Source organism: Sphingomonas sp. ACRSK, from assembly GCF_022346685.1.
In the GTDB taxonomy this organism is placed as follows: Bacteria; Pseudomonadota; Alphaproteobacteria; order Sphingomonadales; family Sphingomonadaceae; genus Sphingomonas; species Sphingomonas molluscorum.
Genome location: NZ_JAKRNR010000027.1, coordinates 1 through 40727, shown reverse-complemented (window position 1 = coordinate 40727; position 40727 = coordinate 1). Strand labels below are relative to the sequence as shown.

Below are 40727 nucleotides of genomic sequence, written 5' to 3'. Positions count from 1 at the left end.
GGGGCGAGGGGGGAGCGGGTGGTAGCCATGGCTCCGGTCCATGCGTCCGTGCGCCCGATCCGTCGAGTGATTTTGCGATGGAAAGGTGCTCAGGGCCCGCCGCCCGGCGGCCGGCCCGCGTCTGCCCGGCTTTCGGGTGGACGGATCGCCGTGCGCCCATTATCTCCACCGCTGCCCGGCGCCATTGCGGCACGGGCTAGCTCTTCGCCGATGGATCGTCGCTTGCGTCTCCTGTTGTTCCTCTCCGCGCTGCTGACCGGCCTCACCGGGGCCCTGGTCGGCGCGACTCCGGTAGAGGCGCGGCAGGTCGAGCAGGTTGCGGGCAAGATCGCGGCGGAAGTGGCGACCGATGTTGCCGATCACGCGCCCCTGGTTGTTCGCGCCAGCAGCGCACTGGACGGCGCGCGGCTCTCGCCGGTGCCGGCGCCCTATGCCGTACCTCCCGTCGATGTCCGCTCCAGGGTCGACAGCGCGCTCGAGTGAGCGTGCCGCCCGCGCGTGCGGGCGTCCTCCACCCCAGTTTCGCCGCGCCTGACAGGCGCGCCTCTCGGGATGCCGCGCACCGGGCGCGGCTCCGCTCCCCATCATGAAGGAACAGCCATGTTCGGCGGCCTTGCCAAGTCCCTCTTCGGTTCTTCCAACGATCGTTACGTCAAGTCGCTGGGTTCGATCGTCAACAAGATCAACGGCTTCGAAGCCGAGATCCAGGCGATGGACGACGAGACGCTCGCGCAGCAGACGGCGCGCTTCCGCGAGCGCCTCGCCAATGGCGAAAAGCTCGACTCGCTGCTGCCGGAGGCGTTCGCGACCGTTCGCGAGGCATCGAAGCGCGTGCTGGGCATGCGCCACTTCGACGTGCAGATGATCGGCGGCATCGTGCTCCACCGCGGCGAGATCGCCGAGATGCGCACGGGCGAGGGCAAGACGCTGGTGGCGACGCTCGCCACCTATCTCAACGCGCTGCCGGGTGAAGGCGTGCACGTCATCACCGTGAACGATTACCTTGCGCGGCGCGACGCCGAGCAGATGGGGCGGATCTACGGCTTCCTGGGGCTCACCACGGGCGTGATCGTCCCCAACGTGCCCGATGGCGAGCGCCGCCAGGCCTATGCCGCGGACATCACCTACGGCACGAACAACGAGTTCGGCTTCGACTACCTCCGCGACAACATGAAGTATGATCGCGAGTCGATGGTGCAGCGGCCCTTCGCCTTCGCGATCGTCGACGAGGTGGACTCGATCCTGATCGACGAGGCACGTACCCCGCTGATCATCTCCGGGCCGACGGACGACAAGTCCGACCTGTACCTGTCCGTCGACGCGATCGTGAAGCAGCTCGAAGAAGCCGACTACGAGAAGGACGAGAAGCAGAAGAGCGTCATCCTGACGGAAGACGGCACCGAAAAGGCCGAGCGGCTGCTCGAGGCCGCCGGGCTGCTCCAGGGGGCCAACCTCTACGACTTCGAGAACACCCAGGTCGTCCACCACCTGAACCAGGCGCTGCGCGCGAACATGATGTTCCGCCGCGACGTCGATTACCTGGTGAAGGACGGCAAGGTCGTCATCATCGACGAGTTCACCGGCCGCATGATGGACGGCCGCCGCTGGTCGGACGGCCTGCATCAGGCGACCGAAGCCAAGGAAGGCGTGACGATCGAGCCGGAGAACCAGACGCTCGCCTCGATCACCTTCCAGAACTATTTCCGCATGTATCCCAAGCTGTCGGGCATGACCGGCACCGCGGCAACCGAGGCGGCCGAGTTCTTCGACATCTACAAGATGAACGTCGTCTCGATCCCCACCAACGTGCCGGTGCAGCGCGTCGATGAGGAAGACGAGTTCTACAAGACGACCCAGGACAAGTTCCTGGCGATCGCGCGCAAGATCCGCGAGCATGCCGAGCGTGGCCAGCCGGTGCTGGTCGGCACCGTCTCGATCGAGAAGTCGGAGCTGCTGTCCGAATTCCTCACCCAGGAGAAGGTGCCGCACAAGGTGCTGAACGCGCGCTACCACGAGATGGAAGCGCACATCGTCGCTCAGGCGGGCCGGCTGGGGGCGGTGACCATCGCCACCAACATGGCGGGTCGCGGCACCGACATTCAGCTGGGCGGCAACTTGGAGTTCCGCATGCTCGACGAGCATCCGGAACTGGAGGCAGGCACGCCGGAATATGAAGCGGCGGCCGAGAAGATCCGCGCGGAGATCACGGCCGAGAAGCAGGCGGTGCTCGCCGCCGGCGGCCTGTTCGTGCTCGGCACCGAGCGCCATGAGAGCCGGCGCATCGACAACCAGCTGCGCGGCCGTTCGGGTCGCCAGGGCGATCCGGGCCTGTCGCGCTTCTACCTGAGCCTGGACGACGACCTGCTGCGCATCTTCGGGCCGGACACGCTGTTCGCCAAGATGATGCGTTCCAACATCGCCGATGGCGAGGCGATCGGCTCCAAGTGGCTGTCGAAGGCGATCGAGACCGCGCAGAAGAAGGTCGAGGCGCGCAACTACGACATCCGCAAGCAGGTCGTCGAATACGACAACGTCATGAACGACCAGCGCAAGGTCGTGTACGAGCAGCGCGCCGACATCATGGATGCCGACACCGTCGGGGACGTGGTGGCCGACATGCGTGCCGAGACGGTGAACGCGATCGTCGGCGAGGCCGTGCCGCCCAACTCCTATCCCGAGCAGTGGGACGTGGCGGGGCTGACCGAGCGGGCGGCCGAGGTGCTGGGCGTCGACGCGCCGGTCGCGCAGTGGATCGCGGAGGAAGACGGGCTGGAGGCGGAGACGCTGGAAGAGCGTATCCGCACGCTGGCGGACCAGGTGGTCGAGGCAAAGGCAGCCGAACTGGAGCCGACCGCGTGGACGCAGATCGAAAAGTCGATCCTGCTCCAGAACCTGGACCACCACTGGAAGGAGCATCTGGCGATGCTCGACGCGTTGCGGGCGGTGATCCACCTGCGCGCCTATGCGCAGAAGACGCCGATCAACGAGTATAAGCAGGAGGCGTTCGCGCTGTTCGAGCGCATGCTCGGCAGCATCCGCGAGGACGTGACCCGCACGCTGGCGGTGGCGAACTTCAACTTCAACTTCACGCCGCCGCCGCTTCCCGAGCTGCCGGACTTCCTGACCAGCCACTTCGACCCGCTGACCGGCGACGACGACACCTGGGATCAGGATGCAGGCAGCGGCTACCTGACCACCCGCATGCCGCCGATGCAGATGCCCCAGCCGAGCGCCGAAGCTCTGGGCGAGGATCCGGCCGAGTGGGTCGGCCGCGTCAGCCGCAACGCGCCGTGCCCGTGCGGCTCGGGCCTCAAGTACAAGCACTGCCACGGCCAGCTGTAAGCGGGCGAGGACGCCGCGGCTGCCGGCCCGCTGGGGTTGGCAGCCGTTGCCTCAGGACTTCCCGCGCGGCGTTGCCGAAGCACAAAAAAGGGGTCGCTGCCGATGGGCAGCGACCCCTTTTTGCTGGAGGGGAAGGAGGATCAGTTCGGCTGCGGCATCTGCACACGCGGGCCGAGGTTCTCGATCACCGCCCGCGCATCGAACGCGCGCACATTGTCCGTCGGCTTCGGCCCACGACCCACGATGATCTCCGCCGACGCCTCGTACTTGTCGACCGTGCGGATATCCGTGTTGTAGAATGGGTCGCCATAGGGTCCCCAGCCGCGCCAGCCATAGGCCGGGCCGTGGAAGCGCCAGTAGGGGCTCCACGCGCCGAAGCCGCCATAGCCGCCCCAATAGGGATCGGGCGTCGCATAGGTGCGCGTGCGGCGTTCGGTGTCGCGGTCGACGAGGACGAAATAGTCGAAGCCGCGCTCGATCGTCAGCTGTGCGGCGCGGAACAGCAGGTAGCGCTCGACCGTCTCACGCGACGTGAGCGTGTTGCCGGCGAAGGTGACCTGGAAGCGATTGGCTTCGATCTGCTCGTCGGAATACCCTGTCCGGGCAAAGCCGCTGCCGGTCGCCGGCCGGTAGGGGGTTGGGGTAGCGCAGGCGGCGAGCACCAGCGCTCCCACGATCGCAGTGCCGATACCGGCGAGACGCTTGCGATCGAACCTGGATGACTGCATCGAGTTTCTCCACTGCCGCATATTTTCGCCGACGAAGGGCGGCACAACCTCAGAACGAACGTCGGGGCGTTTGGGTTCTTTGACCCGGTACGATGAGTTGTGCAACTTCGCAGCTTAGCCGTTCCTGAACGGTATGTGACCGCGTCCGAAAAGACGTTTTGCTAGAGGGGCTTAGAAGCTCCCCCATCGTTCCGCGCCCGGACAGGTGCGCTGGCGCGCGTCTCGTTCGGTAAGCTGGCGTGCGGATTGTGCTGAAGCGGCCGTGCCACGAGGAGGGCACGTCAGGGGTGGCTCCGGCGCTGCGCGGCCAGTGCTTTTCCACGGCAGACGGAGGGAGCAGCCCTCGGCTCTGCAAGCAGTCGGCGATGTCTGGAAGAGTGGCTCCCCGGGCCTGATTCGAACAGGCGACCGATCGATTAACAGTCGATTGCTCTACCGCTGAGCTACCGGGGAACGCTTCGGAGGCGCGCCTATAGCAGCGGGTTTTCGGATCTGGCAAGCACCCCACGCGGCTTTTTTCCGGATTTCCACTAAGTGCCTGATCCGGGCTAGAAATAACTCAAAATCCGCGGCGCCTCAGGCGATGAACTGTTCCATCGTGATTCGATCGTCGAGCGCATGCTCCGGATCGAACATCAGCGTCAGGTCGCGCATGCGGTCGATCTCCACCTCCACGCGTGCGACATCCCGCACCTCGCGCTGGTCGGCGACGGCGCTCACGGGGCGCTTCTCCGCCTCCAGGATTCGAAGCGAGATGCGCGCGCGATCGGGCAGGATCGCGCCGCGCCAGCGACGCGGCCGGAACGGGCTGATCGGCGTCAGTGCCAGCATCGCCGAGCCGAGCGGCAGGATCGGGCCGTTCGCGGACAGGTTGTAGGCGGTGGAGCCTGCGGGGGTCGCTGCCAGGATGCCGTCGCAGACCAGTTCGGGCATCACCACCCGATCGTTCACGCTGACCTCGATCTTGGCCGCCTGGCGCGTCTCGCGCAGCAACGACACCTCGTTGATGGCGGGCAGGCGGCGAACCTCTCCCGAGATCGTCTCCGTCAGCATTTCCAGCGGCGACACCTTGAACGGCTTCGCGCGCGCCAGCCGCTCGTCGAGGCCCCCCAGGCGCCACTCGTTCATCAGGAACCCGACGGTGCCGAGGTTCATGCCGAAGACCGGCACGTTGGACCGGCACTCCAGCAGCTGGTGCAGCACCTGGAGGAGGAAGCCGTCGCCGCCCAACGCGACCACCAGCTCGGCCTCTTCCAGAGACGCCCATTCATACTGCTCGCGCAGTTCCCGCTCCGCCTCCTGGGCAGCGGGCGTCGGGGAGGCGATCAGCGCTCGGCGCAGCGGCGTGGTCATCCGCCGGTGACGCTCATGTGACGGGCAACGGCCGGGGCCGCGCCGGGCGCGATCCGGAAGTCGTGTGCGGCGGGCTTGCGCGCCATGGCGGCCTCGATCGCCGCATCGACTGCGGGCGGGCCGCCGTCGCGCAGGGCCGCGCGGAGGTCGACGTGCGCATCCTGCCCCAGGCAGAGGTAGAGCAATCCTTCGGTCGTCAGTCGCACGCGATTGCACCCGTCGCAGAAGTTGGCGGTCAGCGGGGAGATGAGGCCCAGCCGCGTGGTGGTGCCCGCGAGCTGCCAGTAGCGGGCGGGGCCGGCGGTGCGGAAGGCGTCCCGCACGAGAGAAAACCGCGCCGAAAGGTCCTCGAACACCTGGGGCAGCGGCAGGAACCGGTCGGTACGATCCTCGTCGATGACGCCGAGCGGCATGGTTTCGATGAGGGAAAGGTCGAAGCCCTGCTCCCCGCACCAGGCGAGCATGGGCGCGATCTCATGTTCGTTGAGGCCCTTGAGGGCCACCATGTTGATCTTGATGGCAATGCCGGCCGCGCGCGCCGCCTCGATCCCTTCCAGGACCCGCGTCAGGTCGCCGGTCCGCGTGATATGCCGGAAGGTGTCGGGATCGCGGCTGTCGAGGCTGACGTTGATGCGCCGGATCCCCGCTGCCGCGAGCGCCCCGGCATGCCGCGCGAGGCGGGTGGCGTTGGTCGTCATGGTGAGCTCGTCGAGCCCGCTGCCCAGCCGGCTTCCCAGCCGCTCCGCCAGGGCCACCGTGTCGCCGCGCATCAGCGGCTCGCCGCCCGACAGACGGATCTTGTGCACGCCGCGGGCGATGAAGCACTCCGCCAGGGTCGCGATCTCGTCGACGCTCATCAGGCGTTCGCGCGGCAGGAACTGCATCGTCTCCGACATGCAATAGCGGCAGCGGAGGTCGCATCGATCCGTCACGGAGATGCGCAGGTAGCGAATGGTGCGGCCATGCGCATCGATCAGGGCGGAGGCGCTTGCCATGCCCCTGAGCTAGGGCTTCGCCCGAGATGAGACAAGGCCGTGGCGGATTGGCGAACCCGTGCCGGGCGGCTAGGGTCCGCCCATGGGGCAAATGGGCGCAGTCGGCACGAGCCAGGGCATCGCGGACCCGATGCTGTTCCTTCTCTCGTTCCGGCAGCGCGACGAACTGTCGAACCTCTACGCCAAGGCCGGCTGGCAGGTGATCGCCGCCCGCCGCAGGGACGGGGTTGCACAGCGGTTTCGAACGAGCGGCGCCCCTGTCGCCGTCGTCGATGCACGCGGCGCGCTGGAGGACGGGCTTGCCGCGCTGGCGGACCTTGCGGCGCCGGTATCGGACGCGCCGGGCGCGCTGCTGGCCTTGTTGTCGAAGGGGGATGCCGCGCGCCTGGACGACGTGCTTGCCGCCGGCGCCACCCACTTCCTGGTGAGCCCCGTCACCGAGATCGAGCTGGCGCAGGCGGTGCGCTTCGCCTTTCGTCATGTCGAGCGCCTGGGCGGCGGGTGGCGGGACCTGGACGGGCGCGCCGGGGCGCTTGCCTGGTCCTATGACCGGGCAAGCGGTCGCCACCGCCTTTCTCCTGCCTTGGCCTCGATGCTTCACCTCGATCTGGCGCCGACGACGCGTGCGCTGCTGGCGGCACTGCCGAGATCCGCGCGCGCGAGCCTGCGCGCCGCCCGCCGCAGCCTGGACGAAGGGCGCCCGGCGGTCGCCTTCGCGCAAACCGTTCCCGGACAAGGCCGGATGGTGGTGCACCTGCAGCGCGATCCGCACGGAGGCGGCATGCGTGCGCTGGTGGAGCCTCTGGTCGCAGACAGCGGCGCCGTCCCTGCGCAGGCCGGCCCGGAAGTCCGTGACCTCGCCGGCGCGACGGCCTGGATCGAGGGGCGACTGGGGGCGGGGCACCCGGTCTCGGTGTCGTTAGTGGCTTTGAGCGGAGTGGAAGCGATCAACCGGGACCTTGGGCGCGAGGCAGGCGACTGGCTGCTGCGCGCCGCCTTGCGGCGGATCGAGACGGCGGTCGGGGAGCCGCTCGGCCGGCGGGCGGTGATTGCGCGCGCGGAGGGCGCCGAGTTCCTGATCGGGGCGTTCGGTGTCGCCGATGCGCAGATGCAGCGCGCGGACGCCGCGGTTCGGCAGGCGCTGGCACGCCCGTTCGTCACCGGCGAGCAGGTCGCGCGGCTTTCCACGCGCACCGGTCATGTGACAGGCGCCGGCGGCGAGACCGCCGCCCAGCTGCTCCAGAGGGCGCGGTCCGCGGTCGACGCCGCAGAGGGCGATCGGCGGCGGCGCGAGGAACTCGACGGGCTCGCGCTCGACATTCCCCAGGCGATCGAGCGGGACGAGGTGGAGATCCTGTTCCAGCCACAGGTGGCGATCGGCGGTGGCCGCATCGTGGGCGTGGAGGCGCTCGCGCGCTGGCGGCATCCCACCCTGGGTGAGATCGGCGCGGAAGCGCTGTTCGGGGCAGCAGAGCGTGCCGGGCTCAGCGTCGTGCTTTCCGAGCATGTCCAGGGTTGCGCCCTGCGCCGCGCGGCGCGCTGGCCGGAGAGCCTCGCCCATCTGCGCCTGTCGATCAACGTGACGGCGGAGGATGTGGCGCACCCCGGGTTCGCCGACTTGTTGCTCGAGCGCGTCGACGCAAGCGGCTTTCCGCGCAACCGGCTGACGGTGGAGATCACCGAAAGCGGGCTGATCGAGGACCTGGGCGAGGCCTCCGGCCTGCTTGCCGAACTGCGCACCGGCGGATGCCGCGTGGCGATCGACGATTTCGGCACGGGCTATTCGAGCCTTGCCTATCTGAAGGCGCTGCCGCTCGACTATCTTAAGATCGACAAGAGCCTGACGCAGGACATCACCGGATCGCCGCGCGACCGGGTGGTGGTGCGCGGCGTGATCGACATGGCGCGGTCGCTTGGCCTCGCCGTCGTCGCGGAGGGGGTCGAGACGGAGGAGCAGCTCGACCTGCTCGCCAAGGAAGGCTGCCAGTTCTTCCAGGGCTATCTCTGCGCCGGGCCGCTGGCGCTGCCGGCGCTGGAGGCCCTGGTCGTCGCCGCGACGTGAGGGGCTATTTGGCGGCGCGCTGAGCCTGATACCGTTCCACGGCTTCCGACCGGCGCAGGATTCGCGCCATCGGGTCGATCACCACATGCGCGCCGGCAGGCACGGTCAGGCTTCCCTGGTTGCCGGTCATGAGAACGGTCTCCAAGCGTTCGCCCACCTGCACCTCGACGGGCATGGGGAAGGGGCGCGCGTTCGGCGTCTTCCAGCGCAGGTGCAGCTGGTCGCCGTCGCGGGTCTCGACCAGCTCGGGCAGGGCCGCCTCGTGCACATAGATGTCGAAGAACCAGTGGAGGTCGCGCCCGGCCGCCTGCGCCGCCAGCTTTTCGAACTCGGGCGTGGTGGCGAAGCGCGGTTGGAAGTTGCCTGGACGCGGGTCCGGTCGCCCGTAGACCAGGCGGCGGGTAGCGTCGAAGAAGGCGGCGTCGCCGATCAGGTTGCGCAGGGTGTGGAGCACCCAGGCGCCCTTGAAATAGATGTCGCCACCCGGGCCGCCCTTGCCGTCCTCATACACCTCCTCGCTGGTGCGCGAGGTGCCGGAGACCAGCGGTGCCTTGTTGAAGATGCGCAGCCGCTGCTCCGCCATCATGGCCGCATAACGCGCGTCGCCCTCGCGCCAACGGCCGTAAAGCGGCTGCATGTACTGGGCGAAGCCTTCGTGCAGCCAGAAGTCGTCCCAATCGGCCGCCGTCATCTGGTTGCCGAACCATTCGTGGCTCAGCTCGTGCTGGAACAGCCAGTCGAAGCCCTCGGGCGCCTGAGCATAGTTGTTGCCATAGGCGTTGATGGTCTGGTGCTCCATGCCCATGTGCGGCGTCTCGACCACGCCTAGCTTCTCGTCGCCGAACGGGAAGGGGCCGATCAGCGTTTCGAAGAAGTCGAGCGTCGGTGCGAATTCGGCGAACAGCCGCTTCGCCTGCGCCTCCTTGCCGGGCAGGTACCAGTAGTGGAGCGGCACGCTGTTGCCGAAGCGGCTGCGGTAGCTGCCCGACAGCTCCGCATAGGGGCCGATGTTGAGCGCGATATCGTAGGGGTTGATCGTCTTTGCCCGCCAGTTCCAGGTCGTGCGTCCGTCCGCCAGCGTGTCCACGCCGAGCAGCACGCCGTTCGCGGGCGCCTTCAGCCCCTTGGGCACTGTGATGTGGAGCGTGACGACGGCGGGTTCCCCCTGGGGAAAGTCCAGGCACGGCCAGAACAGGTCGCAGCCATAGCCCTGGGCGGTCGTCGCCACCCAATGGGCCCCGCCCGGCGCCTGCGACCAGACGATGCCGTCGTCCCAAGGCGCGCGGACCGCCACATGCGGCGTGCCCGCATAGGTGATGCGCAGGGTCAGGCTTGCGCCGGCGGCGACGGGGCTGTTCGGCGTCACGGTCAGGACGCCGTCGGCATGGCTCCAGGCGGCGCGCGGCAGGGTCTTTCCGGCGACGGCCACCGTGGAGACCGGCAGGTTGGTGTCGAGGTCGATCCGCAGCTGCCGCACGGGGGCGAGGGTGCGCAGCTCCAGCGTCCCCACACCGGACAGCTGCTGACGGGCCGGGACCACCTCGATCGCCAGGTCCGCCGAATGCAGCCGCAGGGCGGCGCGCTCGGCACTCAGCGCGCCGCCGGACCGCTGGGTCTGCGCGCTGATGGGCGGCATGCCCTTTTCGGTCGGCTGGGCCGATGCGGAGAGCGGAAGCAGAAGCGGCAGCAGCGGCGCGGCGATCTTGAACATCGGCCCTTCATGGGCGACGTGGCTGCGCCTCACAAGCCGGCGGGGAGCGTGGTTGCGGTCGGCCGGCGATTGATGCCGCCGCGCCACATCCCCATATACGGACCAATGGCGCCGGCGTGCGGCGCCGCCGGAGTTTGCATGAACAAGTCCTATCCCGTCTTGCCGCTGCGCGATATCGTGGTTTTCCCGCACATGATCGTTCCGCTGTTCGTCGGCCGCGACAAGTCGGTCGCGGCGCTGGAAGCGGCGATGGCGGCCGACAAGGAGATCTTCCTGGTCGCCCAGCTCGATCCCGCACAGGACGATCCCAGCCGCGACGATCTCTACGACATGGGCGTCACCGCCGAAGTGCTGCAGCTGCTCAAGCTGCCGGACGGCACCGTGCGCGTGCTGGTGTCCGGCAAGGAACGCGCGGCGCTCGAGACGCTCGACGAGAGCGGCAGCTTCCTGACCGCCAATGTCGCGCCCGTGGAAGCTGCCCCCGCAGAGGGTGCCGAGGTCCAGGCGCTGATGCGCTCGGTCGTCGACCAGTTCGAGAATTACGCCAAGCTCAACCGAAAGCTGCCGGCGGAAACCGCGGGCCAGCTCGGCGAGCTGGAGGACGCGTCGCGCCTGGCCGATGCGGTCGCCGGCAACATCGCCGTCAAGGTCGCGGACAAGCAGTCGCTGCTGGTCGAGGGCGATCCGGTCAAGCGGCTGGAGATGGTGTTCGCCTTCATGGAAGGCGAGCTGGGCGTGCTCCAGGTCGAGAAGAAGATCCGCAGCCGCGTGAAGCGGCAGATGGAGAAGACCCAGCGCGAATATTACCTCAACGAGCAGTTGAAGGCGATCCAGCGCGAGCTCGGCAACGAGGGCGAGGAAGGCGAGGGCGACGAGATCGCCGAGCTGACCCAGAAGATCGCGACGCTCAAGCTCAGCAAGGAAGCGCGCACCAAGGCGACGGCCGAGCTCAAGAAGCTCAAGACCATGGCGCCGATGTCCGCCGAGGCGACGGTGGTGCGCAACTATCTCGACGTGCTGCTGGGCCTGCCGTGGGGCAAGCGCTCCAAGCTCAAGAAGGACCTGCCGACCGCGCAGGCCGTGCTCGACCAGGACCATTATGCGCTGGAGAAGGTGAAAGACCGGATCGTCGAGTATCTCGCGGTCCAGGCGCGCACCAACAAGCTCAAGGGGCCGATCCTGTGCCTCGTCGGCCCGCCCGGCGTCGGCAAGACTTCGCTCGGCAAGTCGATCGCAAAGGCGACGGGGCGCGAGTTCATCCGCCAGTCGCTGGGCGGCGTGCGCGACGAGGCCGAGATCCGCGGCCACCGGCGTACCTACATCGGCTCGCTGCCGGGCAAGATCGTGACCAACCTGCGCAAGGCTGGCGCGAGCAACCCGCTGTTCCTGCTCGACGAGATCGACAAGCTCGGCCAGGACTTCCGCGGCGATCCCGCCTCGGCGCTGCTGGAAGTGCTCGATCCGGAGCAGAACGCGAAGTTCAGCGACCATTACCTCGAGATCGACATCGATCTGTCGGACGTGATGTTCGTGTGCACGGCCAACTCGCTCAACCTGCCGCAGCCGCTGCTCGACCGCATGGAGATCATCCGGCTGGAGGGCTATACCGAGGACGAGAAGGTCGAGATCGCCGAGCGCCACCTAATCGCCAAGCAGGTCGACGCGCACGGGCTGAAGGAAGGCGAGTTCGCGCTCACCAACGAAGGCCTGCGCGACCTGATCCGCTACTATACGCGGGAAGCCGGCGTCCGCACGCTGGAGCGTGAGATCGCGAAGCTCGCCCGCAAGGCGCTGCGCCGCATCCTGGAAGGCAAGGCCGAGAGCGTCACGGTGACGCCGGAGAACCTCCACGAGTTCGCAGGCGTGCGGAAGTATCGCTTCGGCGTGGGCGAGGAGGAGCACCAGATCGGTGCCGTCACCGGCCTCGCCTGGACCGAGGTGGGCGGCGAGCTGCTCACCATCGAATCCGTGACCGTGCCGGGCAAGGGCGCGATCAAGACGACCGGCAAGCTCGGCGACGTGATGAAGGAGTCGGTCGAGGCGGCGATGAGCTTCGTGAAGGCGCGCGCCCCGACCTATGGCATCAAGCCGAGCCTCTTCCACCGCAAGGACGTTCACGTCCACCTGCCCGAGGGGGCAGTGCCCAAGGACGGCCCGTCGGCGGGTATCGGCCTGGTGACCTCGATCGTCTCGACGCTGACCGGCGTGCCGGTGCGGCGCGAGGTGGCGATGACCGGCGAGGTGACGCTGCGCGGCCGCGTGCTGCCGATCGGTGGGCTGAAGGAAAAGCTGCTGGCGGCGATGCGCGGCGGTATCACCACCGTGCTGATCCCCCAGGAGAACGAGAAGGACCTGGCGGACCTGCCCGCGAACATCCGCGAGGGGCTGGAGATCGTGCCGGTCAGCCACGTCGACGAGGTGCTTCGCCTGGCGCTCACCGGCCCGCTGGAGGCGATCGACTGGACCGACGCCGACGAACTGGCGGTGCAGCCGCCGACCGCGGTGCCGGGCATCGGCGAGGTGCGCCACCACTAGGTCCCGGCCTCGGCCCGGGCTGCGGCGGCGGCAACGACCGTCCGCAGCAGCCCGGGTCGGTGCGGCTGGATGGCGCATGTCCGGGGCAAAGTGCAGGCGAATTGCTTTGACAGGGCCGGGGAGAGGCGCATTAACTGCCCCGGCTGCCGGGGGGGCGGATCGGCCGATCGCGTGCCCTGCTCCCCAACGACAAAAAGGGGTTAGAACGAATGAACAAGCAGGAGCTGATTGGTCAGGTCGCCGATCTTTCGGGGCTGGGCCGCGGTGATGCGACGAAGGCGGTCGAGGCGGTGTTCGAGTCGATCTCGGCCGCGCTCAAGAAGGGCGACGAGGTGCGTCTGGTGGGCTTCGGCACCTTCTCGGTCAGCAAGCGCAAGGCATCGACCGGCCGCAACCCGCGCACCGGCGAGCCGATGACGATCAAGGCGTCCTCGCAGCCCAAGTTCAAGGCAGGCAAGGGCCTGAAGGATTCGGTCAACTGATCGACCGGCGGGTTTTTCAGGCGAGGGGGCTGGACAGCCCGGTTTCCACCGCCTAAAGGCCCGCTTCCCGGTTTCGCCGCAAGGCGCACGGGCGCGTAGCTCAGTGGTAGAGCACTGTGTTCACACCGCAGGGGTCGCTGGTTCAATCCCAGCCGCGCCCACCATATCGAACCCGCGCCGTCCGGCCACTCCAGCATTCGCTGAAGAGGCCGGACGGCGTTGTGGTTTTCGGAGACCGTCTCCTGCTTATCGGGGCGTGAGCTCGACCAGCGCGCCATTGTCGCGATCCCGGCGATCAACTGACCAGGGGCACTGTGTAGGCGTTATTCGTTGAGTGCCTTGAAATCGAAGTTCCGTCGTACCTGTCTCTGTCAGACACCCACGGCCAGCCATGACTCCTTGCCGACAGCGATTAGGTTGAACTCGTCGTTACCGGCAGGACCTGGCGAAGCCGCATGAGCAGCTCGCCTTCGCGCCGGATGGTCGATGCCTGTTCATCGGCACGGGCGAGCGTCAGCTAGGAGCGCCTGCATAGGGCATGGTCGGGATCGTCCGCGCATCGGGTCGCTGCCGGGGAACTTGTTGTCGCTCGACGATTCCGCGCCCCGACTTTCCTGCGATCGCGCTGCCGGCTCCATATTTGCCAAGATGCGCCCGAGCAGTTGGGGTCGTGCACGCACTCCGATCTTCGAGCTCAGGTTCGTTTCGGGAGGGCCGGGCACTGTTCATCGAGGGACCGGCGTCGCCCGCGGCTCGGCTTGTCGCGCCGCGTTGAACCAAAACCAGGCGCGAGGGGTTGGCAGGGCAGACGCGGTGCGGACCCGTAAGATCCCCTCACGCGCCTTGGTACTTCCCCCGAGGAAAGGGAGCTTGAACGTTGAACACCACCCTCTTGAAGATCGCCGTGGGCATGGCTTGCGCAGTGCCGCTGGGCGCCTGCACGGGCGACGACTACGGACGGCCCGGCTACAACAGCCAGAACGGCTATGGCCAATCGGGGCCGCGACGGGGCGACCGGCCGCGCGGCGAGGGGCATGGCAGACACCGGATGTCGGACAACGACCGGATCTACCGGGGCCAAGACGGTCGCTACTACTGCAAGCGTGACGACGGGACCGAAGGGACCATCATCGGCGGCCTGGCGGGCGGCGTGCTCGGGAACATCATCGCCCCGGGCGGCTCGAAGACGCTCGGCACCATCTTGGGTGCGGGCGCGGGTGCGCTGGGCGGACGCGCGATCGACCGCAACAGCGTCGAGTGCGACTAAGCAAAAGGCTTCCGGCGCACGACAGGCTCGCGCGCCGGAGTTTCTCTCATCAGAAGCGCGTGCGCACCCCGACCGCATAGAGGCTGTCGTCGGTGCGCGTATCGCGCCACAGGAAATCCTGGTCGATGTAGCTGCGATAGCGGGACCGCAGGATGTTGCTGCCCTCGACCGTCAGGGTCACGTTTTTGTTGATGTCATAGCCCAGGCTGAAGTCCAGGCGGCCGTTGGGCCGGACGTAGTTCAGCCAGGTCTCCGTGCCGACCGGCCGGACGTCGCCCGCGCCCGAGCGGTCCTCGTCGAAATACTTCGAGCGATAGGTGTAGACGACGCGGGCCGAGATTCCGTTGCGGTCGTACAGCAGGCCGGCGTTGAAATTATACTTCGACACGCCTTGCAGGGTGTAGCCGGCCAGCGGATCATCGCCCCCGATCTTGGAATCCGCGAGGGTGAAGTTGCCGAAGGCGCCGAAGCCGGCAAGGTCGCCCGGCAGGAACGAGAAGAAGGTCTGGGCGCTGACCTCGATGCCCTTCAGCTTGGCACTGCCGACGTTGCGGGGGCGCGAGATGTTGTAGACGATGCCGTCGATCTCTTCGGCCGTCACGCCGTTGACGACGCGATCGCTGATGTCGCGGTAGTAGCCGGCGATCGCGAAATACCCGTCGTTCCAATAATATTCGAACGTGGCGTCGAAGCTGTCCGACTTCTGCGGACGCAGGTCCGGATTGCCGCCGGAGCCGCTGTTGCGGATGTTCGGGTTCGTCGAGACGATGTAGTTGAGACCCGGGTTGAGCGACGCGAAGCTCGGCCGCGCGATGGTGCGTGCGTAGGTAGCGCGTAGCTGAAGTCCGCCGCCGAGCTGCAGTCGCGCGCTGGCGTTGGGCAGCCAATCGGTGTCGCTGTTCGAACTGGTGGTCGTCACCGGCGAGCCGCTGACGACGCCGGTGCCGGTGATGTCCCGGTCCGTGCGCGTGTACCGGACGCCGAGCTTACCATCGAGAACCACCGGGCCGCTGCCGAACGGCACTTCGTACCCTGCCTGGACATAGCCGGCGTAGCTATTCTCCCCCACGTTGAACTCACGCGTGGGGTCGAATGCAGGCTGGCCATCCGGCGCGCCGAAGAAGTCCCGGATCGTGGCCTGGCCGGAATCCGACAGCAGATAGTCGCGGGAGGGGAGCAGGAAGGGGGCCCCGTTGTTGATCTGCGGAATGCCCGGTGCGCGCTCCAGCGGCAGGTCGATCGCCGTGATCGGCGTCGCGAACGAGCCTCCCGGCGGCGCGACGCCCAGCTGGACCTGCTGGAAGCGGGCGCTGCGATCGGCATAGCGGGCGCCGAGCTCGATCGTCTTCAGGATCGTATCGGTCTCGTACGTCGCATCGCCCTTGACCGCGAACAGACCGCCGCTGGAGCGCACATAGTCCTGGAACAGGGCGTTGATGAAGGTGAGGCCGCGTGCATCCGCCATGGGGTTTCCCGGCGCGGTGATCGTCGCGGTCTGATCGTCATTCACCAACGCGAGCGTCGCCTCCGGCACCCGCTTGCCGATGTCGACGATGAAGTTCTCGTTGTTGACGATCGAACGTTCGTAGCTGACGTCGACGTTCGCCTTCAGCCGGTCGCGGTCGAAGCGGAAGCCGCCTGCCGCGAGCCAGGTGTCCGTGCGATTGTTGTGCGCCTGGGTGGAGCTGAACGCCTCCAGGTTGTTGAACGTGGCGGAAGTGAAGCCGCACAGCTGCTGCTGCGTGATCTGCGTGGGGTCGGTGGTGGCGTTCGGGTTGAAGCCGTCCGGCCCCACGTTCGCCGTGAAGCAGTTGTCGCTGCGCACGATGTTCGAGACGCTCTCTGCCGTCCCCAGCCGATATTCATAGAAGCCGGTCGAGAACTTGCTGCGGTAGGCCGAATATAGGCCGTCGATGTAGATCTCGAGGCTGGGCGTCGCCTGCCACTGGATCGAGCCGTTGGCCTGCGGCCGCTGATAGCGGCCGTATTCGTTGAGGCCGCCCGTCGAGATCGGAAGCAGAATGCCTTCGCTGCTGCCGCTGCCGGCGCGCCGCTCCGCCACATAGTTGTACGGGCGGTTGAACGGGATGTCGTACCAGGAGACGTTGAGCAGCGCCCCGATCTCGCCGATGCTGGTGTCCCAACGATCGGTGGCAAGGAAGCTCACCTGCGGCCCCAGCTTCTCCACGTTGGACGGATAGTTGAGCTTGCCGCTGATCGCGATCGTCGGCTCGGTATAGTTGAACGGCTTGTTGAGGCGCAGGTCGATGGTGCCGGCGACGCCACCCTCGATCAGGTTCGCGGTGTTCGACTTGTAGACGTCCAGCCGCGCGATCGCCTCGGCCGGCAGATCCTGGAAAGCAAAGGTGCGTCCATCGGCCGTGAAGATCTCACGCCCGTCGAGCGTGGTGAGAATGTCGCCGAGGCCGCGGATCAGCGGGTTCTGGATCTCGTTGTTGCCGCCCACCGTCACCTGGACGCCCGGCACGCGCTGAAGGGCGGCAGCAGTCGTGGGATCGGGGAACTTGCCGATGTCCTGGGCGACGATCGAGTCCACGACCTGGGCGGCGGTCCGCTTGATCTCGGCCGCGCGGGCAAGGCTGGCGCGGATACCGGTGACGACGATTTCGGAGCCATCGTCGGCGGCAGTCGCATCACCGGCCTGGTCCGGCGCCTCGGCGGGCGAGCCGGCCGTCGACTGGGCTGTGCCTGCAGCGGCGCCATCCTGGCCGTTGGCTGGGGTGGTCCCTTCCTGCGCCGCCTGAGCATGGGCGTGGCCAGCAATGGCAAGGGCGATCACGGACGCGGTAAACGCGGGAATCCTGCGCATGCATACTCTCCTGAACTCCCGGCGTGTCGGTCAGGGGCCTCCGCCGGTTCTTGTCGGATACTACGCCGCTGCTGCCACCGGTTCAAGCATACTTGTCATATTATATAAGCCGGTCACAAGGTCGAGTGCGTCGCAACAGGGTCGGCGTCTGCGCGCTCTGCTTCCTAAGAACCGAAGCAGCCGCCGCCGCCGGATGAACAGCGTGCGCGCCCCATTCAGGCGCGTCGGCCGGGAGCATCAGAAGGGGGCGCAGAACGGCCGAACAGGTTCTTTGGCCCGGGCTGTTGCTGCCGCTCAGTCCGCGGCCGCACCCTGTTCAGCCGTGGGGGCCTGTTGCCGCAGGAACGCGATCACGTCGGCGCGGTCGACCCCGTTCGGCATCCCTGCATAGATCATCGAAGTGCCCGGTGCGAACCGCTGTGGGTTCTGGAGCCAGGCGTCGAGTCGCTCGGGCGTCCAGGTCCCGCCGATTGCCTCCAGTGCTGCGGTGTAGCCGAAGCGGCGACTGCCGGCGGCGACCGAGCGCCCCACGACTCCGCGCAGGTTCGGTCCGTTTCGATCGCCGGCGCCCGGAGCAACGGTGTGGCAGGCGGCGCACTGCCGGAACAGCCGCTTGCCCTGTGCGACGTCTGCTTGCGCGAGCCGCTCGACAAGAGGGGCGCGGGATCGCGCGTCCGCCCGGCGCGGATCGCTGCTGGACCCGTCACAGGCGGCGGGGACGGCGAGCACGGCGATCCCGATCCACCGGAGCAGCATGCGGCGACCGGCAGCTCGCCGGCCGTGCTCTCCGGTGTGCCATTTCTGCGCGCTGTCGGTGCGACGAAAACCGCTCATTCCGCAGCCATAGAGAGTCGCCAAGCGCGTGGCGAGCGATCCGTGGCGGCCCGCCCGGCTTGTCACGCTTCTGTAACGTTCCTGTCACCGAGTTGTCCCCGGAATCGCATCAACGTGTCACCTCCGCTGCCTAGGAGGGCCGCCGAGGCCGATGGGGGAACGTCCTCCGATCGGTCGCGCCTGTCCTGCAAGCCCCGGGGTTTTTCCCGGAACGGAGATTTCATGGCCGACCTGAAGCGCATGAGCCTGATCCTGCTGACGAGCTGCGCCGCGGTGGCGCTGGCCGGCTGCGACGGTTCCTCGAGTGTGGCATCGCCTGGCGAAGGCACCGTAGTGATCCCGGGAACGCCGACCCCGACGCCGACCCCTCAGCCCACGCCGACCCCGACGCCCGGCACGCCGGCCGCGGACTGCCCGACCGGCACCAGCAACGTCGGCGTCATCGGCAACTATCGCAGCTGCCGCCTGCCGTCGCAGATCACCTCGGCGCTGTCGCTGCCGAAGGTCGCAGGCGTCGCCTATGAGATGAACGGCCGCGTCGACGTGGGCGTCGACATCGGCGGTGCAGGCAATGCACCGGGCGGCGTCAGCGCGACGCTGACCATCGCGCCGGGCGCGATCGTCTATGCAAAGGCCGACGGCGACAACGACTTCCTGGTCGTCAACCGCGGCTCGCGGCTGGTTGCCGAGGGTACCGAGACCCAGCCGATCATCTTCACCGCGCAGCAGAACCTGACCGGCGAAGTGACCGACGAGACGCAGGGCCTGTGGGGCGGCATCATTCTCGCCGGCCGCGCACCGATCTCCAACTGCAACGCCACCGTCTCGCCGGGTACGGCGCAGTGCGAGAACGTCGTCGAAGGCACCAGCACCGCGCTGTACGGCGGCGCGACGGCTACCGACAACAGCGGCACCATCCGCTACGTCCAGATCCGCTATTCGGGCACCATCATCAGCCCCAACAACGAGCTGCAGGGCCTGACGCTGGGCGGCACCGGTTCGGGCACCGCCATCGACCACGTCCAGGTCCACAACAGCTCGGACGACGGCATCGAGATCTTCGGCGGCCGCACCAACCTGCGCTACCTGGTGATGACCGGCGCCGATGACGACGGCCTGGATACGGACGTGGGTTGGCAGGGCTTCGTCCAGTTCCTGCTCGCGATCCAGAAGCCGAACAACACGCAGAGCGACACCTACGCGACGGAGATCGACTCCAACGGCAACGAGGACGTGCTGCCGCGTCAGCGCTACAACCTCGCCAACTTCACCTTCGTGCATACGTCGAGCGGCGTGAACGCGGCGATCCGTATCCGCGGTGGTGCCGACGCACGCTTCGTCAACGGCATCGTCGTCAGCCCGGTCGCCTGCCTGAACATCGTCGCGGGCGCCGATGCCAGCGGCAAGACCACGATCCGCCCGGCCAACCCGGCGCTCGAGGATCAGGGTCCGCCGATGTTCGACTCGGTGCTGTTCGGCTGTGCGAATCCTTATGCGGAGACCACCGTCAACAACATCACCGTCACCAGCGCCGAACAGCGCGCGGTGTTCACGGCCGGCACGAACAACCTGGAGAATGGTTCGGGCCTGCTGTCCAACACCTACTTCCCGGCCGGTGCCGCGCTTTCGGCGACTCCGTTCGACGCCTCCACCCTCAATCCGACGGGCACCAGCTTCCTGGTGAAGACCAGCTACGTCGGCGCGGTGAACGGTGCGAACGACACCTGGTACCGCGGTTGGACCTGCAGCTCGAACCGGGCGGCATTCGCGACCAGCGCCAGCTGCACCGCGCTTCCCAACTAAGACCGATGGGCGGGGGACGTTCGCGTCCTCCGCCCCACATTTCCTGACCAGACCGCCGGGGCAGCAGCCATGAAGAAGACCGTGTTCCTGACCACTCTGCTCGCCTCGACAGCCTGGGCGCTGCCGGTCCAGGCGCAGACCACCACCACGCCTGCGACCCCGCCGGCCGGAACCACCGTCTCCCCGGACGCGGGTGCGCCCGCCGAACCGGAGGTCGACGTGTCGACGCCGGGCGCGGACATGGGCGGCGAGATCGTGGTGGTCGGCCGCAACATTCCCGACGCCGTTCGCGCGACCCCGCAGGTCGTGAACGTCCTCTCCACCGCCGACATCGCGCGGACCGGGGAAGGCGACATTGCCGGCGCGCTGCAGCGGGTGACCGGCCTTTCGGTCGTGGGCAACGGCTTCGTCTATGTCCGTGGTCTGGGTGACCGCTATTCGTCGTCGCTGCTCAACGGATCTCCGCTGCCCAGCCCCGAGCCGCTGCGCCGCGTGGTGCCGCTCGACATCTTCCCCACCAACGTCATCGCCTCTGCGCTGGTGCAGAAGAGCTATTCCGTCAACTATCCCGGCGAGTTCGGCGGCGGGGTGGTGAACCTGACCACCCGCGCCGTCCCCGAGGAGACCTTCCTTCAGATCGGCGGCTCGCTCAGCGCCGACACGGTCACGACCAGCGAACTCGGCTATGTCTATGATGGCGGCCGCTACGACTGGACCGGCTTCGACAGCGGCGAGCGCGACGTGCCGGGCTTCGTCAACGGTGCAGGTGCGGACGGCACCTCGCTGACGCCGGCGCAACTCACCCAGATGTCGAACGCGCCGACGACGCTGCTTCAGGAGAATGCGCAGCTTCCGGCGAATTACTCGGCCGAGATGAGCTTCGGCACGGCCAAGGACGTCGGCGCGACGCGCATCGGCGTGATCGCGGCGGCGGGCTTCAGCAACACCTGGCGCACCCGCGACGCGGTCCAGCAGGTTACCGACAGCCCCGACGCGATCCTGCTGCGCGACTTCCACACCGTGCTGACCGACAATCGCGCAATCCTGAACGGGTTGCTGGGGCTGGGCGCCGAGTTCGGCGAGAACCGCATCCGCTTCACCAACCTCTATGTCCACGACACGCTGAAGCAGGGACGGCTGTCGCGCGGCTCGACCGCGAACATCGGGACGCTGCCCAACGGCATCGATCCCTTCATCACCCAGAACACCAACTGGTTCGAGCGGCAGCTGATCGACAGCCAGGTCGTCGGCGAGTTCAAGCTGGGCGACGTCTCGCTCGACCTGCGCGGTGCCTATGCCAACACGCAGCGCAACGCGCCGTACGAGCGCGCCTTCACCTACCAGTACAACGAGGGGCTGGAGCGCTACACCAACAACCTGTCCGGGCTCCAGTCCGCGAGCGTCGCCTTCAGCGAACTCGACGAGGACCTGTGGTCGGGCCAGGCGAACGTCAGCTGGAAGGTCCCCGCGGCGCGGGAGATCATTCTGTCGGCGGGCTATGCGTACAACGACACCGACCGGGACTCGACGCGCTACACCTTCCAATATTCGGCCGCCAACAACGGCGCGCTCGATCCGGTGATCTCGCAGCTCCGGCCGGACTATCTGCTGTCCGACTATACGGTGCTCACCAACGGCATCTATCTGCGCAACACCTCCACGGGGCAGGGCGCAGCCGCCTATAGCGCAAGCCTGCGCGTCCATGCCGGCTATGCACAGGCCGAAGCGGAAGTCCTGGACGGCCTACGCGGTACGCTGGGCGTCCGCTACGAGGATGCGGTGGAAGAGGTGCTGCCGTCAGGCGGCGCTGCCGGCACGCGGCTTGCCAACGATTACTGGCTGCCGGCCGCGACGATCACCTGGAACTTCGCCGAGGACATGCAGCTGCGGCTTCATGCCTCCAAGACGCTCGCGCGGCCGCAGTTCCGCGAACTCGCGCCGCAGCTCTACCAGGATTTCGAGAGCGATCGCCTGTTCTTCGGCAACGTATTCCTGAAGGACTCGCAGCTTTACAACGGCGAAGCCCGCTTCGAATGGTATTTTGCGCGCGACCAGCGGCTCTCGCTCGCCGGCTTCTACAAGAAGATCGACGATCCGATCGAGGCCGTGGCGTTCTTCCCCGCAGGCACGGACACGCTCCAGACGGGCTTTGCCAACGCTCCGTCCGCACGGCTGTTCGGCGGCGAGGTCGAGTTCCAGAAGTACGTGCCGCTCGCCAGCCTCGGCGGGGATTTCTTCGCGACCCGCCGGCTCGTGCTGATCGCCAACTACACCTACACCGACTCCAAGATCAAAGCCGACGACAGCCTGATCGCGAGCCCGCTCCAGTCGGGTACCGAGCCGGTGCTCCGCCCGGCCAACGTGCTGTTCCAGGACGGTGCGCCGCTGGTGGGCCAGTCGGACCATCTGGTGAACCTGCAGTTCGGCATCGAGGATACCGAGCGGCTGTCCCAGCTGACGGTGCTGTTCAACTACGCGAGCGATCGCGTCACCAACCGCGGTCCCGTGGGCGGCGGCGGCGGTGTGCGCCTTCCCGACCTGGTCGAGCGTCCCGGTATCCGCCTGGACGTGGTGGGCCGGCAGGGCATCGAGGTTGCCGGCAAGGCGATCGAGGTGAAGGCGGAGGTCCGCAACCTGACCGGCACCCGCTATCGCGAGTCGCAGAGCTTCGCCGACGGCCAGCGAGTCGACATCAACAGCTATCGCCTCGGTCGCATCTTTTCGCTGGGTGCGAGCATCACCTTCTGATCGGCGGGGCCGGAAGTAGCGCTAACGACCTCCGGAAGTTAGCGGCAAGAACCGGCCCAGTCGCTGTCATCGAATCTCCACCGACCGCGTGCATGGAAGAGGGACTCGCGGGCACTTCTGGAGTATATAACGCAGGTGAGTGTCGCGTGAGCTGAGGAGGGACATACTCGCGCGGTGGGTGCGGTTCGCCAGCACCGCCAATGGAGAGTACGATGCAGAGGGAAGACGACCTTCAGTATTACTACAAGCGCGCGGAGACCGAGCTGGAGCGGGCGCAGAGCGCGGTGGATCCGGCCGCGGTGAAGGCGCACTATCTGCTCGCGGGCTATTATCTCGACCGGGTGTACAACCGCGAGCTTCCCGCAGGCCATGGCCGCTAAGCAGGGCCCGAGCCCGGAAGAGCTGGAGCGCCAGGCGCTCGGCGCCCCGTCGCTGGCGGAGGCTCAGGCGATCGCCCAGCACGCGGACCAGCTCCGGCGGCGCAGCGGCACGGGGTCGCTGCTGCCGCGCGGCCTGCTGTCGCCGATTTTCCGGAACTGACGATGGCGGGTTCCGATTGGGACCGGCTCACCAGCCCCAGGGGCGCTCCCGAAACCATTTGGTGAGCACATATTTGGTGCCCGCGCGCACCTTCATGCCGTGGTGGATGGTCGACGGATTGCACGTTCCGTCCGGCCGCTTGTTGTTCCAGGCGAGCAGCTTGCCGGTCTCGGGCTGGACGATCTTGTCGATCGCCTTGAACCGGGTCGCGCCGCCTGCCTCCGGCTCGTTGAGGTAGAGCATGACCGTCCAGGTACGGTTTCCCGCCACCCCGCAGTATCGCTGGAAGTCGACGCCGCTCGGCTCGAAATAGTCGGTGTGGGCCTTGAACTCCTGGCCCACGGCATAGCGCTGGCCCTGCAGCGGCTCGCCATGCGCAGGATCGATGCCGCAGAAGCGATGGATCCGCCCCTCCACCTCGGCAACCTCGGGATCGAACCGATCGAGGTCGCAGGTCTCGCTGGTCCGGAAGGCGGCATCGCCGTTGGAGTCGGAGATGGTGGAGGGCCGACGCTGAGCGTCGATCCGCGCAATCATCGCGGCGCAGAGTTCCTGGGGCAGGAAGTCGCGGACCATGAACAGCGTGAGCTTGGGGCTGGGGACCCGCTGGACGCCCGGATGCGAGAGAATGTGCGCGATGATCGGTTCCGCCGGAAAGCCGGAGCCGAGCGAAGGGGAGGCCAGCGTCTGCATGAGGGTGTCTCCTGCCAAAGTCGGGGCTGCGTTTCCAGCCGCAGCCGACCACGGGGCAGGGACATTCTTTGCACGTGATGTGCGACACGCGCTTGACGAAGTTCGCCGACCCCGTCTAAGCGGCCGGCTTCGCGGCGACCGTAGTTCAATTGGTTAGAGCGCCGGCTTGTGATGCCGGAAGTTGCGGGTTCAAGTCCCGTCGGTCGCCCCACTCCTTTCCCTGACACGCGGATATACAGCCAGTGCAGACCGACTGGGGCTTCCCCGATTTCGACGATCACGAAGGCGTGCATCTCTTCTCGGATCGGGAAACCGGCCTGCAGGCGGTGGTCGCGGTTCACTCCACGAAGCTGGGTCCGGCCGCCGGCGGCGTGCGCTTCTGGCACTATGCCGACAGCGCTGCGGCGATCACGGACGCGCTGCGCCTGTCGCGCGGCATGAGCTACAAGAACGCAATGGCCGGCCTGCCGCTGGGCGGCGGCAAGGGCGTGGTGCTGGCCGATTCGGCACGCACCAAGACCCCGGAAATGCTCCAGGCGTTCGGCCGCGCGGTCGAGTCGCTGGGCGGCCGCTACATCACGGCCGAGGACGTCGGCATCTCCGAAGCCGACATGACCGCCATCGCCAAGGCGACCCGCTACGTGTCCGGCCTTCCGGCAGAGGGCGAGAACGTCGGCGGCGATCCGGGTCCGTACACGGCCAAGGGCGTGTACCTAGGCGTTCGTGCCGCAGCCCAGCGTGCGCTGGGTGCCAGCGACATGAAGGGCGTTCGCGTTGCGGTCCAGGGCCTGGGAAGCGTCGGTGGCCGGCTGGCCGAGATGCTCGCCGCCGACGGCGCCGTGCTGACGGTTGCGGATGTGGATGCAGCCCGTGCGCAGCGTTTCGCCGAAGCCCATGGCGCCACCGTGGCGGCGCCCGACGCAGTGCTGACCAGCGAGGTCGACATCGTCAGCCCGAACGCGCTGGGCGCGATCCTGGACGCAGCGACGATCGACGCGCTCCGCTGCAAGGCGGTGGCCGGCGGCGCCAACAACCAGCTGGCAACCCATGCGGACGGCGCGCGCCTGCACGGCCGCGGCATCCTCTATGCGCCCGATTATGTCATCAACGCGGGCGGCATCATCAACGTCGCGCTGGAGTATCTGGGGCAGGGCGACCGCGCCGAGGTCGACGCGCGCATCGGCCAGATTCCGGAGCGACTGGTCGAGGTCTGGGACGAAGCGGAGCGCACCGGCGCCTCGCATGCCGAAGTCGCGGACCGCTTGGCGCAGCGCCGAATCGGGCGCTGAGGCCGGCCCGCCGGTCTTCCGGCGAACTTGGAGAGATCGCTGGCCCGGGCCGCGGCCTTTGCCGAGGTTCCGCCCGGATGCTGAGCTTCGTCAGTACGACGGCAATTGGCGGGCCTGCGGTTCCCGCCGCACCAGTTTGACCCGGCGCAATGTTGTGGAAAGCGCGATCGCCGAATAAGCGCAGGCTCGGGGTGACGCCCCGGGCAATTTCGCTTAACCCTTGTGGCTGATCGTGCCGACCCTCCACGCCTTTGCCAATCCGACGCGCTTCCTGTCGATCGCCCGTCCGCTGACGCCGGTGCTGCTGGCGCTGGGCGTGGCGTTGCTGCTGTTCGGTAGCTGGGCGGGGCTCACGCAGACGCCGCCCGACTATCTGCAGGGCGAGACGGTTCGCATCCTCTACATCCATGTGCCCACCGCCTGGCTGGGGATGGGAGGATGGAGCGGCATCGCAATCTCCAGCATCACGTATCTGGTCTGGCGGCATCCGCTGGCGGCGATCGCCGCGCGCGCGGTGGCACTGCCGGGTGCGGTGTTCGCCGGGCTGTGCCTCGCTACCGGTTCGATCTGGGGACGGCCGACCTGGGGCACCTGGTGGCAGTGGGATGGGCGGCTGACGTCGATGCTGCTGCTGTTCTTCGTCTATCTCGCCTATCTGGCGCTCTCGCGCGCCGATGCGGAGCGCGACGGGGACGGACGCATCCCCGCCCTGTTCGGGATCGCCGGCACCGCGCTGCTGCCGATCATCCGCTACTCGGTGATCTGGTGGCGCACCCTGCACCAAGGACCGAGCATCACGCTCACCAAGTCGACCGTGGACAACAGCATCCTGTGGCCGCTGAGTTTCACGCTCGCCGGCTTCTCGCTGCTGTTCGTCGCGATCGTGCTGATGCGGATGCGAGCCGATCTCGCGCGCATCAAGGTGGAGGCGCGGCTGCGCCGGATGGCCGCCGCATGAACCCCTGGCCCTTCGTGATCGGCGCCTATGCGCTGACCCTTGGCGGCACCGCGGCGATGGCCGCCGCTGCCTGGATCGCCATGCGACGCGCCGAAGCCCAGGCCGAGCGCCAGAGGAAAAAGTGAAGCCCAAGCATCAACGCCTGACCCTGGTGGGGCTTGCCGTCGCCGCCGTCCTCGGCGCGAGCGGGCTCGCGCTCTCCGCCCTTCAGGGGGAAGCCGCCTTCTTCTACGCGCCTTCGGACGTCGCCAAGGCCGCGCCGCCCGTCGATCGCGCCGTGCGGCTGGGCGGCATGGTCGCCCCGGGATCCATCCAGCGCCAGCCGGACGGGGTGACGATCGCCTTCACCGTCACCGATGGCGCCGCGCAGGTGCCGGTGCGGTTCAGCGGCATCGCGCCCGATCTGTTCAAGGAGAACTCCGGCGTGGTGGCCGAAGGGCGCTTCCTTGCCGACGGCAGCTTCGTCGCCGACAACCTGCTGGCCAAGCACGACGAGCGCTACATGCCGCCCGAAGTCGCGGGCAAGATGCACAAGAGCGAGACGCTGGAGCCATGATCGCCGAAGCCGGGCTCGCGGCGCTGTGGCTGGCCGCCGCGCTGGCGCTGTTGCAGCTGGTGGCGGCCGCGCTTGGGCTGCGCATGACCCGCACGGGAACGGCGGGAGCGGGGGGCGCCGAGCTGATCGGTGCCGTCCGCCCGGTCGCGGTAGTGCAGGGGCTGCTGACCGCCTTTGCCTTTGGGGCGCTGGTGCTGGCCTTCGTTCGCACCGACCTGTCGGTGCTGCTGGTCGCGCAGAACAGCCACTCGGCCAAGCCGATGCTCTACAAGGTAGCGGCGGCGTGGGGAAACCATGAGGGCTCGATGCTCTTGTGGGTGACGGTGCTCGGCCTTGCCGGGGCGGCGATCGCGCTGCTGGAGAAACGGCTCGACCCGCGCACGCTGGTGGCGACGCTGGGCGGGCAGGCGGCGATTGCGCTTGGGTTCTTCGCCTTCCTGCTGATCGCCTCCAACCCCTTCGCGCGGCTCGATCCGGCGCCGGCGGAGGGCATGGGGCTCAACCCGCTGCTGCAGGACCCGGGATTGGCGTTCCACCCGCCGACGCTCTACTTCGGCTATGTCGGGCTGTCGGTCGCCTTCTCCTTCGCCATCGGCGCGCTCGTCACCCGCGATGTGGGCCCGCAGTTTGCGCGCGCGATGCGCCCCTGGGTGCTCGGTGCCTGGATCTTCCTGACGCTCGGCATCACCGCCGGCAGCTACTGGGCCTATTATGAGCTCGGCTGGGGCGGCTGGTGGTTTTGGGATCCGGTGGAGAACGCTTCGCTGATGCCGTGGCTCGCCGCCACCGCGCTGCTCCATTCGGTGACCGTGCTCGCCACCCGCGACGGGCTGCGTGCCTGGACGGTGATGCTGGCGGTGGTCGCCTTCTCCATGTCGATGGTGGGTACCTTCCTGGTTCGCTCCGGCATCCTCACCAGCGTCCATGCCTTTGCGGTCGATCCGAGCCGCGGCAGCTTCATCCTGGCGTTGCTGGTGCTCTACATCGGCGGCGCGCTCACGCTGTTCGGCCTGCGCATCGGCACGGTGCGGCAGGGCGCGACCTTCGAGCCGATCAGCCGCGAGGCGGGGCTAGTGCTCAACAACCTGCTGCTGTCGGTGATCCTGGGCATCGTGCTGATCGGCACGCTCTACCCGCTGGTCGCGCAGGCGATGGACGTGCAGCTTTCGGTCGGGCCGCCCTTCTTCAACAAGACAGTCGGGCCGATCGCGCTGCTGCTGGTAGTGGCGCTCGCCGCCGGGCCGCTGCTGCGCTGGCGCCGCGACGACGCGCGGGCGCTCGGCCGGCGGATGCGGGTGCCGGCGGTGGTGACCGGGGTGGTGCTGGTGGCGGTGCTGCTGCTCGCGCCGGGGACCGGCGTGCTCTCGCTGCTCGGGCTGGCGCTGTCCGCCGGTCTTGCGGTTGCGAGTGTGGCGCCGCTGTGGGGCCGCAACCTGCGCCGGACGCCGCTGTTCACCTGGGGCATGGTGATCGCGCACCTGGGGGTCGCCGTTAGCCTTGCCGGCATGGCGAGCGAGAGCGCCTTCACCCGAGAGGTGCTGGTGGCCGCCGGCGTGGGGGAGACCCAGCAGGTCGGTCCCTATCGCGTGACGCTGGAAGGCGTGCGTCCGGTGATCGGCCCCAACTGGACCGCGATCGAGGGGCGAATGCGCGTCGAGCGCGGCAGCCAGCGCTTCTGGATCGCGCCGCAGCAGCGCTATTTCGCGGCGCCTCCGACCGAGACGAGCGAGGCGGCGATCACCAGCGCGCTCGACGGCCAGCTCTACGTCGTGCTCGGCCAGGCGAGCGAAGGCGGCCGCCGCCAGCTGCGCCTGTGGTGGAAGCCGCTGGTGACGCTGATCTGGCTGGGCGGCGCGCTGATCGCGATCGGCGGCCTGCTGTCGCTGGTCGGACGGCTCTGGCGCGAGCGGCGGCCCAGCCGGCGCCCGAGGGATGCGGAGGTGCTGGCATGAAGCGGTGGCTGCTCTGGGTGCCCTTGGCCGCATTCGGGGTGTTGGTGATCGTGGTCGCACTCAACCTGCGCCCCACCGACACGACCGTGCGCTCGCGGCTGGTGGGCAAGCCCTTGCCCGCATTCACCCTCGTCGCGTCCGTGCCGGGCAAGCCCGGGCTTTCGGATGCCGCCTTCCGCGACGGCAAGCCGAAGCTGCTCAACGTGTTTGCCAGTTGGTGCGTGCCGTGCCTGGCGGAGGCGCCCAAGCTGCTGCGGTTGAAGGAAGCGGGGGCCGATATCCGCGCGGTGGCGATCCGCGACCGATCGACCGACGTACAGCGTTTCCTCGCGGAGAACGGTGACCCCTATGCGGCGATCGGCGACGATCCCACCAGCCAGGTGCAACTCGCGCTCGGCTCGTCCGGCGTGCCGGAGACGTTCGTGATCGACGGCAAGGGGATCATCCGCGCGCAGCACATCGGCGACATTCGCGACAGCGACGTTCCCGAGCTGCTCCGCGCGCTGGAGGCGGCGCGATGAGCCGGGCGACGCTTGCCGCGCTGGCGCTGCTGGTGGCATCCCCCGCGTTCGGCCAGTCGGACCTTCCGCCGGCGCCGCTTGCCTATACCCAGCTGCCGGACCCCGCCAAGGAGGCCGAGGCAAAGGCGCTGATGAATACGCTGCGCTGCCTGGTCTGCCAGGGGCAGTCGATCGCCGACAGCGATGCCGAGATGGCTGGCGACATGCGCGCGCTCGTCCGAGAGCGGATCGCGCAGGGTGAGAAGCCCGAAGCGGTGCGCGCCTGGCTGGTCGAACGCTATGGCAGCTATGTAAGCTACGATCCGCCACTGGATGCCGCGACGCTGCCGCTGTGGATCGCACCGCTGGTGCTGCTGGTGGCGGGCATCCTGCTCGCGCGGCGCAGCATCCGCCGGCGCAGGAGGGCGTGATGGGCTGGGTGATGCTGGGCCTGCTGGCGATCGCGTCGGGGCTGCTGCTGTGGCGGCTGCGGGTAGCGCCCGCGCTGTGGTCGCTGGTCGGCGCCGCGATGATGCTGGGCGCGATCGGCTATTCGGTACAGGGCCGGCCGGGCCTCCCCGGTGTTTCGGCCGAAGGGCAGCGCGAACGCCGCACGATCGACCCGGGCCTGAAGGAGTTGCGGCAGGCGATGTTCGGCCGCTTCAACTTCGAGGAAAGCTACTTCATCGCCTCGGACGCGCTGCTGTCGTCGGGCGCGGTGGCACCGGCCGCGCAGGTTATGCTGGGAGCCGTGCAAAAGGCGCCCCAGAGTGCGGCCTTGTGGACCTGGCTGGGCATGATGCTGGTGGAAAAGGACGGCGGCACGCTGTCGCCCGCCGCCAAGCTCGCGTTCGAGCAGGGGATGCGGCTGGCGCCCGAGCATCCCGGGCCCGCCTTCTTCTATGGCCTGGCGCAGGCGCGGACCAACGACTTCGCCCGCACCCGCGAGTTGTGGATACGCGCGCTGGCGCTGACGCCTGAAGACGTGTCGTATCGCCAGGACATCGCCGTCCGACTGGTGCTGGTCGACCGCCTGCTTGAGTTGCAGGCGCGCGAGCGTGCCGCCGGCATCGCGCCGCCGCAGCCGCAATAAGTCTCAGGCGACCAGATAGTCGGTGGACGCCCGCAGCCGCTCGACGTCGCGGCTGGGGGGAAGGCCCATGGTGCGGGCATATTCCCTGCTGAACTGGGACGGACTGCCATAGCCCACCTGGAAACCGGCGGTGGCGGCATCGAGCCCCCGTGCGATCATCAGCCGTCGCGCCTCCTGGACGCGAAGCTGGGTGCGGTAGCGGAGCGGGCTGAGGCCCGTGACGGTGCGGAAATGCTGGTGAAGGGCAGAGGGGCTCATGCCCGCCACCTCGGCCAGCGTGTCGATCGACACCGGTTCGGCATAATGGTGGCGCAGCCACTGAAGGGCGCGGTTGAGCTTATCGCTCTGCGGGCCGCCCGCCATCTGCCGCAGCAGTTGCCCCGCGGGGCCGCGCAACAGGCGCCAGAGCAGCTCGCGCTGGATGAGCGGGGCGAGCGCGTCCCGGTCCTCGGGGGCATCAAGCAACGCCAGCAGCCGGCAGGCGGCGTCGATCATCTCGGCGGTGGTTTCGCCCAGGATGAGGCCCGGGATCGGACGGTCCCCTTGCGGATCCGCGATCGGGTGCTCGGCCACCATCTCGGCGACCCGCGCAGCATCGAGGTGCAGGACGAGGCATAGATAGGGCGCGTCCGCGCTCGCCTGCGTCACCGCGCCGACCACCGGTAGGTCGACCCCGGCAAGCAGGAAGCTGCCGGGATCATAGTAGAACCGGCTCCGCCCCAGCTGCGCTTCCTTGGCACCTTGCGCGACCATGCACAGCGACGGCGCATAGACGGTCGGCGTCGGCGTGGTCACCGCGGCGGATCGTATAAGCGTGACCGAGGGAAGCGCGGTTTCCTGGAAGCCGTCTTCCGGAGCGTGGCGCGCGATCAACGCGGCAAGATCGGTGATGCGGTGCATGGCTGCCTTGCTTCCACGCGGAAGCTGCCTGCGCAAGCCGCCGGACGTCCGGATGCAGGATCGTGCAAGCATCCCGGAGTTCGCGTCTACCGCCCGCCGCGCCCGGGCGTGCAAGAAGGGTGCGGGCCAGCGACGATTGCTGGCGGATGGAGGAAGCACCATGTCCGACCTGAACGAGAAGACCATCCTGATCACCGGCGCCAGCAGCGGCATCGGCGAGGCGACCGCCCGCCTGCTGGCCGGTGCCGGCGCCCGCCTGATGCTGGGGGCTCGCCGGACCGATCGGCTGGAGCGGCTTGCCGCGGAGATCGAAACGGCCGGTGGCACCGTCGCGTGGCAGCGGCTCGACGTGACCGACGCCGCCAGCTTCGCCGGCTTCGTGGACGCGGCGGCCGAGCGCTATGGCCGCGTCGACGTGCTGGTGAACAATGCGGGCATCATGCCGCTGTCGCCGCTCGCGGCGCTCAAGACCGACGAGTGGAACCGGATGATCGACGTCAACGTACGCGGCGTCCTGAACGGCGTTGCTGCCGCACTGGCGGGCTTCGTCGAGCAGGGCTCGGGCCAGTTCGTCAACGTCGCCTCGCTCGCCGCGCATTATGTGGTGCCGACCGGCGCCGTCTATTGTGCGACCAAGTTCGCGGTGTGGGCGATCACCGACGGCATCCGCCGCGAGCATGACAACATCCGCGCCACGATCATCTCGCCAGGCGCGGTCGAATCCGAACTCGCGGACGCCATCACCCACCCGGAGACGGCAAAGGCGATGGAAGCCTTCCGTGCATCAATCCTGAAGGCGGACGCGATCGCCCGTGCGATCCTGTTCGCCGTCAGCCAGCCGGATGATGTCGATGTCAGCGAAATCGTCGTGCGGCCGACCGCCAGCGACGCCATCTAGGTCCGTCCCGCTGCCGCTCGCCCTTGGAAAAGGGCGAGCGGCACGTCTCAGGTGGCTGCGGCCGTGATCGCAAGCCCGGCGCGTCGTCGGTGGGCGGCGATGCAGGTGAGCACGCTGGCGACCACCAGCACGAACGCGGCCGCTTCGAGCGGCGTCGGCAGACGCCGTTCCCAGACAAAGGCGTAGAGCAGGCCGAACAAGGTCTCGAACAGGATCATCTGGCCGACGAGCGTGAGCGGCAGCAGCCGGCTCATCCGGTTCCACAGCAGATTGCCGCCGATGGACGCAAGAAGCGCGACCGCGATCGAGACGCCGGCATATTCGAGCCAGGCCTCGGGCGTGTGGTTCAGCGGCTCGAACAGCAGCGTGACCGGGATCAGGACCATTGCCTGGAGTCCCGTGACGACGCCGGTCAGCAGGTTCCAGTCCTGGGCGGAGACGTGCCCGAACCGGCTGAGCGACCGGGTGTTGCCGATGGCATAGGCGGTCCAGGACGCCAGCGCCCCGACGGCGAACAGGAGCCCCGTGACCGCGCCTGCAGCCGGTGCCGCGATCGCCTGCCAGCCGATGCAGACGGCGCCTGCCACGCACAGCAGGAGGGAAAGCGCGAGCTTTCGCAGCGGCACCGCGCCGGAATCGCGGCTGCCGATGATCGTCACCGGGACGGGGAGGAAGCCGAGCACGAGGGACGTCATGGCGATGCCGCCCGTCTGCACCGCGGTCGACAGCAGCACGTAATAAAGCGTGTTGCCCGCCAGCGAGAGCCAGACAAGCGACAGCCAGCCACGCGCCGGCACCGCCGCGACCAGGCTACGCCAGCGGGAACCGATCAGCGCGGCCGAGATGAGGCCGAAGGCGAGATACCGCCCGATCGCGAGCTGCAGCGGGGTGAACGCCCGCACGAGATCGGGAGCAAGAAACACCAAGCCCCAGAGCGCCCCGGCTCCCATGCCACAGGCGACACCCAGAAAGGTCCTGTTGGTGCCGGGCGTACCGGCCGCGGTGCTGATCATCGTCCTCCTCGTCGCGAATACCGCGCGGAATAGCACCGCCTGCCTGAGGTTTTTGCGCTTGTGCCTGGCGTTGGATGCAACAAAAACTCGCGCATGGCCCAAGCGAATGCCCTTCGCCGACGCGTCCTCGACGCGTTCGACCGTGCGATCCTCCGCATCCTCCAGCGGGACAACCGCACTCCACAGCGTACCATCGGGGAGGCGGTGAACCTCTCGGCAGCGGCGGTGCAGCGGCGGGTGGCAGCGATGGAGAAGGCGGGGATCATCGAGCGCAACGTCGCGATCGTCGATACGCGCGCGGTGCAGATGGGGATCACCGCGATCGTCGAAGTCCAGCTTGCGGACGAGCGCTCCCGTACCGTCGACGCCGCCAAGGCGCTGTTCCGCGATGCGCCGGAGGTGCAGCAATGCTATTACGTGACCGGCGGCATCAGCTTCGTTCTGGTGATCGTCGCGGCCGACATGGTCGCCTATGATGCGATCAGCCGGCGGCTGTTCTCCGAGAACGACGCGATCGCCAGCTTTCGCAGCCTGATTGCACTGGACCGGGTGAAGTTCGGGACGGAGATCATGATCCCGGACGCCGCCATGGTGCCCGCGCCGGGGCGCTGCTAGCGAGAGCGGTCAGAGACGAAAAGGGGAGGGGAGACGATGCGGATCGGCCGGCGCGGACTATTGGCTGTGGGCATGGCGGGAACGGCGGCATCCGCCTTGCCAGCGTTTGCCCAGGCGGGGAACGGCCCGCGCGAACCGGTGCTCGCGCCAACGCCGCCGATGGGCTGGAACAGCTGGAACAGCTTCGCCACCACCATCACCGAGGCGCAGGCACGGGAGACGGCCCGCATCATGGCCGACAAGCTGCTGCCGTTCGGCTATGACGTCTTTACCGTCGACATCCAGTGGTACGAACCCAATGCCGCCAGCTACACCTATAATGCGAAGCCGGTCCCGGCGATGGACGGCAACGGCCGGTTGCTGCCGGCGCCGAACCGCTTCCCCTCCAGCACCAACGGGCGCGGGTTCGCGCCCCTCGCGGCGGAGGTGCATGCGCTGGGCCTCAAGTTCGGCGTCCACCTGATGCGCGGCATCCCGCGCCTGGCCGTCGAGCGCAACCTTCCGGTGCTGGGCACCCAAGTCCGTGCCGCCGACATTGCGGACACCAGCAGCACCTGCCCCTGGAACCCGGACATGTACGGCGTCGACATGACGAGACCGGGCGCACAGGCCTATTACGACAGCGTCTTCCGCCTGTTCGCGTCCTGGGGCGTCGATTTCGTCAAGATGGACGACATGAGCCGTCCCTATGATGCCCATGCGCCGGAGATCGAGGCGGCGCACAAGGCGATCGCCGCGAGCGGTCGGCCGATGATCCTGAGCCTGTCGCCCGGTGAAACGCCGGTCACCCGCGGCGAGCACGTGCGTCGCTTTGCGCAGATGTGGCGGATCAGCGACGACTTTTGGGACGAATGGCCGCTGCTGGAGGCGCAGTTCACCCGGCTGGAGAACTGGAACCCGTGGCGGCGACCCGGCGGCTGGCCGGACGCCGACATGCTGCCCCTCGGCCGGCTGGCGCTGGGCGAGCGGGATACCAAGTTCACGCCCGACGAGCAGCGCACGCTGATGACGCTCTGGTCGATCGCGCGCTCGCCGCTCATCATGGGCGGCGACCTCAGGCACCTGGGCGATCCGACGCTGGCATTGTTGACCAACCGCGAGGTGCTGGCGGTGAACCAGGCGAGCACGGACAATCGGCCGCACTTCCTGGCGGACGGCGTGCGGGTCTGGTCCGCGCGCCCTGCGGACGGCGGCGGCCGCTATGTCGCGCTGTTCAACACCGGCAAGGAGGCGCGGGAGATCACCCTCCCGCTCCGCGAGCTCGGGTTGAGCGGCAGCCAGCCGGTGCGCGACCTGTGGGAAGGCAAGGCGCTGGCACCCGCGAAGGAGCGGCTTATCCGCCGTATCCCCTCGCACGGTGCCGGGCTCTACCGGGTCGGCTGAGTCCGCTCGGTCGAACTCTGCGCGCGCACCGCCGCGACGCTCTGGCATTGTAGCCGGACCGAACGCGCTCCACCGTCAAAGCGGTCGTTGACTTCCGGGGGGTCGCGGTCCCGCCAGCGCCACCGGCGCAAATGACCGGTCTCAACCCGGCCAGGAAAAACGCCGCCACCCGAAGGTGGCGGCGCTGTGCCTAGTTCGCTCCGCGGCCGGTCTTTTCTTGCAGCGCATCGATGCGCTTGGAGGCCTCCGCCTTGGAAAGGCGTTGGTCGAGTTCCTCGCCGGCCTCTTCGCTCAGCGTCTTGAGGTAGGATGCCTGGGCGCCGGTCATCGGCTCGTCGCCGGTGGTCCAGTCGTCCGGGTCCTTTTCGGCGTTGGAAAAGGGCTCGCTCTTAGGGTTCTGATCATTCGCCACGGGGTATCTCCTTCCCCGGGACAAACGTCTTTGTTCTCACTCCGTTCCGGACCAGGCTTCCATCGTGAACGTCAGGGCCTCCGCCACAGCGGCATGCCGGATCTTGGCGCGGGACACGTTCAGGCCTGCTGCCAGGTGCCGGTCGGCACGCATGGCGCCTTCCGCGCCGAACTTGGCGAGGCGCATCACGAACGGCAGGGTCGCGTTGTTGAGCGCGAACGCGGAGGTTCGGGCGACCGCGCCCGGCATGTTGGCGACGCAATAATGGATCACGTCCTCCTCGACGAACACCGGGTCGTCGTGGGTGGTCGCGCGGGAGGTTTCGAAACACCCGCCCTGGTCGATTGCGATGTCGACCAGCACGCTTCCGCGCTTCATCGTGCGGAGCATCTCCCGAGTGACGAGCTTCGGGGCTGCGGCACCCGGCACCAGCACGGCGCCAATCACCAGATGCGCCTGCGCCACCGCCGCCGCGATCGCGGCGCGAGAGGCATAGGCGGTCTTGATCTGGCTGCCGAAGTGGAGGTCGAGCTCGGCCAGCCGCTCGTTGCTGATGTCGTAGATGGTGACGTCCGCGCGCAGCCCCACGGCCATCTGCGCGGCGTTGATGCCGGCGACGCCGCCGCCCAGGATCGCGACTCGCGCCGGCGCGACGCCGGGGACGCCCCCCAGAAGAACGCCGCGGCCGCCCTGTTCCTTTTCCAGATAGTGGGCGCCGACCTGCACGGACATGCGGCCCGCGACCTCCGACATGGGCTTCAGCAAGGGCAGCGAACCGCTGTTCGACGTCACCGTCTCATAGGCGATGCACGTCGCTCCGGACCGCATCAGCCCTTCTGCCTGGGGCTTGTCCGCGGCGAGGTGGAGGTAGGTGAACAGCGTGTGCCGCGGCTCCAGCAGCGCGATTTCGGAAGGCTGCGGCTCCTTCACCTTCACGATCATGTCGCTCTCGGCGAAGACGGTGGCGGCATCCGCCACGATCCGGGCACCCGCCTCGACATAGTCCGAGTCGGTAAAGTCGATTCCGGCCCCGGCGGAAGTCTCGACGACGACTTCGTGCCCGGCCGCGACCAGTTCCGCCACCGAGGACGGCGTCAGACCGACGCGATACTCGTGGTTCTTGATTTCCTTGGGAACACCGACGCGCATAAACCTCTCCGATACGGTAGATGATCCGCTATAGAACGGGTCGTCGGGCTTGTCCCGTTGCTAGCGCATGCTGCGCGTGCTAACGGCCGGCGCTTTCACGGCGAAACGAGTAGCGTTCAGGCGATGGTCATGTTTCACGCGATCCAGCAGATGCCGCGCCTGTGAATTCCCCGGTCTCTGCCCCGACGGGGGCTGCCCTGCTGCCATCAGATCGCGTCGAGGATGGGCACGCCCATTCGCGTGAGCAGGCGACGTGGAAGCTCATGCTGGGCGCCGTCGGCATCGTGTTCGGCGACATCGGCACCAGCCCGCTCTACGCGTTCCGCGAAACCTTCGACGGGCACCACAAGCTGGCGCTCGACCCGCTGCACATCATGGGCGTCATCAGCCTGATGTTCTGGTCGATGATGATCGTGGTGACGCTGAAATATGTGTCGATCATCATGCGCGCCGACAACAAGGGGGAGGGCGGCAGCCTCGCACTCCTCGCGCTCGTTTCCGGCCGCACGCAGGGCAAGCGCTGGACCAGCGGCATCGTGCTGCTGGGCGTGTTCGCGACCGCGCTTTTCTATGGCGACAGCATGATCACCCCCGCGGTTTCGGTGCTGTCGGCGGTGGAGGGCGTCGCCATCGCCGCGCCGGCCTTCGGCGGCCTCGTGCTGCCGATCGCGGTGCTGATCCTCGTCGGGTTGTTCTCGATCCAGCGCGGCGGCACGTCGCGTGTCGGCGCCTTCTTCGGGCCGATCATGGTCTGCTACTTCACCGTCATCGCGGCACTGGGCGTCGTCAGCATCGTGCAGACGCCGACCATCCTGCATGCGTTCCTGCCGACCTATGCGGTCAATTTCTTTGTCCATGATCCGCTCGCGGCCTTTCTGGCGCTGGGCTCGGTCGTACTGGCGGTGACCGGCGCAGAGGCGCTGTACGCCGACATGGGCCATTTCGGCCGCAAGCCCATTGCCTTCTCGTGGCTGTGGATCGTGCTGCCCGCGCTCATGGCGAACTATATGGGGCAGGGCGCGTTGCTGATGCGCGAGGGCGCCGCCGCCCTGCAGAGCCCGTTCTACATGCTGGCGCCCGACGACTTCCAGCTGCCGATGGTGTTCCTGGCGACGGCCGCAGCGATCATCGCCAGCCAGGCGGTGATCTCCGGAGCCTTCTCGGTCACGCAGCAGGCGATCCAGCTCGGCTTCATCCCGCGGCTGCGCATCGATCACACCAGCGCCGCTACCGCGGGGCAGATCTACATCCCGCTCATCAACTGGGCGTTGATGGTGATGGTGATCCTGCTGGTGCTCACCTTCCAGACCTCGTCCAACCTGACGGCGGCCTATGGCATCGCCGTGACCGGGGCGATGTTGATCGACACCTGCCTGCTGGCGGTGCTGCTGTTCGCGCTGTGGCGCTGGCCGGTCTACTACGCGCTGCCGCTGCTGGCCGTCTTCTTCCTGGTCGACGGCGCCTATTTCGCGGCCAACCTCACCAAGGTGCCTGACGGCGGCTGGTTCCCGCTGATGATCGGCATCATCGTCTTCGTGCTGCTCACCACCTGGGCGAAGGGGCGCAAGCTGATGATCGAGCGGCTGCGGGAGGCAGCGATGCCGATCAAGGTATTCATCCAGTCGGCCGCGAGCTCCGCGAGCCGGGTGCCGGGGACGGCGGTGTTCATGACGTCCACGCCCGATGGCGTGCCCCATGCGCTGCTCCACAACCTCAAGCACAACAAGGTTCTGCACGAGCGCGTGGTGCTGCTGACGGTGAAGATCACTGACGAGCCCTTCGTCGCCGAGGAGAACCGGGTGAAGGTTGACGACCTGGGGCAGGGCTTCCACCGCCTGATCCTGCGCTACGGCTTCATGCAGGATGCGGACGTGCCCGCCGCGCTTCGGCAGGTGAAGGTCGCGGGCGGAGATTTCCGGATGATGGAGACCAGCTTCTTCCTCGCCCGCCAGACGCTGTTGCCCTCGTCGCGGCCCGGCATGATGATCTGGCGCGAAAAGCTGTTCGCCTGGATGCTGCGCAACGCGGAAAGCGCGATGGAATTCTTCCGCCTGCCCACCAATCGCGTGGTGGAGCTCGGCAGCCAGGTCGAGATTTGATCGAGCCCGCGCCCCCAGCCTCCGCTCCGGGCGCGCCGATCATCGTCTCGGCCTTGTTCGGGGCGGCGGATCATGCCGCGCTGGACGCACTCCGCCGCCGCCACTTCCCGCCGGAGCGCAACCAGCTGGCCGCGCATCTGACGCTGTTCCACCATCTGCCGCCGCATGTGGCGCCCGAGCTGCGGCAGCGCCTCTCTGCGGAGACCCGCGACGTCGGCGCGCCGCGGGCCAGGATCGCGGGGCTGCGCAACCTGGGGCGCGGCGTCGCGCTGCGGATCGAATCGCCGGAGCTGGAGGAAATCCGCGCCCGCCTCGCAGACGCGTTCGCGATGCTGCTGACGCCGCAGGATCGGGCCGGCTGGGCGCCCCACGTCACCATCCAGAACAAGGTCGAGCCGGCAGAAGCGCGCGCGCTGCTGAACGCGTTGCAGGCCGATTTCCGGCCGCGTCCGCTCGCGATCGCCGGGCTGGCGAGCTGGTGGTACCGCGGCGGGCCCTGGGAGCCGATTTCCCGTCACAAGTTCGCTTGACCGACGCGAAACGCCTTCGTATAGGCGCGCCCTCGCCACGGCGAGTGCCCATGGGGCGGAGTAGCTCAGTTGGTTAGAGCAGCGGAATCATAATCCGCGTGTCGGGGGTTCAAGTCCCTCCTCCGCTACCATTTTGGCAGCCCCCTACGGGTTGTCCCCCTTCCATGGTGAAATGATCCAGCCAAGTGGCCACCTCGGCGCACATGTGCCCTTCCTTGTCGCGCGATAGGGTGACGGACGCCACGACTTCCCGGACAAGCTGATGCAGGTCGCCTCTGTCGTGCAGGTCATGCAGGAGCAGTTCACGTTTGGCCTTGGCGGAATGTAGATAATCTCGCGACTGAAAGAGGCTCTTGGCGAACCGGGCAACGGCAGTCGGATGGATCACGATGTTGGAGGCTGGCGGCTCCCGGTCCAGATCGGCCTTGAGCCGGTTGCGTTCCAAGCCCAATTCCTTGCTGGCGGCGTCTAAGGCCTGCTCATCGCCCAGTCCCTTAATCATCATGGAGGTGATGCGGTCCAGTTCCCTGGCGATAGCCTTCAGGCGGGTTTCGGCCTTAGCGCGACGGGTAATGTCCTGCGCGGCTTCCTTGTGTCGCCCCTCCAGCCATGCCCGTGCATAACGGTTCACCTGTTCCTCGGTTGCCAGTTCATCGGCTAGCGTGTCGATAACAAGGGCCTCCACGTCGCCAAGGTAGAAGGTCTGAGGGTTCGGACAGGCACCGGAATTGGTGTGAGCCGAACAGCGAAGGCGGGTCCGCCCGCTCTTGTCCACACCAGCAACGGACATGCCGGAACCGCAAGCGGCGCATTTTATAAGGCCGGACAAGAGGCGCTGGGGCCGCCGCTGCCGGACAGGTGCACCCGGATTGGAGCGAGCTTCTAGCTGAGCCTGTACAGCGTCGAACAGGGCGGGAGGCACGATCTCCAGCTCGGGAGCATCGGCGGAAAGCCATTCGCTCTTGGGGTTGGGCCGGGATATGCGCTTCCCGGTGTCGGGGTGTTTGTCCATGCGAACCTTGTTCCAGACAATCATGCCCTTGTAGATCGGGTTACGAAGCATCCCGGTGCCCCGTTCAGCAAAGCCGTAGAGCGCGGAGGGCTGCCACAGCTTGCCTCGTGGGGCGGGGACGCCTTCGGCGTTCAAACCCCGGCAGATCGCCTTCGGGGATCTGCCATCATGATATTCTTGATAGATGCGAAGAACGATTTCCGCCTGCTCTGGCACGATTATGGGAGCGCCCCGGTTGGTGGGGTCTGGAGTATAACCATAGGCGCGGCCCCTGACGTGACCCCCGTTTCTTCATCCACCTGGAACTAGAGACCGGCCCTTGAATGACGGTCCCCCGGTTTCTCATCCGGGCGTGATGCGAGCTTCCGGCTTGCATCCGCCGGGGTTAACCCCGGCGGATGCAGCATATTCAGCTGGCGTCAGCCAGCCAAGAGCCGTGTGAGGA

35 protein-coding genes and 4 tRNA genes are annotated in these 40727 nt (G+C 67.7%); 26 read left to right on the top strand and 13 right to left on the bottom strand.

Going from position 1 to position 40727, the window contains the following annotated elements; genetic code table 11:
- Window positions 1-222 precede the first annotated feature (222 nt).
- On the top strand, window positions 223-483 hold the full coding sequence (locus MHZ35_RS14125) for a hypothetical protein (protein WP_239436229.1): 261 nt from the start codon (window positions 223-225) through the stop codon (window positions 481-483).
- Between the two features lie 117 nt (window positions 484-600).
- A complete protein-coding gene (gene secA / locus MHZ35_RS14120; RefSeq protein WP_239436228.1) occupies window positions 601-3342 on the top strand; it encodes a preprotein translocase subunit SecA in 2742 nt (913 codons plus the stop codon).
- 140 nt (window positions 3343-3482) lie between these two features.
- Here secA and MHZ35_RS14115 read toward each other — a convergent pair whose 3' ends face one another.
- The 4 genes from MHZ35_RS14115 to moaA form a co-directional block, all read right to left on the bottom strand.
- Complete coding sequence (locus MHZ35_RS14115) at window positions 3483-4070, bottom strand: CC0125/CC1285 family lipoprotein (protein ID WP_239436227.1); 588 nt, start codon at window positions 4068-4070, stop codon at window positions 3483-3485.
- A gap of 378 nt (window positions 4071-4448) precedes the next feature.
- A tRNA-Asn gene (locus tag MHZ35_RS14110) sits at window positions 4449-4523 on the bottom strand.
- 123 nt (window positions 4524-4646) lie between these two features.
- Window positions 4647-5423, bottom strand: coding sequence for an NAD kinase (locus MHZ35_RS14105; RefSeq protein WP_125962455.1), 777 nt, complete (start codon window positions 5421-5423; stop codon window positions 4647-4649).
- Window positions 5420-6418 carry a GTP 3',8-cyclase MoaA gene (moaA, locus tag MHZ35_RS14100; protein WP_239436226.1) on the bottom strand — a complete coding sequence of 333 codons (999 nt, stop codon included), beginning with the start codon at window positions 6416-6418 and terminating at the stop codon, window positions 5420-5422. Before moaA ends, MHZ35_RS14105 begins: the two co-directional genes overlap by 4 nt.
- Before the next feature lie 82 nt (window positions 6419-6500).
- On the opposite strand from moaA, the gene MHZ35_RS14095 reads away from it, so the two are divergent.
- Window positions 6501-8480, top strand: a complete 1980-nt coding sequence (locus MHZ35_RS14095) for a putative bifunctional diguanylate cyclase/phosphodiesterase (RefSeq protein ID WP_239436225.1) — start codon at window positions 6501-6503, stop codon at window positions 8478-8480.
- A gap of 4 nt (window positions 8481-8484) precedes the next feature.
- On the opposite strand, the gene MHZ35_RS14090 is transcribed toward MHZ35_RS14095, so the two are convergent.
- A complete protein-coding gene (locus MHZ35_RS14090; RefSeq protein ID WP_239436224.1) occupies window positions 8485-10191 on the bottom strand; it encodes a M1 family metallopeptidase in 1707 nt (568 codons plus the stop codon).
- Window positions 10192-10329: 138 nt separating this feature from the next.
- Between MHZ35_RS14090 and lon the strand changes: the two genes are divergently transcribed.
- From lon to MHZ35_RS14070, 4 genes are all read left to right on the top strand, one after another.
- On the top strand, window positions 10330-12726 hold the full coding sequence (lon, locus tag MHZ35_RS14085; RefSeq protein WP_239436223.1) for an endopeptidase La: 2397 nt from the start codon (window positions 10330-10332) through the stop codon (window positions 12724-12726).
- Between the two features lie 209 nt (window positions 12727-12935).
- Window positions 12936-13208, top strand: a complete 273-nt coding sequence (locus MHZ35_RS14080; protein ID WP_125962450.1) for an HU family DNA-binding protein — start codon at window positions 12936-12938, stop codon at window positions 13206-13208.
- A gap of 89 nt (window positions 13209-13297) precedes the next feature.
- Window positions 13298-13372 (top strand) — tRNA-Val (locus tag MHZ35_RS14075).
- Window positions 13373-14085: 713 nt separating this feature from the next.
- The gene (locus tag MHZ35_RS14070) at window positions 14086-14475 is read left to right on the top strand and encodes a glycine zipper 2TM domain-containing protein (protein WP_446741055.1); all 390 of its coding nucleotides are present in this window, start codon (window positions 14086-14088) and stop codon (window positions 14473-14475) included.
- 49 nt (window positions 14476-14524) lie between these two features.
- Here MHZ35_RS14070 and MHZ35_RS14065 read toward each other — a convergent pair whose 3' ends face one another.
- Complete coding sequence (locus MHZ35_RS14065) at window positions 14525-17305, bottom strand: TonB-dependent receptor (protein ID WP_239436222.1); 2781 nt, start codon at window positions 17303-17305, stop codon at window positions 14525-14527.
- A 294-nt stretch (window positions 17306-17599) separates the two neighbouring features.
- Complete coding sequence (locus tag MHZ35_RS14060; RefSeq protein WP_239436221.1) at window positions 17600-18139, bottom strand: c-type cytochrome; 540 nt, start codon at window positions 18137-18139, stop codon at window positions 17600-17602.
- Window positions 18140-18361: 222 nt separating this feature from the next.
- On the opposite strand from MHZ35_RS14060, the gene MHZ35_RS14055 reads away from it, so the two are divergent.
- The 4 genes from MHZ35_RS14055 (at window position 18362) to MHZ35_RS14040 (ending at window position 23230) form a co-directional block, all read left to right on the top strand.
- Window positions 18362-19942, top strand: a complete 1581-nt coding sequence (locus MHZ35_RS14055) for a hypothetical protein (RefSeq protein WP_239436220.1) — start codon at window positions 18362-18364, stop codon at window positions 19940-19942.
- Between the two features lie 69 nt (window positions 19943-20011).
- On the top strand, window positions 20012-22690 hold the full coding sequence (locus MHZ35_RS14050; protein ID WP_125961081.1) for a TonB-dependent receptor domain-containing protein: 2679 nt from the start codon (window positions 20012-20014) through the stop codon (window positions 22688-22690).
- 212 nt (window positions 22691-22902) lie between these two features.
- On the top strand, window positions 22903-23070 hold the full coding sequence (locus MHZ35_RS14045) for a hypothetical protein (RefSeq protein ID WP_164521292.1): 168 nt from the start codon (window positions 22903-22905) through the stop codon (window positions 23068-23070).
- Window positions 23060-23230, top strand: coding sequence for a hypothetical protein (locus tag MHZ35_RS14040; RefSeq protein ID WP_165889953.1), 171 nt, complete (start codon window positions 23060-23062; stop codon window positions 23228-23230). The genes MHZ35_RS14045 and MHZ35_RS14040 overlap by 11 nt, the downstream gene beginning before the upstream one ends.
- 27 nt (window positions 23231-23257) lie before the next feature.
- Here the strand turns inward: MHZ35_RS14040 and MHZ35_RS14035 are convergent, their stop codons facing one another.
- Entirely contained in the window at window positions 23258-23923 is a 666-nt protein-coding gene (locus MHZ35_RS14035; protein ID WP_239436219.1) for a prolyl hydroxylase family protein, read from the bottom strand.
- Window positions 23924-24057: 134 nt separating this feature from the next.
- On the opposite strand from MHZ35_RS14035, the gene MHZ35_RS14030 reads away from it, so the two are divergent.
- The 9 genes from MHZ35_RS14030 to MHZ35_RS13995 all read left to right on the top strand — a co-directional run bounded on the left by MHZ35_RS14030 (window position 24058) and on the right by MHZ35_RS13995 (window position 30271).
- A tRNA-His gene (locus MHZ35_RS14030) sits at window positions 24058-24134 on the top strand.
- Between the two features lie 31 nt (window positions 24135-24165).
- Window positions 24166-25212, top strand: coding sequence for a Glu/Leu/Phe/Val family dehydrogenase (locus MHZ35_RS14025; RefSeq protein WP_239436218.1), 1047 nt, complete (start codon window positions 24166-24168; stop codon window positions 25210-25212).
- A 232-nt stretch (window positions 25213-25444) separates the two neighbouring features.
- Window positions 25445-26170, top strand: coding sequence for a heme ABC transporter permease CcmC (gene ccmC / locus MHZ35_RS14020; protein ID WP_239436217.1), 726 nt, complete (start codon window positions 25445-25447; stop codon window positions 26168-26170).
- Window positions 26167-26295 (top strand): hypothetical protein, encoded by a 129-nt coding sequence (locus tag MHZ35_RS18110; protein WP_267495222.1) that lies wholly within the window; start codon window positions 26167-26169, stop codon window positions 26293-26295. The genes ccmC and MHZ35_RS18110 overlap by 4 nt, the downstream gene beginning before the upstream one ends.
- A complete protein-coding gene (ccmE, locus tag MHZ35_RS14015; RefSeq protein ID WP_125961077.1) occupies window positions 26292-26726 on the top strand; it encodes a cytochrome c maturation protein CcmE in 435 nt (144 codons plus the stop codon). The genes MHZ35_RS18110 and ccmE overlap by 4 nt, the downstream gene beginning before the upstream one ends.
- Window positions 26723-28678 (top strand): heme lyase CcmF/NrfE family subunit, encoded by a 1956-nt coding sequence (locus MHZ35_RS14010; RefSeq protein ID WP_239436216.1) that lies wholly within the window; start codon window positions 26723-26725, stop codon window positions 28676-28678. The genes ccmE and MHZ35_RS14010 overlap by 4 nt, the downstream gene beginning before the upstream one ends.
- Window positions 28675-29199: a redoxin family protein gene (locus tag MHZ35_RS14005; RefSeq protein ID WP_239436215.1), complete on the top strand. Its 525-nt coding sequence runs from the start codon at window positions 28675-28677 to the stop codon at window positions 29197-29199. Before MHZ35_RS14010 ends, MHZ35_RS14005 begins: the two co-directional genes overlap by 4 nt.
- A complete protein-coding gene (locus tag MHZ35_RS14000) occupies window positions 29196-29609 on the top strand; it encodes a cytochrome c-type biogenesis protein (protein WP_239436214.1) in 414 nt (137 codons plus the stop codon). The genes MHZ35_RS14005 and MHZ35_RS14000 overlap by 4 nt, the downstream gene beginning before the upstream one ends.
- On the top strand, window positions 29609-30271 hold the full coding sequence (locus tag MHZ35_RS13995) for a tetratricopeptide repeat protein (protein ID WP_239436213.1): 663 nt from the start codon (window positions 29609-29611) through the stop codon (window positions 30269-30271). Before MHZ35_RS14000 ends, MHZ35_RS13995 begins: the two co-directional genes overlap by 1 nt.
- A gap of 3 nt (window positions 30272-30274) precedes the next feature.
- Here MHZ35_RS13995 and MHZ35_RS13990 read toward each other — a convergent pair whose 3' ends face one another.
- Window positions 30275-31171: an AraC family transcriptional regulator gene (locus tag MHZ35_RS13990; protein ID WP_239436212.1), complete on the bottom strand. Its 897-nt coding sequence runs from the start codon at window positions 31169-31171 to the stop codon at window positions 30275-30277.
- A 160-nt stretch (window positions 31172-31331) separates the two neighbouring features.
- Between MHZ35_RS13990 and MHZ35_RS13985 the strand changes: the two genes are divergently transcribed.
- On the top strand, window positions 31332-32069 hold the full coding sequence (locus MHZ35_RS13985; RefSeq protein WP_239436211.1) for an SDR family oxidoreductase: 738 nt from the start codon (window positions 31332-31334) through the stop codon (window positions 32067-32069).
- Between the two features lie 47 nt (window positions 32070-32116).
- Here the strand turns inward: MHZ35_RS13985 and MHZ35_RS13980 are convergent, their stop codons facing one another.
- Complete coding sequence (locus MHZ35_RS13980) at window positions 32117-33082, bottom strand: DMT family transporter (protein WP_239436210.1); 966 nt, start codon at window positions 33080-33082, stop codon at window positions 32117-32119.
- 93 nt (window positions 33083-33175) lie between these two features.
- Between MHZ35_RS13980 and MHZ35_RS13975 the strand changes: the two genes are divergently transcribed.
- Together MHZ35_RS13975 and MHZ35_RS13970 are read left to right on the top strand one after the other, a co-directional pair.
- Window positions 33176-33697, top strand: coding sequence for an Lrp/AsnC family transcriptional regulator (locus MHZ35_RS13975; protein WP_239436209.1), 522 nt, complete (start codon window positions 33176-33178; stop codon window positions 33695-33697).
- A gap of 36 nt (window positions 33698-33733) precedes the next feature.
- Complete coding sequence (locus MHZ35_RS13970) at window positions 33734-35080, top strand: glycoside hydrolase family 27 protein (protein ID WP_239436208.1); 1347 nt, start codon at window positions 33734-33736, stop codon at window positions 35078-35080.
- Between the two features lie 190 nt (window positions 35081-35270).
- Here MHZ35_RS13970 and MHZ35_RS13965 read toward each other — a convergent pair whose 3' ends face one another.
- Both MHZ35_RS13965 and ald read right to left on the bottom strand, forming a co-directional pair.
- The gene (locus MHZ35_RS13965; protein WP_239436207.1) at window positions 35271-35492 is read right to left on the bottom strand and encodes a DUF3072 domain-containing protein; all 222 of its coding nucleotides are present in this window, start codon (window positions 35490-35492) and stop codon (window positions 35271-35273) included.
- A 36-nt stretch (window positions 35493-35528) separates the two neighbouring features.
- Window positions 35529-36641, bottom strand: coding sequence for an alanine dehydrogenase (ald, locus tag MHZ35_RS13960; RefSeq protein ID WP_125961066.1), 1113 nt, complete (start codon window positions 36639-36641; stop codon window positions 35529-35531).
- A gap of 263 nt (window positions 36642-36904) precedes the next feature.
- Here ald and MHZ35_RS13955 point away from each other — a divergent pair, with 263 nt between their 5' ends.
- From MHZ35_RS13955 to MHZ35_RS13945, 3 genes are all read left to right on the top strand, one after another.
- Window positions 36905-38740: a potassium transporter Kup gene (locus MHZ35_RS13955; RefSeq protein ID WP_239436206.1), complete on the top strand. Its 1836-nt coding sequence runs from the start codon at window positions 36905-36907 to the stop codon at window positions 38738-38740.
- Window positions 38740-39270, top strand: coding sequence for a 2'-5' RNA ligase family protein (locus tag MHZ35_RS13950; protein WP_446741056.1), 531 nt, complete (start codon window positions 38740-38742; stop codon window positions 39268-39270). Before MHZ35_RS13955 ends, MHZ35_RS13950 begins: the two co-directional genes overlap by 1 nt.
- A gap of 54 nt (window positions 39271-39324) precedes the next feature.
- Window positions 39325-39401, top strand: a tRNA-Met gene (locus MHZ35_RS13945).
- On the opposite strand, the gene MHZ35_RS18160 is transcribed toward MHZ35_RS13945, so the two are convergent.
- Window positions 39380-40498: a recombinase family protein gene (locus MHZ35_RS18160; protein WP_239436204.1), complete on the bottom strand. Its 1119-nt coding sequence runs from the start codon at window positions 40496-40498 to the stop codon at window positions 39380-39382. The two genes, MHZ35_RS13945 and MHZ35_RS18160, sit on opposite strands and share 22 nt — an antisense overlap.
- Window positions 40499-40727: the final 229 nt, after the last annotated feature.

Excerpts from the sequence above, each read along its gene's own strand:
- MHZ35_RS13975 (WP_239436209.1), top strand. The coding sequence starts at position 33,176 with ATGGCCCAAGCGAATGCCCTTCGCCGACGCGTCCTCGACGCGTTCGAC.
- MHZ35_RS14000 (WP_239436214.1), top strand. The coding sequence starts at position 29,196 with ATGAGCCGGGCGACGCTTGCCGCGCTGGCGCTGCTGGTGGCATCCCCC.
- moaA (WP_239436226.1), bottom strand. The coding sequence starts at position 6,418 with ATGGCAAGCGCCTCCGCCCTGATCGATGCGCATGGCCGCACCATTCGC.
- MHZ35_RS14065 (WP_239436222.1), bottom strand. The coding sequence starts at position 17,305 with ATGCGCAGGATTCCCGCGTTTACCGCGTCCGTGATCGCCCTTGCCATT.
- MHZ35_RS14095 (WP_239436225.1), top strand. The coding sequence starts at position 6,501 with ATGGGGCAAATGGGCGCAGTCGGCACGAGCCAGGGCATCGCGGACCCG.
- MHZ35_RS13970 (WP_239436208.1), top strand. The coding sequence starts at position 33,734 with ATGCGGATCGGCCGGCGCGGACTATTGGCTGTGGGCATGGCGGGAACG.
- MHZ35_RS14050 (WP_125961081.1), top strand. The coding sequence starts at position 20,012 with ATGAAGAAGACCGTGTTCCTGACCACTCTGCTCGCCTCGACAGCCTGG.
- MHZ35_RS14005 (WP_239436215.1), top strand. The coding sequence starts at position 28,675 with ATGAAGCGGTGGCTGCTCTGGGTGCCCTTGGCCGCATTCGGGGTGTTG.
- MHZ35_RS14090 (WP_239436224.1), bottom strand. The coding sequence starts at position 10,191 with ATGTTCAAGATCGCCGCGCCGCTGCTGCCGCTTCTGCTTCCGCTCTCC.
- MHZ35_RS14045 (WP_164521292.1), top strand. The coding sequence starts at position 22,903 with ATGCAGAGGGAAGACGACCTTCAGTATTACTACAAGCGCGCGGAGACC.
- MHZ35_RS13980 (WP_239436210.1), bottom strand. The coding sequence starts at position 33,082 with ATGATCAGCACCGCGGCCGGTACGCCCGGCACCAACAGGACCTTTCTG.
- MHZ35_RS18110 (WP_267495222.1), top strand. The coding sequence starts at position 26,167 with ATGAACCCCTGGCCCTTCGTGATCGGCGCCTATGCGCTGACCCTTGGC.
- secA (WP_239436228.1), top strand. The coding sequence starts at position 601 with ATGTTCGGCGGCCTTGCCAAGTCCCTCTTCGGTTCTTCCAACGATCGT.
- lon (WP_239436223.1), top strand. The coding sequence starts at position 10,330 with ATGAACAAGTCCTATCCCGTCTTGCCGCTGCGCGATATCGTGGTTTTC.
- MHZ35_RS13995 (WP_239436213.1), top strand. The coding sequence starts at position 29,609 with ATGGGCTGGGTGATGCTGGGCCTGCTGGCGATCGCGTCGGGGCTGCTG.
- ald (WP_125961066.1), bottom strand. The coding sequence starts at position 36,641 with ATGCGCGTCGGTGTTCCCAAGGAAATCAAGAACCACGAGTATCGCGTC.
- MHZ35_RS14080 (WP_125962450.1), top strand. The coding sequence starts at position 12,936 with ATGAACAAGCAGGAGCTGATTGGTCAGGTCGCCGATCTTTCGGGGCTG.
- MHZ35_RS13985 (WP_239436211.1), top strand. The coding sequence starts at position 31,332 with ATGTCCGACCTGAACGAGAAGACCATCCTGATCACCGGCGCCAGCAGC.
- MHZ35_RS14115 (WP_239436227.1), bottom strand. The coding sequence starts at position 4,070 with ATGCAGTCATCCAGGTTCGATCGCAAGCGTCTCGCCGGTATCGGCACT.
- MHZ35_RS14010 (WP_239436216.1), top strand. The coding sequence starts at position 26,723 with ATGATCGCCGAAGCCGGGCTCGCGGCGCTGTGGCTGGCCGCCGCGCTG.
- MHZ35_RS14035 (WP_239436219.1), bottom strand. The coding sequence starts at position 23,923 with ATGCAGACGCTGGCCTCCCCTTCGCTCGGCTCCGGCTTTCCGGCGGAA.
- MHZ35_RS14105 (WP_125962455.1), bottom strand. The coding sequence starts at position 5,423 with ATGACCACGCCGCTGCGCCGAGCGCTGATCGCCTCCCCGACGCCCGCT.
- MHZ35_RS13990 (WP_239436212.1), bottom strand. The coding sequence starts at position 31,171 with ATGCACCGCATCACCGATCTTGCCGCGTTGATCGCGCGCCACGCTCCG.
- MHZ35_RS14040 (WP_165889953.1), top strand. The coding sequence starts at position 23,060 with ATGGCCGCTAAGCAGGGCCCGAGCCCGGAAGAGCTGGAGCGCCAGGCG.
- MHZ35_RS13955 (WP_239436206.1), top strand. The coding sequence starts at position 36,905 with ATGCTGGGCGCCGTCGGCATCGTGTTCGGCGACATCGGCACCAGCCCG.
- MHZ35_RS14055 (WP_239436220.1), top strand. The coding sequence starts at position 18,362 with ATGGCCGACCTGAAGCGCATGAGCCTGATCCTGCTGACGAGCTGCGCC.
- MHZ35_RS14060 (WP_239436221.1), bottom strand. The coding sequence starts at position 18,139 with ATGAGCGGTTTTCGTCGCACCGACAGCGCGCAGAAATGGCACACCGGA.